This window comes from Bradyrhizobium sp. LTSPM299 (genome assembly GCF_000938235.1).
GTDB lineage: Bacteria > Pseudomonadota > Alphaproteobacteria > Rhizobiales > Xanthobacteraceae > Bradyrhizobium.
In genome coordinates this window covers 225,573-279,512 of sequence record NZ_JYMU01000049.1, presented here as the reverse complement: position 1 = coordinate 279,512, position 53,940 = coordinate 225,573, and the positions used below count along the sequence as shown (strand labels likewise).

The window sequence follows — 53,940 nt, the reverse complement described above, 5'->3', positions numbered from 1 at the left end:
GCGAACCTGTTCCTCCGAGAGCTCCGCGGCGGCGCCGAACTCCGCGACGTGCACGCCCCATTCATACTCGCAGGCATTCAGCGCGCACGTGCGGTCGATCACGATCTCGCGCTCCCTGAGCGAGAGCGGCCCGCGATCGAGCAGGCTGCCACCGCGAAATTTTTCCCAGGCGCGCTGATGCCCGGCCATCACGCGGAACAGCATCAGCGGCGATTTACCGCGCATGATGCGGTCGAAATGCTGTTGAACGTCGACCGCGTAAGGCGGCTCGAGCGGCGCGATGCGTGACATGGCCTGTTATCCTTGCTACATTTACTGTAGCTAGACGCTACAATATCTGTAGCATCGTGCAAGGGGCTTTCGTGATGCCCAGGCAGGTTCCCCCGGCACGGCGCAGCGTCCGCGGCTCGCGGACCGGCCGCCCGATCATGGCGTTGCTCGACCTGTTGGGGCGCCGCTGGAGCTTGCGCATCATCTGGGAATTGCGAGAGACCGCGCTGACCTCGCGCGCACTGCGGACCGCCTGCGACGAGGCCTCTCCGACGATCCTGCAGACCAGGCTCGACGAGTTGCGCGAGGCGGGCTTCGTCGAGCTGACGGACAACGGCTATCGGCTCACCGGGTTTGGTCGAGAATTGACCGAAACCTTCACGCCGCTCCATCGCTTCGCCGAGCGCTGGAGCAAACGCGAGGGCTGACTAGATCACCAGCTTGCTCGGTGCACCTCTCCCCTTGTGGGAGAGGTCGGATCGCATCGACAGATGCGATCCGGGTGAGGGGTTGCGGTCTCACGACATAGTACGCCGTATGGAGAGAACCCCTCACCCCAGCCCTCTCCCACAAGGGGAGAGGGAGCCCACTGAGTGTGCGGAAAGAGGCTACGCCGCCGCCACCGTCAGGCTGGCACCATCCGCGCGGACGATTCTGACCCGGCTGCCGGCCGGCGCATCGGGGCCGGCGACGCGCCAGACGGTGTCATCGATCCGCACCGTGCCGGAGCCGTCGACGATCGGCTTCTCCAGCGTGAACTCGCGGCCGATCATCGCCTCGGTGCGGCGGTTGAGGAACGGGTTGCTCTTGCTCACCTGCGTCGCGCTTTTGGCAAGATGCCGCCAGACCGGCACCGCCGCCGCGGCGAACACCGCGAACATCAAGAGCTGCGTCTGCCAGGACGGATTGATCGCGAACGACAGCAAGCCGACCAGCAATGCCGCGAGCCCGAGCCAGAACAGGAACACGCCGGGCGCCGCCAGCTCCAGCGCCATCAGGATGAAGCCGAAGATCAGCCAGTTCCAGGTACCCAACGTCGTAAACATCTCGGCCATGATGCGCCCCCTACAATTGCCGGCGTGACGCTACCACGCCTCACGTCCTCGGCGGTGGCGTTGGGCCGGCCGACGGCACCGAGCCGCGCCGCGCGGCTGCCTGGGCGGACGCAGCACTCTCGCCGAAGGTGGCCTTGGCGATCTCGCCGATGCCGGCGAGCGAGCCAAGGATGCTCATCGCCTCGATCGGCAGCATGATGATTTTCTGGTTCGGCGAGTCAGCCAATTGCCCGAACGCCTTGATGTATTTGTCGGCGATAAAATAATTCAGCGCGGCAACGTCGCCCTTGGATATGGCGTCGCTGACCATCTGGGTTGCCCGCGCCTCGGCCTCGGCGGACCGCTCGCGCGCCTCGGCGTCGCGGAACGCGGCCTCCTTGCGGCCTTCGGCCTGCAGGATCTGGCCCTGCTTGGCGCCCTCGGCACGCAGGATCTCCGACTGCCGCTGGCCCTCCGCCTGCAGGATGTCGGCGCGTTTGACGCGCTCGGCCTTCATCTGCCGGCCCATCGCCTCGACGAGGTCGGCCGGCGGCACGATGTCCTTGATCTCGATGCGGTTGACCTTCAGGCCCCATGGCGACACCGCGGCATCGACGACGCGCAGCAGCCGCTCATTGATCTCGTCGCGATGCGACAGCACCTGGTCGAGATCCATCGAGCCCATCACCGAGCGGATGTTGGTCATGGTCAGCACGATGATCGCCTGGTTGAGGTTGGAGACTTCGTAGCTCGCTTTCGCGGCATCGAACACCTGGTAGAACGCGACGCCGTCCACCGTCACGGTGGCGTTGTCCTTGGTGATCACCTCCTGCTCGGGAATGCTGATCACCTGCTCCATCATATTGATCTTGCGCCCGACCCGGTCGAAATAGGGCACGATCAGATTGAGGCCCGGCGTCAACGTGCGGGTGTATTTGCCGAACCGCTCGATGGTCCAGTCAAAGCCTTGCGGGACGGTCTTGACGCCGGCGAACAGCGTGATGATGACGAGAAGTACCAACGCGATCGCGAAAATATCGAAGCCAGTCATAAAGTCCTCCAAAACCGGCAGATTCGTCGCCGGACGCGGTCGTGCATTGGTCGGCAGCACCGCTACGCCGGTTCAGCCGGCTGTTCTTCTGAACATTACGTAGGGAGCGGTGGTGCGGGCTGCCAGATGTATGAGGGGTAAACGGATGCTGCGTGTCCAGTGTCACGGATCGTTAACAATTAGATCCAGCCTCGTTAGATCCAGCCCTGAAGCTCGCGCAGCACGAGCTGGCGGATCACGTCCATGCCGCCATCGCTGTCGTTGAGACAGGGGATCGCCGCGAACTGCTCGCCGCCATTGTGCCTGAAGATCTCGGCGTTCTCCTGCGCGATCTCCTCCAGCGTCTCCAGGCAATCGGCGGAGAAGCCGGGCGTGACCACGGCAATCCGCCGCACCCCGTCCTTGGCCAGCTTCGCGACGGTCTTGTCGGTATAGGGCTGCAGCCACTCGGCGTTACCGAAACGCGATTGAAAGGTCAGGATCAGCTTCGAGCCATCAAGCCCGAGCCGTTCGCGCAGGGCGTCCGTTGTTGCGATGCACTGCGCCTGGTAGGGATCGCCCTTGTCGACGTACGACTTCGGCATGCCGTGGAACGACGCGAGGATGATTTCGGGCTGGAACGGCAGGCTCGCCAGATGCGCATTGATCGAGACCGCCAGCGCCTCGATGTAATCGGGGTCATCGTAATAAGGCGGCGTCACCCGCAGGATCGGCTGCACGCGCATGCCGGCCAGCACGCGAAACACCTCGTCGCAGACGGTCGCCGAGGTCGCTGCGGAATATTGCGGATAGAGCGGCACGATCAGGAGACGGCCGCAGCCCTGGGCGGCAAGCGCCTCGATCCGCGAGGTGATCGACGGGTTGCCGTAGCGCATCGCCCAGTCAACCACGACATGATCGTGATCGGCGATCGCAGCCGCCAGCTTCTCGGCCTGCGCGCGCGTGATCGTCTTCAGCGGCGATTCATTCCGCTCGGCGTTCCAGATCTTCCGGTAATCGCGCGCCTTGCGGGCGGGGCGGATGCGCAGGATGACGCCGTTAAGGATCAGCTGCCAGAGCAGACCCTGGTTCTCAATCACCCGCGGATCCGACAGGAATTCCTTGAGATACACCCTCACGCCCGCGGCATCGGCCGTATCCGGCGTGCCGAGATTGACCAGCAGCACACCGACGCGCTCGGGCGTCGCTTCCGCGGCCGGCTTCGCGCTCTCGAAGGGAATGACCGTGCTCATAATAGCCTTCTCACGACAAGCGTCGGGCTTCGCGCGTTGCTCCAACCTTGTCAAGCCGAGGGCGGGTTGGCTACGTTCCGGTCCGGCCAGAGCGTTTTCGAGCGAAGTGGATACCGGTTCGCGTGAAGAAAACGCGTCAAAACAAGGAATCTAGAGCCCTGTTCCGATTCCATCGGAGCAGGGGTCTAGGGAGGAACCATGACGATCGCCGAATGGTGCGTCTTCGGGACGCTGATGCTCTCGCTCCTGACGATCGCATCCGTGAAATGGATCGGCTTTCGCCGTTTCGACAATTCCCGGCCGCGCGATCCCGACTTCTATGACGACCCGATCCGCGCGCGGGCGCTCGGCGCGCACCAGAACGGCATCGAGGTCTTCCCGTTCTTCGCAGCCGCGGTGCTGCTCGCCGAATTCCGGCTCGGCCAGTTGCGGCTGATCGACGAGCTGGCGGTGCTGTTCCTGATCGTGCGCATCGCCTACGTCTTCACCTATATCGGCAACCGGCCGACGCTGCGCTCGATCCTGTGGAGCATCGGCTTCGCCATCAACATCGCGATCTTCTTCCTGCCGGCGATAAGGGGGTATTTGCCGGGGTGATGCCTCTTCTCCCTCGCCCCGTTCTTACGGGGAGAGGGCGGGGTGAGGGGCCGTCTCCACAAAAATCGTCAGAGAGGAGTGCGCGGTGAGTCCCCCTCACCCGGCGCTGTGCGCCGACCTAAGAGCGATCTTCGCTCGTCTCGATCCCCGCAAGCGGGGCGAGGTAACTCAAAAACACGTCACCCGTTCGGCTGCGACATAGCCGAACAGCAGGCCGAGTCCGAACAGAAGCACCAGCCCGGCGGCGCCGAATTCCAGGCCGCGCATGATCAGCATGCCGCCGCCTTCGCGTGCGGCACTCAATCTCTCTGCCATGCCGCGCGCCGATACGGCGGCAATGGCGATCGCCGCCACGGTGATGGCGGTGCCGAGCCCCATCGCGAAGGTCGCGGCAATGCCGGCCCAGAACAGGCCCTGCGCCAGCGCGAACACCAGCACCAGGATCGCGCCCGAGCACGGCCGGATGCCGACCGTGACAATCGCGCCCAGGCCGCGCTGCCAGCCGCCGGGTCCGGCGAGTTCGGCCGGCGTCGGCCCGTGTGAATGGCCGCAATGCTCGTCATGGACGTGGTGCGGATCGTGGTCATGATCATCAGCGTGGTCATGACCGTGACCATGGTCGTGATGCCCGTGCGCGTCATGATGGTGGTGATCGTGGTCGTGGCCATGGTCGTGATCGTGATGCGCCCCGGCCATCGCCAGCGCAGGCCGCGGCACCTGCAGCGCACGGATGAAGCCGCCGCCCTTGACCCAGACCAGGCGGGCGCCGAACGCGGCGATCAGAGCGTAGCTTGCGATCTCGATCGCCTTCTCGGCGCCGCACATCGTCTTGGCCGTGGCATTGAGCAGCCAGGCACAGATCCCGACGATGATGACGGCGACCAGCGACTGCATCAGCGCCGAGGCAAACGACAGCACGATGCCGCGCCGCGCCGTCTCGCGATTGGCGACCAGGTAGGACGAGATCACTGCCTTGCCGTGGCCCGGGCCGGCGGCGTGGAAGATTCCGTAGGCAAAGGAAATCGCAAGCAGCGTCCAGACCGCCGAGCCGTCAGATTTGGCGGCGCGGATGGTCGCCGAGATCTCGCGGTAGAACTCCGACTGTTTTGCGAGCAGCCAGCCGATGATGCCGCCCTGCGGTTCGGCGGCACGCGGCGCGCCGAATGGATTTTGCGCCAGCAAGGTGTGGACCGCGCCATCGAGCAGGACGAATGCGGCTAGCACGGCAGCGGAAATAGTGAGGCCGCGCATCACGCGGGATGACATCGGCATCATGGGCACTCCACCAGGATCTTGTTAGCGAACATCATGGCGAAATTGGCGGCGCTGCCGTCCAGGAAATTCTGCTCGCCGAGCTTCTGTGCGGCCGCGCTGCCGTCGTTCGGCCGCTGGAACTGCATCTTGCAGTCGCCCGCCGCGCCGACCAGCTTCACCGGGTTCTTCTCGGCATATTGAAAGTCGATGAAGTAGGTCGGATCGAACACTTCGAGCGAGAGTTCTCTGGCCTTGAACGGGATCTTCACCGGCAGGGTGAAGTGCAGCGTCAGCGCCGTATCCTTGTATTCGAGGAAATAGTCGACCGGCTCGGTGAACTTCTGCTTCTTTCCGTCAGCCTTGGCGAAGGTGAAATAGGCATACTCCTTCAGCGACTCGACATTGGTCTGCGCCAGCGCCGCCAGTTCCTCGCGGCTGTAGGCGCCCTTGGTCTTGGCCTCGATGCCCTGCAGCGCATAGGACGAGAACATGTCGTCGAAGGTCCAGGCGTGGCGGATGCCGGTGATGGTGCCGTCGGGCGCATAGATCAGCTCACTTTTGGCGGTGATCCAGACATGCGGATGGGCTTCCGCCGCCGCCGCGCCGAGCACGACGGCACAAGCAAGCACAAGCAAGGCGATCAGGCGGTTGAAGACCGGCCTCACCTTCAGGCCGCCTCGGGCGTCTCGAGCAGGCCGCGGCGGCGCAGCAGCGCGTCCGGCTCGGGCTCGCGGCCGCGGAAGGCAACATAGGCTTCTTCGGGATCGCGCGAGCCACCCGACGAATAGATGTCGTCAAGCAGCCGCTTGGCGGTGGCGGGATCGAAGATGTTGCCGGCCTCCTCGAAGGCGCCGAACGCGTCGGCATCCATCACCTCCGACCACATGTAGCTGTAATAGCCGGAGGCATAATGGTCGCCGGAGAAGATGTGGCCGAACTGGGTCGGCCGATGACGGAGCGAGATTTCGGCGGGCATGCCGATCTTCTCCAGCTCCTGCTTCTCGAACGCCCGGACGTCGCGGCTGGCGGCCGCCGGCTGGGTGTGGAATTCGAGGTCGATCAGCGCCGAGGAGACGAACTCCACTGTGGCAAAGCCCTGGTTGAACCTGCGCGCGGCTAGGAAGCGCTTCAGCAGATCGTCGGGCAGCGGCTCGCCGGTCTGGTAGTGTTTTGCGAAGCGCTGCAGCACTTGCGGCTGCTCCTGCCAGTGCTCGTAGAGCTGCGACGGCAGTTCGACAAAGTCGGTGAACACGCTGGTGCCCGACAGCGAGGGATAGGTCACGTCCGAGAGCATGCCGTGCAGGCCGTGACCGAACTCGTGGAACAGGGTCCGCGCGTCATCCGGCGACAGCAGCGACGGCGCGCCGTCGGCGCCCTTGGCGAAGTTGCAGATATTGAGGACCAGCGGCGCGATGTCGCCATCGAGCTTCTGCTGGTCGCGCAGCGAGGTCATCCAGGCGCCGGAGCGCTTCGAGGGCCGCGCGAAGTAGTCGCCATAGAACAGCGCCTTGTGCTTGCCGGCGCGATCCTTGACCTCCCAGACCCGGACGTCCGGATGCCAGACCGGGACGTCCTTGCGTTCCGCAAAGGTGACGCCGAACAGGCGGGTGGCGCAGTCGAAGGCGGCCTCGATCATGTGGTCGAGCACGAGATAGGGCTTGATCGCGGCATCGTCGAAATTGGCGCGCCGCTGCCGAAGCTTTTCGGCGTAGTGGCGCCAGTCCCACGGCGCCAGGGCGAAATTGCCGCCCTCCTCGGCGATCAGCGCCTGCAGCGCGTCGCGGTCGGCGAGCGCCCGCGCCCGCGCCGGCTTCCAGACCCGCTCCAGCAGGCCGCGGACAGCCTCGGGCGTCTTGGCCATGGAATCCTCAAGCCGGTACGCCGCGTAGGTCGGGAAGCCCAGGATCTTCGCGCTCTCCTCGCGGAGGCTGAGGATCTCCACGATGGTCTCGTTGTTGTCGTTGGCATTGCCATTGTCGCCGCGGGCGGCGAAGGCCTTGTAGACCTTCTCGCGGAGGTCGCGGCGGGTCGAGCTCTGCAGGAACGGCTCGACCGAGGAGCGCGACAGCGTCACGATCGCCTTGCCGGGCATACCGCGCTGTTCCGCCGCGGACCTGGCTGCCGCCACATATGTGTCGGAGAGGCCGCCGAGGTCGCCTTCGCCGAGCTCCATCGACCAGTCCTGCTCGTCGCCGAGCAGATGGTGGCTGAATGAGGTACCGAGATGGGCCAGCCGCTCGTTGATCTCGGCCATCCGTGTTTTTGCGGACTCGTCGAGCCCGGCGCCGGCGCGGTGGAAGCGAGTGTAAGTCCGCTCCAGCAGCCGAATCTCCTCCCCGGTCAGGCCAAGCGCGGCGCGCTTCTCGTGCAGCATGGCGATGCGGCCAAACAGCACGGCGTTCATCATGATCGGATTCCAGTGCCGCGCCATCCGGAGCGACACATCCTTGTCGATCTCGAGGATGGCCGGGTTGGAATGCGCCGAGACCAGGTCGTAGAACACGGACGCGACCTTCGAGAGCAGCTTGCCGGAGCGCTCCAGCGCGGTGATGGTGTTGGCGAAGTCGGGCAGCCCTGGATCATGGGTGATGGCGGCGATTTCAGCCGAATGGTCGGCGAAGGCCTGCTCAAAGGCGGGCAGGAAATGCCCCGGGAGGATCTCGGCGAAGGGCGGCGTCTCGAACGGCGTCTGCCATGGCTTCAGGAGGGGGTTGGCCAAAGTCTGGACCTTGTTCTGGACCTGGGCCTGCGCGCTGGTTTCTGACATCAGATGTCCCGTTTTCGCCTTGAAAATGTGGCCCAATCTATATCACGCGATACGGCATTTTTGGGCCTTTTGCGCTTGATAGATGGGCACTTTTCGGAGAGATTGCGCCCCCTGAACAGGACCTATTCGATGAGCATGCAGCCCACCACCACAGCCAAGCGCGAGATCCTCTGGCCGAGCGTCATCACCGTCATCTCGGCGGCGATCCTGATCGGCGCGGAAGTGTTCGGTGCAGCGTTCGCAGGCGGCTGGGCGCTCGCGATCCTGCTCGGGCTCAACGACACCGGCGCCCACATCCTGCAGGCCGTGCTGTTCGCCGTCGGCGTCCTGATCATGATCGCCTTCATCCGCGCCGCTCAGCGCGTCGAGCCGTTCACGCGCCGCGCCTGACGCGCGTCTCAAGAAAGCGCTGCGGCACAGGGCCAAAACACACACGCTTCGTTAGTCAATCTTAACAGACGTTCATCTTCTCGACGCCTCGGCGCGTGCAGCGCGCGGCATTGCAAGCTCGCGTTAGGGAAATCTGTCGCTATCGCAAAAAAAATCTTGCGAACCAGAGTCAAAAGACTTATTTCCCCTTTGCCCAATTTCGCACGTGCCTGTGGTCGTGTGTCAGTCGGTAGGTATCCGGACAAGAGGCCGGACAGCCGCCAAGGGGTGGAAGAACCGAGGGTTGCCCACGTCCGTCAGGACACGAGGCGGCCAGCATCTCTCTCCAGGGATGCCGTTGAAGGTCTCACCACCCTTTGCAACCGTGACTGGCAGCCGGAGGCGAACCGGCGCACCCCGCTCTCAACGGGGGACGCGACTTAAAGCAACGACGGATCGGGCTTTTTTGGTCTCTACCGGCAGTCCAACGCCGGCGCGGGCTACTGAAAAGGCTTGTCCTTCATTGCCAGGTGTGCGGGCGGGAAACTCTCCCAACCAATCCACGGCAGCTCAGTCTGGTTTGAGTCTTTTGGCTTCGTTGCGCCTCCATCGCGCAATTGGGCCGGAGCGCTCTTATCCGACGTCACGTTGACGCGGTTCCCGTCGCTGGGACCGTTGGAGAGTGCTATGACCGAACGTATCCAGGAATTCCTGCGCAACCGCCGCAGCGAGGGCCAAGACACCGAGCCGTGCCTCGTCGTCGACCTCGAAGTCGTGCGCGACAACTTCCAGACCTTTGCGAAGGCGCTGCCGGACAGCCGCGTGTTCTACGCGGTGAAGGCAAACCCGTCGCCCGAAGTGCTGTCGCTGCTGGCCTCGATGGGCTCCTGCTTCGATACCGCAACCGTTGCGGAGATCGAAATGGCGCTGGCTGCCGGTGCGACGCCGGACCGCATCTCCTATGGCAACACGATCAAGAAGGAGCGCGACATCGCGCGCGCCTTCGCGCTCGGCATTCGGCTGTTCGCGGTCGATTGCGCCGCCGAGGTCGAGAAGGTCGCCCGTGCCGCTCCCGGCGCCAAGGTGTTCTGCCGCATCCTCTATGACTGCGCCGGCGCAGAATGGCCGCTGTCGCGCAAGTTCGGCTGCGATCCCGAGATGGCGGTCGACGTGCTCGACCTCGCCAAGCGCGTCGGGCTGGAGCCGTGCGGCATCTCGTTCCATGTCGGCTCGCAGCAGCGCAAGGTGAAGGCGTGGGACCGCGCGCTCGCGATGGCGTCGAGCGTGTTCCGTGACTGCGCCGAGCGCGGCATCAACCTCACCATGGTCAACATGGGCGGCGGCTTCCCGACCAAGTACCTGAAGGACGTTCCTCCGGTCCTGCAGTACGGCCGGTCGATCTTCCGCGCGTTGCGCAAGCATTTCGGCAACCAGATCCCGGAGACGATCATCGAGCCGGGCCGCGGCATGGTCGGCAATGCCGGTATCATCGAGACCGAAGTCGTTCTGATCTCCAAGAAGAGCGACGAGGACGAGGTGCGCTGGGTCTATCTCGACATCGGCAAATTCGGCGGCCTCGCCGAGACCATGGACGAGTCGATCCGCTACGCCATCCGTACCCCGCATGACGGGGCGGACATGACGCCGTGCGTGCTCGCAGGTCCGACCTGCGATAGCGCCGACGTGCTGTACGAGAAGCTGCCGTATCCGCTCCCGGTGACGCTCGAGATCGGCGACAAGCTGCTGATCGAAGGCACCGGCGCCTATACGTCGACCTACTCGTCGGTGGCGTTCAACGGCATTCCGCCGCTGAAGACCTACCACATCTAAGCCGCCTCCTTTTAGAGGCCTGACGAACCGGGAGCCGGCCAGCCGGCTCCTTCCCTGTCATTTTTGACTTTCTGAACGACGCTTGCCGCGGCGTGCAAACCGCCGTTGCAAGCGAGGACTGACGTGCCATGACTGCTAAACGGAACACCCCCGTTGCCCTCATTCGGACTGCCGCTCCGTTCGCGATCCGCGCGGAACGAGCCTCCGACGTCGTCGCGCGCGAAGCGCTGCTGGATGCCTGCTTTGGCGACAACCGCCATGCACGCACCTGCCAGCGACTGCGCGACGGACGCGCGCCCGCCGAAGGCCTTAGCCTCTCGGCCGTGCGCAAGGACGGCCGGCTGGTTGGAACCGTGCGGTTGTGGCACGTCAGCGCGGGGGGCCGCGCTGCGCTGATGCTGGGGCCGCTGGCAGTGGACGATTCCTGCCGCGGCCTCGGCGTCGGCGCGGCCCTGATGAAGCGCGTCCTGGCTGCCGCCAAGGCGCGCGACCACAGCGCGGTGATCCTGCTCGGCGATGCGCCCTACTACATCAGGTTCGGCTTCTCGGCCGCCAGGACCGGCGAGCTGTCGCTGCCGGGCGCCTTCGAACGCGAGCGGCTCCTTGGCCTTGAATTCGTCGAGGGCGCCCTCGATGGCGCCTGGGGCATGATCACGCCGACCGACGCATCCCGCACCCGCAGGGCGCCGCTCGCCATATCGCGCGCGGCGTAAGGCGGAGCCATGTCCGAGACCTCCACCGCAACCGACGTCGCGCGCCCGCGTTTGCGCAGCCTCGTCACCACGATCGTCTTTGTCCTGATCTCTGTCATGATCGTCAGGGACATTCTGGTCCGGCGCTGGGCAGGCACGCCGCCCGCGCCGCCGGACGCCACCCAACAGTCCCGCTGAGCTCGCCGCAGGGGTTGCGCGGGCGTGCGAAATGCCCGTAAACCCCGCGCAAAGCTCCCCTCAGTCGAGGTCCCGAATATGCCCCGTCGCCTGATTTCCACCGGCTCCCCTCTCGAGAGGTCCGTCGGCTACAGCCGCGCGGTGATCGATGGCGATTTCGCCTTCGTCGCTGGAACCACCGGCTATGACTACACGACGATGACCATGCCATCGGATGTCACGAGCCAGTCACGGAACTGTTTCAAGACCATCGAGGCTGCCCTCAAGGAGGGCGGCTTCGCGATGGCCGATATCGTCCGCGCGACCTACTACGTCACCGACGCCAACTACGTGGATGCCCACTTCGCCGTCTGCGGCGAGGTCCTCGGTGACATCAGGCCGGCTGCGACGTTGCTGGTCGTCACGGCCCTCGCCAAGCCCGAGATGAAAGTCGAGATCGAAGTCACCGCCAAGCGCCGCAGCGCCTGATCCACCGCAACACCAACGACCAAGCACTTTCCGGAGAAACTATCCCATGAGCCCCGCCTCGCAGATCTACGCGAAGATCACCGGTCCCATCGTCATGGTCGGCTTCGGCTCCATCGGCAAAGGCACGTTGCCGATGATCGAGCGGCATCTCGATTACGACAAGTCGCGCATCACCGTGATCGATCCCAAGGACGAGGGCCGCAAGGCACATTGCGAGAAGCACAATGTGAAATTCATCCAGCAGGCCGTGACCAGGGACAATTATCGCGACTTGCTGACCCCGCTGCTCACCGAAGGCGGCGGCCAGGGTTTTTGCGTCAATCTCTCGGTCGATACCGGCTCTACCGACATCATGGAGCTCTGCAACGAACTTGGCGCGCTTTATATCGACACCGTCAACGAGCCCTGGCTCGGTTTCTATTTCGATTCCTCGAAGGGCCCGGAAGCGCGCTCCAACTATGCGCTTCGCGAAGTGACGCTGGCGGCCAAGAAGGCGCGCCCCGCGGGCTCGACGACGGCCGTCTCCTGCTGTGGCGCCAATCCCGGCATGGTCTCCTTTTTCGTCAAGCAGGCGCTGCTCAATGTCGCCGCTGATCTGAAGCTCAATGCCCCCAAGCCGAAGACCAAAGCCGAATGGGCCGACTTGATGCGGCAGGCCGGTATCAAGGGCATCCACATCGCCGAACGCGACACCCAGCGCTCCAAGTCGCCGAAAGAGCCTGATGTCTTCGTCAACACCTGGTCGGTGGAAGGCTTCCTGTCGGAAGGCGTGCAGCCGTCCGAACTCGGTTGGGGTACCCATGAAAAATGGATGCCCGAGAATGCGCATACCCACGAAGCCGGCTGCGGCGCGGCCATCTATCTGATGCAGCCCGGCGCCAACACGCGCGTGCGCACCTGGTGCCCGACCCGCGGCGCGCAGTATGGCTTTCTGGTCACCCACAACGAGTCGATCTCGATCTCCGATTACTTCACGGTGCGTGACGCATCGGGCACCGCGATCTATCGGCCGACCTGCCACTATGCCTATCATCCGGCCGACGATGCCGTGCTGTCGCTGCATGAAATGTTCGGCCGCGCCGCGAAGATGCAGGAAAAGCACCACATCCTCGATGAGAACGAAATCGTCGATGGCATCGACGAACTCGGCGTGCTGCTGTTCGGCCATGACAACAATGCCTACTGGTACGGCTCGCAGCTCTCCATCGAGGAGACCCGCAAGCTCGCGCCCTATCAGAACGCCACCGGCCTGCAAGTGACCTCCGCCGTGCTCGGCGGCATGGTGTGGGCGCTGGAAAATCCGAACGAAGGCATCGTCGAAGCCGACGAGATGGATTTCGATCGACTGCTGGAAATCCAGCTGCCGTATCTCGGCCCGGTGAACGGTTTCTACACCGACTGGACACCGCTCAACGACCGGCCCGGCCTGTTCCCGGAGGACATCGATACGAGCGATCCGTGGCAGTTCCGGAATATCCTGGTGCGCTGATCCCAAAGAGGTCATCCCGGGATGCGCGCCTCGCGCGCAGACCCGGGATCTCGAAGTTTGTGGCACGAGATTCTCAGGTGCGCGAGTGCGCACCATAGTTCACCGCTGACGCGATGCCCCGGAATGACTTCGTCACTTCGCCAGATAATCGAACGCCACCGATCCCAATCCCAGGGTCAGGTCCGCCTTGTAGTGCAGCGCCGACACCACCTCGCGCACCGGCAGGCGGGCGACGTCGCAGAGCGCATGGGGAAACAGGCCAAGCGCGGCGGGGCCGGTCCAGGCTTCCTTCAGCGTGACGTCATCGAGATGAAACCGCACCAACTCGCAGATCCGCGGGGTGCCGTCGACATGCGGGATGATCTTCAGGATGAAGTTCGGCGCCTTCATCGCGTTCAGCACGGTGTCGTGGTCGACCTTGCGGTGTTTGTAGCCCATCGTGGCGGAGGCGCAGAGCACCGAGCCGTAATGCAGCGAGCCAACCAGCACGTCGCTTTCGACCGCGATCTTGGGCCGCGCCAGCTTCTTCGGAAATCCCCACAGCTCGCGGCCGCCGGCGATCGGGGCCTCGTCATCGAGATACATCGCGTGGGTGTAGGCGCCGACCTCGCCCTTGAAGCGGACCGGGATCACCTGCCCGGTCTCGGTGTAGTCGCCGAAGCCGGTTGAATCAGGCATCCGGATGAATTCGTACTTCACCACGGGTTCGACGACCTCGAGCGGCTCCGGCACCACGGCGGCGAGCGCTTCGGGGTCGGTCCGGTAGGTGATGATGAAATATTCGCGGTCGTAGAAGCGATAGGGCCCCGGCGGGAACGCTGGGTTGGTGAGCGGCATCGAATAGGCGTTGCGCCTGACGTCGTCGATCTTCATGGAAGGCCCCATCTGCCGTTGGTGTGACGACCGATTATGGAGCGGACGGGCGACGGAGGCGAGAGCGGATAATCGGCAGTATCAGTCAAATGCGCGTCACCATGCGCATCGCGCGCATCTATTTCTGATTGATCGGCGGCGCGGTCTTTTCGGCGGGCGCCGGCGGCAGCACCGGCTTGGCGCCGGCCTTCTGCGCTTGCGCGTCCGGTTGTGCAGGCTCCGGAGCCGGCGTGGTCGGACGCTCGCCGCCGGGCTTTGATTCGGCCGGGAGCGCCGTCGTCTCCGGCGCCGGCGTGCCTTGCAGCGGCTGCGTCGCCTGCGCGATCCGCTGCGGCGGGGCCGCGTTGATCGCGCGCAATGAAAGGCCTGAGATCGCTGCGCCCGTCACCACCAGCGCAACGGCGATCAGCATGCCGTTCCGCAACGTTCTCTTGGTTTGGTCCGCAGCCATTCGTGCACCCGCGACTTGTTCGCGATGTCAACGATCCTGCTCCGGCATGGTTCCGCGGCGGCAATGCCGCCGCGGAACTCAGTCCGCGGTATTGCTCTCCCAGGTCGCGTGACGCACACCGGGCTGGCGCTCGATATCGGTGACCACGGCATTCAGCTCGTGGGGATCGATCGCGGTCGAGACCAGCGTCGCCACGATCTCCAGGCGATCGTCGCCGATCTCGGCCACGGCGACATCGGCCACCGGATAGTTTGCGGCTTCGAGCTTCTCCACCAGGCGGTCGCGCATCGTGGGCAGCGCATCGGTCGAGACCGCGACCTTGACGTAATAGGTCGCCTCCGAGGCCTTCTCGTTCAGCGGAATGCGGTTGATGGCGTTGACGAGGGGGCGCAGCAGCGTGTTGCCTGCGATCACGAAGACGGTCAGCGCCACCGCCTGCGCGACCAGATCGGCACCGGCGCAGGAGCCGACCGCCGCCGAGGACCACAGCGTCGCCGCGGTGTTGAGGCCGCGCACGTCCATGCCCTGCTTCATGATGACGCCGGCGCCAAGGAAGCCGATTCCCGACACGACATAGGCGATCACGCGCACCGCGCCGTCGGCGCCCGCCAGATGCATCGCCAGATCGACAAAGGCCGCAGCCCCAACCGCGACCAGCACATTGGTGCGCAGGCCCGCGGTGCGCTGCCGGTACTGCCGCTCGGCCCCGATCAGCGTGCCGAGCACGAAGGCGGTGGACAGGCTCACCAGCGTGTCGAGGAAGTCGGCGAGCTGGAATGTGGTGAGAAATCGCATGGCGATCTCTTACATTTCCAGGATGCCCGCGTCACCATCTTCCGCGCCGAACGCCAGGAGCGTCCCCTTGGCATTCCACGCCAGCCCCGAGATCGGGGCGCCGCCGGTCCGGCGTACCAGGATCTCGGCACCGTCCTCGAGGCGGACCATCAACACCACACCGTCGCTATAGCCGACCGCCATGATGTCGTTCTTCGGATGGCAGGCGACGACAGACACCCGCGCCGGCATCGGCGCCAGCATCGCCGGCTCCTTGCCCATCGGGCCGTCCTTGCTGGTGAACGGCCAGACGATCACGCTATCGGCGCCCGAGGTCGCGAGCCCCTTGCCGCCCGCGCTCCACGACATCGAACGCACGCGGCCGGGGTAGCCGCTCATTCGCATGTGCCTGCTGTCGGCGAGCCGCCAGCCATGCATCGCCGCCTCGTGCATCGCGGTCACCAGGAATTTGTTGTCCGGACTGAACATGACGGCGAGATGCGACCCGGCCCATTCCAGGAATTCGGGATTGGCCGCCATGTTGGGAAACCATAGCGTCACGCCATTGTAATGCGCGATCGCGAGCCGCAAGCCCTTCGGCGCGAAGGCCAGCCCGCCGACGGTGGACGGCACCTCGAACGTCTTGTCGTCGCCTTTGGCGCCGCGGACGTAGGCGGTCTTGCCGACCGACCACGCCACCGTGCCCTCGCCTTGCAGCGCGACATTGTCGATCCAGCGCCGCTTGACGTCGGTCACAATCGTAGAGGTCTCGCCCTTGGCGTCGATGGCGACCAACTTGCCGTCATCACCGCCGGTGACGATCCGCTTGCCGTCGGAGGCCGCGCACAGGATGGCGCCGCCATGGACCGGCGTGCGCGTGATCTCGCCGTCGGCGGTCACGATCGCGATTTCCTCCTCGGCACCGACGAAGAAGGCGCGATCGCCGAGGAAATGCACTGAGCCTACGGCCGCGCCGAGCGGGGTCAGCTTGACGCGATCGGTGATCGAAACGATGGAAGGCCCGTCGGGCGCGTCGAAGTCCTTCATCACGAGACGATGCAGCGTTCAAAACCGTCGCGGATCGCCTGTTCCGGCAATTCGCGACCGATGAAGACGACCCGGCTCTCGCGCTTCTCGCCGTCCTTCCATTTCCGCTGATGATCGCCTTCGAGCATCATGTGGACACCCTGGAAGACGTAGCGGTCGTCATCGCCGGCAAACGCGAGGATGCCCTTCGAGCGCAGGATCTTCTGGCCCTCGCTGGCAACCAGCTGCTGCAGCCAGGGCATGAACGTGGTCGGGTCGAGCGGCTTGTCCGAGCGCAGCGACAGCGACTGCATGTCCTCGTCGTGATAGTGCTTCAACCCACCATGGCTGTGGCCGTGATCATGATGATGGTCGTGGCCGTGATGATGATCGTGATCGTGGTCATGATCGCCGCCGGTTTCGAGGAAGTCAGGCTCGATCTCCAGGATGCGGTCGAGGTCGAACGCGCCGCGCTCCAGCACGTCGGAAAGCTGAACCTTGCAGCGCTCGGTGCGATGCAGTTTTGCGTAAGGATTGATGCCGCGGATGCGGGCCTCGACCTCGGCGAGCTCCGCCTTTGACACCAGGTCGGTCTTGTTCAGCACGATGACATCGGCAAACGCGATCTGGTTCTTGGCCTCGGGGGCGTCCTTGAGGCGATCGCTTAGCCATTTGGCGTCGGCGACGGTGACGACCGCATCGAGCCGGGCGTTCTTCTGCACATCCTCGTCGACGAAAAAGGTCTGCGCGACCGGCGCCGGATCGGCGAGACCCGTGGTCTCGACGATAATGGCGTCGAACTTGCCCTTGCGCTTCATCAGCCCGTCCAGGATGCGGACGAGATCGCCGCGCACCGTACAGCAGACGCAGCCATTGTTCATCTCGAACACTTCTTCGTCGGCACCGATGATCAGATCGTTGTCGATGCCGATCTCGCCGAATTCGTTGACGATGACGGCGTATTTCTTGCCGTGGTTTTCCGACAGAATCCTGTTCAACAACGTGGTCTTGCCGGCGCCGAGATAGCCCGTCAGCACGGTCACAGGAATTTTTTGCGAAGCTTCAGCCATAACAACTCCGAAGGAACTTGGGGTGCTGCGCTCAACCTTGGCAGGGAGGCCCCTGCCCTAGTCGGCGAGCGCGCTGGTCAGGGCCTTTATATTGTGCCTGACCATATCAATGTAAGTGGGCGCATCGCCCTTTTCGCCCGTCAAACTGTCCGAGTAAAGGGTCCCCCCGACCTTGGCGCCGGTCTCGGCCGCGATCCGCTCGATCAGGCGCGGATCGCTGATATTTTCGAGAAAAACTGCTGGAATTTTTGCAACTCTAATCTGGGTGATGATTTCAGCGATATCGCGCGCGCTGGGCTCGGAATCGGTGGAGACGCCGAGCGGCGCGATGAACTTGATACCATAGGCATCGGCGAAATAACCGAAGGCGCCATGGGTCGAGATCACCTTGCGCCGTTCTTCCGGTATTTTCGCCACCGCCTCCCGCACCTCGCGGTCGAGGACGTCGAGCTTGGCCAGATAGGCCTCGGCATTGGCCCTGAAAACAGCGGCATCGTCAGGGGCGACCGCAATCAGCGCGTCGCGGATGTTGCCGACATAGATCTTTGCGTTGAGCGCGGATTGCCATGCATGCGGGTCCTCGTGGCCGCCGACCTGCCGCGCGGCAATCCCGCGGGTCGCGACCGTAACAGGCGCCTTGCCGCCGGAGGCCTGCAGCAGCCGCGGCATCCAGCCCTCGAAGCCGAACCCGTTGACGATCAGGAGCCTGGCGTCGGCGACCTTTTTCGCATCCGCCGGCGTCGGCGCATAGACATGTGCGTCGCCGTCGGGCCCGACCAGCGCTGCTACCTCGACGCTGTCACCACCGACATTGCGCACCATGTCGGCGAGGATCGAGAAGCTCACCACGACATTGATGCGTCCCTCGGCCCGCGCCGCAGCGGTCGTCATCACCAGCGCCAGACAGATCAGCCCAATCCACCGCCGCATCGCCATCATGCCTCGAGATGCCGGCCGGGAAACAGCTGCCGCACCAGCCCGCTGACATTACCGAACAGCAGCGAGACGATGTAGAGCCCGGCCGCGACCAGGATGATGGCGGGACCGGACGGAATCCGCGTCTGGTACGACAGCACGAGCCCAGCATAGCCCGACACAATCGCGCTCGCGACCGCGATGCAGATCATCGTGGTGATATCGCGTGACCAGAACCGCGCGATGCCGGCGGGCAGGATCATCAGCCCAACGCCGAGCAGCGTGCCGAGCGCATGGAAGCCGTTGACGAGGTTGATCACGACCAGCGCGAGGAACGCCAGATGCGCCGGCGCGCCGGCCCGGCTCACCGTGCGCAGGAACACCGGATCGACGCATTCGATCACCAGCGGACGATAGATCACCGCCAGAACCAGCAACGTGATCGTCGCATTAAAGGCAATCACCAGCAGGGTCTGGTCGTCCATCGCGAGGATGTTGCCGAACAACACATGCAGCAGGTCAATATTGGTGCCCTTGATGGACACGATGGTGACGCCGAGCGCGAGCGAAACCAGATAGAAGGTCGCAAGCGAGGCGTCCTCCTTCAATTCGGTGTTGCGGGCGACGAGGCCGGCGAGCAGCGCCACCGTGAAGCCCGCAAGCAGGCCACCGACCGTCATTGCAAACAAACTGAGCCCCGAGACGAGGAAGCCGATCGCCGCCCCCGGCAGGATCGCATGCGCCATGGCGTCGCCGACCAGGCTCATCCGGCGCAGCATCAAGAATACACCGATCGGCGCGCCACCGAGCGACAGCGCGATCACGGCCGCGAGCGCGCGGCGCATGAACTCGAATTCGGTGAAGGGCGCGATCAGCGCGTCGTAGAGCATGGCGATCAGGCGGCCCGTGAGCGCGGATCGGCCGCACAGGCTCCGGCACTGTCGTCGAAGGCCTCGCACATCCGCATCGCCACCATCAAATTATCAGGCGTCAGCGCCTGCGCGGTCGGGCCCCATTCGACGGGCCCGCGCGCCAGCAGCAGCGTTTCGGGAAAATTGTTGCGGACCATGTCGAGGTCGTGCAGCGCCGCCAGCACCGTGCGCCCCTCGCCGTTCCAGCGCTTCACCAGCGCCAGCAGGTCGGCGGTGGTCTTGGCATCGATCGCGTTGAACGGCTCGTCGAGCACGATCAGGCGGGCGTCCTGCAACAGCACGCGAGCGAACAATATGCGCTGCATCTGCCCGCCGGACAGCGTGCCGATCGGCCGGTTCTCGAACCCGTTGAGGCCGACCGCGGCCAGTGCCGTCAAAATCCTGTCGCTCGCGGCTTTGCTGATGCCGCCGAAGAACCCGGTCAAGCGCCACAGCCCGGTGCCGACAAAATCAAACACCGAGATCGGGAAGCTGCGGTCGATATCCGCGGTTTGCGGCAGATAGGCGATATCCCTGTGATCGAGCCCGTCGAGATCGATCACGCCCGACAGCGGCTTCAGCACACCGGCGATGCCGCGCAGCAAAGTCGACTTGCCGGCCCCGTTCGGGCCGATCACGGCGAGCAACGCGCCGGCCTCAACCGCACCATTGAGGTGGTGCACCGCCGGGTGGCGATCATAACCGAGCGTGACATCGCGGAATGTGACGAGCGCAGCCACGGATCACCTCATCGCCAGCCAGACGACACCCCACAGGCCCGCGCTGACCGCCAGCGCCGCCGCCAGGCGCGCCGGAACCGTCATCCGCAGGATCGACCAGGGCGCAACCTGGGCCGGATGCGGCGATGCCGGGCCGTGGCTGTGCCCATGGGGGGCGTGGCTGTGGTGGGTGTGGTCGTGAGAATGCGTGTGGGACATGGGGAACAGTGTTATATTATAACATAACGTGAGTCTATCGGGGCTCCCCCCACGGCTTGCCGATCTGCATTGCGTTCCCGGCTCTCTCCAGACGTCGTCCCGGCGGAGGCCGGGACGCCGCGGCGGGTGTTGCGAATGGGACTCGTCGTTCCGGCGTCGCGCAACAACTGACATCGGTGGTTATGGATCCCGGCCTTCGCCGGGACGACACTGAATTTGTTGCGCGATTTGTGAATCACACATTCGCATTCTCGCGACATGATTTGCCCGAGCTTTGCATTTCGTTTGCCCTCTCCTTGAACAAGGGCGCAGGGAAAGCCGGGTGCACGCTGCACCCGCGGTCTCGTGTGCAATGGTGGAAAGAGAAGCGCACACGAGCATACAGGTTCAGCGGAGGCACTCCGGCTTTCCCTGCGCGATGGGTTACGGCTTATACGTGCTCTCCCCGGTGAGCGCTTGGTTGCCACCGTCGTCTCTGGGAAGCGTCAGCTTCTCAAAAACTTTCCGCCTGCATTGCAGCGTCAGGACCACACGACTTCGCCGTCCGCCTCATGCTCAATCGGGTGGGACGGGCAAATCTATACACTGAGTTTCGCTTCGGATAAAACGAAATATTTTTGCGCGAGGGGCTTGCCATGTCGGGCAACTCAGAGGTAGGGCCGAACCGGCCGGGCGCGTCACTGCGCCTTCGTTGTCGTGTCCGTGTCGTAGACCACGCCGCAGGTCCTGTGCGCGTAGCAGGAGCGCAGATGGCATCGGTCATCCATCGCGCAGCCGCCGTAGATGAGGGTGAAATAGCCGAGGACAGCAAAGGCGGTCGCGCCAAGCAAGCATTTGGTCCAGGCATCCATGACGGCCTTGATCCCTTCGTCGGCGGCAGTTTGCGCGCACAGATAGGTCTTTGTGCGATCAGACCGCAAGCAGGTTCGAGTTCCGCTTACCCCGCAACCGACCGGCCGGTCGCCGCATCCCAGCCTCAGATTGATGACCGAACGCCAAAGAAGCCGGTCCTGCTGACACCACGCTGTCAGCAGCACGGGCGTACGACGCTGTCTGCGCGTGCAGCCTGGGACGCGTTTCGGGGAAAGACGGCATGCACGATCACACATCCCAGCTCGCGCAAGAACCATCGGGCCTGATCACGCTCACGCTTGGCCTCGGCGTCTTCCTGATTCCGTTCGACGTGACGGCCGTCGTGGTTGCGATGCCCGGCATCGCGAAGGACCTCGGGTTTGCCGTGGCCGGCTCCGCCTGGGTCATCGACGCCTACAGCCTAGCGCTTACGGCCGCGCTGCTGGCATCGGGCGCGCTCGCCGATCGCTTTGGCCGCCGGCGCGCGATGTTGGCCGGCAACGCAGTGTTCCTGCTGGCGTCGATCGCCTGCGGCGCGGCGGCGAACGGCCCGCTGCTGCTGGCGGCCCGGGTGGCGCAGGGCATCGGTGCGGCCTTCCTGATCACAGGCGCAATCGCACTCGTCGCGCACGCATTTCCGAACCATGATCAGCGGGCGCGCGCCTTCGGCACCATCGGCGTGATCTCCGGCGTTGCGATGGCGCTGGGCCCGACCCTCGGTGGCCTGCTCGCCGCGTGGTTCGGCTGGCGCTGGATCTTTTACGCCAATATCCCGTTTTGCCTGGCACTGGCTTTCGCCGTGCCGCACGTTATTGGCGAGACTCGTGAGGTCGTCGGGCGTCCGCTCGATCCCCTGGGCATCGTGCTGCTGACGCTGTCGCTGGGCCTCGTGATCGATGCGCTGCTGCGACGCGATGCTTCGTTGGGCATCAGAATCGCCGGCCTGGTCGCCGGCGCGACCGCGGCTTTGATGTTCGTTGCACAGCAATGGCGCAGCCCACATCCGGTTCTCGATCCGCGTGTGTTTGCAGCACCGGCCATGATCGGGGTCGGCGCGTTGCTGACCTCCATTCAGTTTGGCTACTGGGCCGTGCTGGTCTATCTGCCGTTGTTCCTGAGCATCGGCCTGGGCGCAACCATGGAAGTGGCCGGCGCGGCGCTGCTGGCGGCAACCCTGCCGATGCTGGCGGTGCCTCTGCTGGGTGGCCGGTTTGTGACGCGATGGGGCTGGCGACGCTTCTTCGTTGTTGCCTTTGGCATCATCGCGTCAGGCGACGCGCTGCTTGTGGTTGCCGCGCTCTCGGACAGCCCTGCGATGCGCCTTGTCGCAACGATCGCCGGAATGCTGACGATCGGCGTCGGCGCCGCGCTGGCGAATCCGCAGATGAGCAGCGTCGCTCTCGCGCTAGCCCCGCCGACGCAGGCTGCGATGACCTCGGCTGTGACGATGATCGTCCGTCAGGCCGGCTTTGCCATCAGCATTGCGGCGCTGGGCGCAACGCTTGGAACGACCGACATGGTCGCGGCATTTGCGGTGCCATTCGTCCTCTCGGCAATCGGGGCCATCGCGGGCGCGGTCGCTGCCGCCAACCTGTTTCCTGCCGCGGAGACCGAGGCGTCAGAAAGCCCGGCGGGTCAACGCTAAGGGCACGCCCCTATCCCTTCGTCATTCCGGGGCTCGCGGAGCGAGAGCCCGGAATCCATTTCACCACAGGTGATGCGGCACGATGGATTCCGGGCTCGACGCTAACGCGCCGCCCCGGAATGACGGGGAGACATTCACGCTTCCCGCGCGTAAGCCTTCAACCTTGCTTCAAGCACGGCGAGCACCTGGTCGCGGATCGGATCCCGCGAGCCCTTCAGCCAGGCGGCGGCGAGCGGCAGGCGCCCGGCGCTGCTGCCCCGCTTCAGCCTGAGCGGCACAAAGCAGACACCCGAGACCGTCATCCGCGAGGTCCAGCGCGGCACGATGGCGACGCCAAGCCGCGCGGCGACCATGTTGACGATGGTCTGCTTCTCGTCGGCGATCTCCTGGATGCGCGGCGTCAGTCCGGCCTCGTCGAACAGCTTTACTGTAAGCTCGTGGCTATGGGGCCGCGAGCGGCGCTCCGGCACGATCAGCGGCTGATCGGCGATGTCGGGCAGCGACACCAATTTTCGCTGCGCCAGCGGATGCCTGCGCGACAATGCGACCACGGCGGTTTCCTGCAGCAGGGACACGAACTCGATGCGCCTGTCCGGCCGTTCCGGCGGGCGCACGAAGGCGAGATCGAGCGCGCCCGACAGCAGCTTTGGCAACAACCGGATGGTCTTCTCTTCGAGCAGCTGCGCGGCGATTTCCGGATTGATAGCGCGGAGATCGCGCAGCAATGGGGGCAGCAGGCCGGCCGCGGCACTATCAATCGCGCCGATCCGGAATCGCCGCGTCGACGGCTTGCGCAAGCGTCCGCGGAAGCCATCCTCGATCGCCTGTGCACGATTCAACAGCGCGCGACCGTCGCGCAGCAGCATCGCGCCGTCCTCGGTCAGCGACACCGCGCGCGTGGTCCGCGCGAACAGCCGGACACCGAGGTCCTCCTCCAGCAGCTTGATGTGACGGCCGAGCGCGGACGGCAGCATCTGCAGCCGCTGCGCCGCGCGGCCGAAATGCAATTCCTCGGCGGCGGCTACGAAGCAGCGGAGCTGGTGCAGTTCCAAGGCGATGGTTTCCTTATGCTCGTGGCCGCCTACCCGCCGTCATTGCGAGCGAAGCGAAGCAATCCATTTGGCACCGCATGCGCGGAGCGATGATTGCTTCGTCGCTCGCTCCTCGCAATGACGACCAGGGATTATATCATTTTTTTGTATAAACCCGCGCGGATTGAATCGCAAAGGCTCGGCGCCCTAACCTGCCCCCTGGCACGGCGAGATACGCCCGCCCCAACAAGAACAGCAACCCGAGGGAGGCCCATGGCCGGCGAGCTTCAGACGCGCGTGTTGCGCAAGATTACGCTCCGCATCGTGCCCTTCATCATGCTGCTGTACTTCGTGGCCTTCATCGACCGCGTCAACATCGGCTTCGCGTCGCTGACCATGAACAAGGACATCGGCCTGTCGCCCACGGTGTACGGCTTCGGCGCCGGTATCTTCTTCTGGGGCTATTTCCTGTTCGAGGTGCCCTCCAACATCATCCTGCACAAGATCGGCGCCCGGATCTGGATCGCGCGGGTGATGATCAGCTGGGGCCTGGTGTCGGCGGCGATGGCGCTGGTGCAGGGCGCGACCAGCTTCTATGTGCTGCGCTTCCTGCTGGGTGCGGCGGAAGCCGGGTTCTTTCCCGGCATCATCCTCTATCTGTCCTACTGGTTCCCGGCGCGACAGCGCGCCGCCGTCACCGCGCTATTCATGGCCGCGGCGCCGCTGTCGACCGTGTTGGGCTCGCCGGTGTCGGGTGCATTGCTCGAAATGGACGGCGCGTTCGGCTTCAAGGGCTGGCAATGGCTGTTCGTGCTCGAAGCAATTCCGGCCGTGCTGCTCGGCTTCGTCGTGCTGGGCTTTCTCACCGATCGGCCGGAGCAGGCCAAATGGCTTGATGACGACGAACGCGGCTGGCTGGTCAAGACGATGAAGGCGGAGAATGACGGCAAGGCCGCGACCGCGAACCACAGCATCTGGCGCGGCCTCGCCGATCCGCGCGTGCTGGCACTGTCACTGGTTTATTTTGGTACCTCGGCCGGGCTCTATACGCTCGGCGTGTGGGCGCCGCAGATCATCAAGGCGTTCGGCCTGTCGTCGCTCCAGGTCGGCTTCCTCAACGCGGTGCCTGCGATGGTCGCGGTTATCGCCATGATCCTGTGGGCGCGGCATTCGGACCGCACCGGCGAACGCAGCTGGCACGTCGTGCTGGCCTGCCTCGTGGCAGCTGCGGGACTGGCGCTGGCGGGATTGTGGACCGGCCTTGCCGCTGTCATCGCGGCGCTGACGCTGGTCAATATCGGCATCTCCTCGTCGAAGCCGCCGCTGTGGAGCATGCCGACCATGTTCCTGTCGGGATCGGCGGCCGCGGCCGGCATCGCCACCATCAACGCGATCGGCAATCTCGGCGGCTTCGTGGGGCCGGCGATGATCGGCTGGATCAAAGACCAGACCGGCAGCTTTGCCGGCGGCCTCTATTTTGTCGCCGGGCTGCTGGTGCTCTCGGCGGTCCTCACGCTGCTGCTGTCACGCGCGCAGGGCGCATCCACGCAATCCGCGCCACAACCTGACCCTATCCGTACCCGCTAACCACTCATCCGGAGATATCCCCATGCGCACTCATTCCATCGCTGCCATTCCCGCCGACGGCATCGGCCCCGAAGTCATCTCCGCAGGCGTCCGCGTGCTGGAGGCGCTAGCGAAACGTACCGGCGACATCAGCTTCACCATCAAAACCTTCGACTGGGGCTCGGACTATTACAAGAAGCACGGTGTGATGATGCCCACCGACGGGCTCGCTGAACTGAAAAAATTCGACGCGATCTATTTCGGCGCGGTCGGCGCGCCCGACGTGCCCGATCACATCACATTGTGGGGCCTTCGCCTGCCGATCTGCCAAGGTTTTGATCAATACGCCAATGTGCGGCCGACCAAGATTTTGCCGGGCGTCGCCTCGCCGCTGCGCAATGTCGGCGTCGGCGATCTCGACTGGGTGATTGTGCGCGAGAACTCCGAAGGCGAATATGCCGGCATGGGCGGCCGCGCCCACCGGGGCCTGCCGGAAGAGGTCGGCACCGAGGTGGCGATCTTCACCCGCGTCGGGGTGACGCGGATCATGCGCTATGCATTCCAGCTGGCGCAGTCGCGGCCGCGCAAATTCCTCACCGTGGTGACCAAGTCGAACGCGCAGCGCCACGGCATGGTGATGTGGGACGAGATCGCCGCCGAAGTGGCGCAGGAATTCCCCGCCGTGACATGGGACAAGATGCTGGTCGATGCCATGACGGTGCGGATGACGCTCAATCCGAAGAGCCTCGACACCATCGTCGCCACCAATCTGCACGCCGACATCCTGTCAGACTTGGCCGGCGCATTGGCCGGCAGCCTCGGCGTCGCGCCGACCGGCAACATCGACCCGCAGCGCCGTTTTCCTTCGATGTTCGAGCCGATCCACGGCTCGGCCTTCGACATCACCGGCAAGGGCATCGCCAACCCGGTCGCGACCTTCTGGACCGCGGTGCAGATGCTGGAGCATCTCGGCGAGAACGACGCCGCAGTGCGGCTGATGGCGGCAGTCGAGAAGGTCTGCGCCGCCGGCGTGCTGACGCCTGATGTCGGCGGCACGGCGACGACGAAGCAAGTGACGGACGCGGTGATCGACGCGATCAATGGATCGAATGTGTAGGAAACGGGTGCGTCGCCGTGTGTCGTGAGGCGAGCACGCCGGCTGGGCTCACCTCACGACGTTACGATCACCCAAAACGCAAACCGCCCGCTTGCTGTTCGCAAACGGGCGGCCCAGGGCCATCAGGTTTTATGGGGGCACATCGCCTGAAGGCTAGCTTGTTGCGGCTCGCGCCTTAGTTCTGCGGCGGCGGCTGGTCGTTCGGCTGGGTCGGACTGGGCTTGTGCTGCGCCATGAAGGCGTCGAACTCTTGCTTGTCCTTGGCGTGGCGCAGGCGATCAAGGAAGTTCTTGAACTCGACCTGCTCTTCCTCGAGCCGGCGCAGCGTCTCCATGCGGTACTCGTCGAAGGCGCGGTTGCCGCTGGTGGGGGCACCGAAGCCGCCGAACGGGAAGCCGCCGCGCTCCATGTGGTTCTTCATCCGATCCATCTTGTACTGCATGCGCTCCATCTTGTTCGCCCAGCGATCCGAGTGACTCCAACAGGCCATTTTTCTGCTCCCGAGTGTGAAAAAGAGAAGCGCGAGACCGATCGGCCACCACATGATGAAGCCGAGGATGATCAGTGCGATCTTGAGGGGATGCCACGGCGTCACGAACATGGGCGGGCGGTACTGGTCTTCCGCGGGGCCGCGCCAGCGATTGACATCTGCGGTGTAGGCCATTTCCTTCTCCATCACGGCATCACGCCGTTGTGAATGTAAATAACATTTACATAGATAGCCGAGCCGTTGGGAAAGTCAAGCTGAGCGGATGACGCACCGCTCCAATTATTTTTGCAGTTCGCTTTGAACCTTATTTCGGTTTGCCCCACGGGCCCGCCGGCTTTTCGTCCGAAACTGCTGCTCCGGGCCGGCGATCGGTCGGGAAGCCGAGGCCGCGAAGATAGATCAGCACTTCGGCCTCCAACAGATCCTCCGGCGACATCGGCAGCTTGCGCCGTGCGGCGTCGCCGCGGCCGAACAGCGAGGCGACGCCGTGCGACATCGACCAGATGTGCAGCGCCATCATCATCGCCGGCGGGCGCGGCATGCCTGGCGGCGCCAGCGCCGCAAGCCGCTCGGCAGCGGCGCGGATGATCGCAAAAGCGCGCTCACTTGCAGCCATCAGCGGCGGATTCGCATCGACGGGCAGGCCGGATTCGAACATCGCGGAATAGAAAGCGGGCTCCTGGCGGGCGAACGCCAGATAGGCTTTGCCGACGCGCTCGAACGCCGTGACGGTGTCAGGACGGCCGTCATCCCAGGCTTGCGTGAGCAGCGCTTCGAACTGCTCGAAGCCGCGCTGTGCGATGCTGGCGATCAATTCGTCACGGTCGCGGAAATGCCGGTACGGCGCCGCCGGGCTGACCCCGGCCATGCGCGCGGCATCGGCGAAGGTGAAGCCGGCCGGCCCCTTCTTCGAGATCAAATCGAGGGCGGCCTGCAGCAACGCCTCTTTCAGATTGCCGTGGTGATAGCCGCGCTCGGCGCGGCCGTCGTCCTTGTCCTTGCGCCAGCTCATGTGAACGGTCTTTACATGAGCCGGCGCGAAAGGTCACTACAAAGCATTAACGGACTGTTCGCTGTGGAGACCTGATTACCGACCGGGGCACTACCGGCCCGGAATCGGCAGCACCGGCATGATCTCGACCGCCTCGCCCGGGAAAATCGCGAAATGCGGGTGGTTCTCGAACAGTTTGGCCGCCGCCTGCTGCGACGGCGCGCGCACCAATGTGAAGCCGGTCAACAGATTGGTGATGTCGGCTGCGCCCTTGGCGTCGACCTTCGTGGTCTTGCCGAGCGGGCCGCCGATCTCGACGATTACATCGTGATGCTTCTCGACCCAGGCACCCCAGGCGGCCATGCCCTGTTGCTCCTTTGCCTTACGCTCGGCCTCCGGCAGCTTGTTCCAGGCCGCCATGCGCGCGCCGTCCTTGCCGCCGCCGAGATAGACCGCGAGGTATGTGTTGGTGGTGCTCATCTGCTTGCTCCCTGTGGGTGATGGATTGATGGTTTAACGAAGTGCCTTGCCCCAGCCGCCTTGCGGATGTTCGAAGGTCGCGGCGGCCTCTCGGACCTCTTCCGGGAAGTCCGCCATCTCCTGCACCTGGCGGATCTCGATGATCTCGCTGGTGGAGGCCGGGCATTTCCTGGCCCATTCGATCGCCTCCGCACGCGAAGCGACGTCGATCATCCAGAAGCCGCCAATCACTTCCTTGGCCTCGGTGAACGGACCGTCGGTGAGGACGGGCGTGCCTGATGCAAACGAGACCCGCGCGCCGGTCGCGGGCGGGTGCAGGCCCTCGAGCGTGATCAGCACGCCGGCGTCCTTCAGCGCCTGATTGTATCGCATCATCGCGGCGACGCGCTCGGGGTCGAGATCGAGCTCGGCCGGTGCGCTCTCGTAACCGAGCGGGATCATCAGCATCATGAAACGCATGGTGTTGCTTCCTTTTATTTTCGCGTCACGTCTTCGACCTGCGCACGCAGGCGTTCGCCCTGCTCGCGCAGTTCCGGGGTCAGGGCGTCGCCGAAATCATCAGCCGCAAACACCTGGCGGATTTCGATCTCGGAACCGCCGTCGAACGGCGCGCGCTTCATCCAGCCGATCGCCTCATCCAGCGATTTGGTCTCGATCAGCCAGAAGCCCGCGACGAGATCGCCGGACAGGCTGAACGGACCGCGCGTCACCGTGCTCTCTCCGCCGGCATATTTGACCCGCGCACCCTTCACGGTCGGATGCAACCCCTCGCCCGCCTGCATCACGCCGGCCTGGACCATCTCCGCGTTGAACTTGCCCATCGCGGCCAAGAGCTCCGTGCTCGGCATCACGCCGGCTTCGGTATCCTTGTCGGCCTTCACGATCACCATGAACTTCATCGTCCTGCTCCGTTGTCTGTTGTGCGGGCCGGTCTCAATGCCGGCACTCGGCTGAAAGACGAAGGGGATTTTGCTGCACCGACACGGCCAAAGAAATTATCTCGGGCGTTATTGTCGCACCCTGCTTGCGCGCCCTAGTCATCGATCGCCTGATAGGCAAGCGTCCAGAAATCGGTGAACACGGGTAGCGGCTGCGGCGAATCCATCATGCGCTGGGTCAGCAGGATTCCGGTCATTGCCTCGTGCGGGTCGGAATACCAGGACGTGCCGTAACCGCCGTCCCAGCCGTAGCGGCCCGGCATGTGACAGAGATCGTCACGCCCCGTGAATACCGACATCCCGAATCCCCAGCTGCGCGCGGCACCGAGGAACATTTCGGAGTCCTGCTTGTGTTCCGGCGCGAGCTGGTCCGAGGTCATCAACTCCACCGACGGCCGCGACAGGATGCGCTCGGAACCAAGCCGCCCGCCATTGAGCAGCATCTGCGCGAACGCGTTGAAATCGTCGGCGGTCGACACCAGCCCGGCGCTGCCGTTCTCGAGCAACGGCGGCGATGCGTATTTGCCATCAGCGGGATCGTCGAACACCTTCAGCGCACCGGTCGCGTGATCGCGGGCATAGGACGTGGCGAAACGATCGCGCTTGTCCTGCGGCACATAGAATGCCGTGTCCGTCATGCCAAGCGGGGCGAAGATGCGCTCCAGCAAAAAATTCGCCAGCGACGTTCCGGCGACGCGCGCGATCAGCACGCCGAGAATCTCGGTCCCGCTGTTGTAGAGCCAGCGCTCGCCGGGCTGATAGGCCAGCGGCAGCGAGCCGTAGCGGCGCATCAACTCGTCCGGCGGAAACGACGGAAACACCGGCCCTGGCGCGAAGCCGGCATCGGCCATCGCCATCTGGATCGGATAGCGCTGCGGAAACACCGGGATCATGCCGAGACCGAGGCGAAAAGTCAGCAGGTCGCGCAGCGTGATCGCGCGCTGCGCCGGCACCGTGTCGTCGATCTCGGACTCGATGCTGCGCAACACCTTGCGGTCGGCAAGTTCGGGCAGCCAGCGATCGACGGGATCGTCGAGCCTGAGCCGGCATTCCTCGACCAGCATCATGGCGGCGACCGCGGTCACCGGCTTGGTCATCGACGTGATGCGGAAGATGCTGTCACGCTGCATCGGCGCGCCGCCGACTGCCATTCGGCCGATGACATCGGCGTGGATCTCGCCGCGGCGGCTGACCAGCGCGACCAGGCCCGGCACGTTGCCGTCGGCGACATGGCGCGCCAGCACCTCGTGCATCCGTCCAAGCCGCGCGCGCGACAGGCCGCCGTTGTCACTTGGCATTCTCTGGTTCCCTTGCGGACATCATCACGCTCACAGACAACGACGATCGAGCAACCGCGCGATCGACATCGTCGGCGACGTTCATCGTTCCTGCTTGACGAGCTTGCCGTCCTGGTGCGAGGGGCCGAAATAGACGTCGACACGCTTCACTCTATCGCCCTCGAACACGAAGAACTCGGTGTTGCGAAAGCTTTTGCCGTCCCTGGCGACGCAGCGATAGGTGACGAAGGCATCTCCCCCCTCGACCATGATCCGCTCGGTCTCGTGGCGGCCGATCCAGTCGCTGTTGCGCCAGCACTTGTCGAAATAGGTCGGCTTGTCGATGTTCTCGCCATACGGTGTGTTGAAGCGGAAATCCTCCGCGAACGCCTGCGCCACCCCCTCGCGATCGTTCGCGAGATAGGCGGCGAAGATCGCGCGGATGATCTCCGCTTTGTTGCCAGCTGCTGCCATATCGTCTCCAGATTCCCTGCGACCGGCGCGATCCGGAGGGAACCCCCTCCAGATCGCGGGCCTCAGGTGGAAGACGAACGGGAACACCGAAACAAGACAGTCGGCTTGATAATTTTTGCGGGTGCGTTCCAGAGGCAGGAGCGGGCTTAGCCCTGCTTCGGCAGCATGCCGAAATAGGGTTCGGCCTCCTTGAGGATGCGCGCGAAGGCCGGCCGCGCCTTGAGCCGCTCGAGATAGGCATTCAGATGCCGCAGCTCGTCGCCAAACGGCTCGGCCATATGGCCGTAGAACAGCGCTGGTGCGGCCGCGCAGTCGGCCAGGGTGAAGCCCTCGCCCATCATCCAGCCGCCATGCGCGATCTGCTGCTCCAGCATCGCATAGGAGGTGCGGAGCTGCGCCCGCGCTTCCCCCACGCCATGCGGGTCTTTCTTGTCGGCCGGGCGGAGCCGGTCGCCGACGATCTTCTGCATCGGCGCATGGATGTAAAGATCGAGGAAGCGGTCGCGCAGCCGCGTCCTGAGCGCGAGATCGGAATCCCGCGGGATGAACCTGGTGGTGCCCGGATAGTGCTGATCGAGATATTCGATGATGGTGGTTGATTCCGGCACCGTCTCTCCCCGCGCATCGTCGCTGAGGACGGGAAACTTGCCGATCGGCCACAGCGCGAGCAGGGCTGCGCGCTGATCAGGGTCACCGAGATTGACGAAGTTCGGCTTGAAGGGCGTACCGTTTTCGTAGAGCGCGACCAGTACCTTCCAGCAATAGGAAGACAGCGGGTGGTAGTGCAGTGTGAGGGACATTGGCGTTCCTGTCATCGTGTCAGTGGCCCCAGGACGAACCGGAAGCAGCCGCGCCGACATATCGCGCGAACATTATTTGATCGGTCAGAGCGAGGGCGACGGGTCCGGCACCGGCGCCAACCCTTGACCATCGGTGCGCCGAAGACGCGGATCGAATCGTCCGATCGTTAAGCGAAGACTTACTGTGCCATCACGCTTGGTAATACGTCCATCAATCCGGTACGATTGTGGAGCCTCGGTCGTGACATGAGAGCGATGCAGTTGCGCCCGTAAGAGTACGGTGAACATCCCATATCTGCTGTGGATGATAGCGTGCACACTCACAAAATAACTCCGCAAATTGAGCGACATGGCGTCACCCGCCGAGCAAGTTGTGTCGACATCGCGCCGCGTCGCAAAAATCAGCCTTTACCGATGCTAAACGGCTCTCTGCAAATTCTCCGTGAGTTGCCTCGATCCGCTTTTTCCCCATCCCGTTTCGCTCTTGAACCTTCACGGAGCCCTGATGTTTACCTTCAGCAACAAGGCGAAGATCCAGAATGCGCTGGCGCAAGCCGCGGCGATCAGCAAGTCGCAAGCTGTGATCGAATTCCGCCTCGACGGCACCATCGTCACTGCGAACGAGAACTTCCTCAACGCGATGGGCTACACGCTCGACGAGATCAAGGGCAAGCATCACAGCCTGTTCGTCGATCCCGCCACTCGCGACAGCCGCGACTACCGCGAATTCTGGGCAAGCCTGAACCGAGGCGAATTCCAGGCCGCGCAGTACAAGCGCGTCGCTAAGGGCGGCCGCGAGATCTGGATCCAGGCCTCCTACAACCCAATCATAGACAAGAGCGGCAAGCCGGTCGGCGTGGTCAAGTTCGCCACCGACATCACCGCACAGAAGATCCACAGCATGGAGGACGCCGGCAAGATCGCCGCGATCAGCCGGGCGCAGGCGATGATCGAGTTCAACATGGACGGCACGATCGTCAGCGCCAACGAGAATTTCCTCGGCGCGATGGGTTATTCCCTCGCCGAAATCCAGGGCAAGCACCACAGCATGTTCGTGACCCCGGCCGACCGCGGCAGCGTGGCCTATCGCGAGTTCTGGGCGCGGCTGAACCGCGGCGAGTTCGAGGCTGGCGAATTCAAGCGCCTCGGCAAGGGCGACAAGGAAATCTGGATCCTTGCCTCCTACAACCCGATCCTCGACGAGAGCGGCAAGCCGTTCAAGGTCGTCAAGTTCGCGACCGACGTCACGCAGCAGAAGCTGAAGGCGGCCGACAATGACGGCCAGATCGATGCGATCGGCAAGTCGCAGGCGGTGATCGAGTTCAACATGGACGGCACGATCCGCAACGCCAATCCGAACTTCCTCGCCGCGCTGGGCTATTCGCTTGGCGAGATCCAGGGCAAGCACCACAGCATGTTCGTCGAGCCTGTCGAGGCAAGTACGACCGCCTATCGTGAGTTCTGGGCTTCGCTCAACCGCGGCCAGTTCCAGGCCGCCGAATACAAGCGCATCGCCAAGGGCGGCCGCGAGATCTGGATCCAAGCCTCCTACAACCCGATCCTCGACCTCAACGGCAAGCCGTGCAAGGTGGTGAAATACGCCACCGACATCACCGCGCAGGCGATCGGCCGCAAGAAGGCCGAAAGCGCGCGCGGCCTGATCGAGGCGGTCGCCGCCGGCAGCGAGGAGATGAGCGCCTCGATCCGCGAGATCTCGGAGACCATGACCAAATCCAAGCAGCATGCGTCGGCGGCCTCCGGCCGGGTCGAGGCTGCGGATGGCCAGGCCCAGAAACTCAACACCGCCGCGCAGTCGATGAGCGGCATCGTCGAGATGATCTCGAACATTACCGGGCAGATCAACCTGCTGGCGCTCAACGCCACGATCGAATCGGCCCGCGCCGGCGAGGCCGGCCGCGGCTTCGCCGTGGTCGCTTCCGAAGTGAAGAGCCTTGCCAACCAGGCCCGGCAGGCGACCGACACGATCTCGACCGAAATCGACGCGCTGAACGGCATCGCCGGCGAGGTGGTCAGTTCGCTGACCGAGATCAAGACTGCGATCGCCGGCGTCAACGAGTACATCACCTCGACCGCCGCCGCGGTCGAGGAGCAGAGCATCGTGACGCAGGACATGTCCACCAACATGCAGCGCGCCTCCGCCGAGCTCGCGGCGTAAGGCGCGAAATCGCGACACCCGTCGTTTCCACCCAACGGCCTTGACCTTGCCGTTGGGGACGCGAGCGGGAAAGCCTCGAAGGATGAACGGCCGGGCTGGGGACGGACATCCTTCGAGTTGCGCCAGCGGGCCCGCCGGGCTCCTGCTCGTTGCCACCTCCCCGATAGCTTGCTGACAGCGCAGCGCCGGTGTCCGGTTGACACCGCCGACCAAAGGTCGCAGACGCTCCCTTGATCGCGAGCAGACGCCGCTCGCTCGAACAACGGACCCGCATCATGACCTCGCCTTCGCCCAAAGTCGCACTCGTTACCGGCGCCGCGCGCGGCATCGGGCTGGCTGCGGCAAAACGCTTTCTCGGCGAGGGCTGGCACGTCGCACTGCTCGATATCGAGGGCGAATTGCTGCGCGCTGCGGTGGCGGCGCTTGATGACCCCGACAATACTTTGTCGCTGACCTGCGACGTCTCGGATGCCGACGGCGTGGCGGCAGCGATAGCGGCGGTCAGCAGCCGCTTCGGCCGGCTCGACGCCCTCGTCAACAACGCAGGCGTCGCCGTGTTCGCGCCGGTGCTGGAGACCAGCGACGCCGACTGGAGCCGTATCCTCGCGGTCAACCTCACCGGTCCGTTCCTGTGCACCAAGGCGGCCGCACCCCTGATGCGCGAGCACGGCGGCGGCGCGATCGTCAACATCACCTCGATCTCGGCGGTGCGCGCCTCGACGCTGCGCTCGGCCTACGGCACCAGCAAGGCGGGTCTCGCGCATCTCACGAAGCAACTCGCGGTCGAGCTCGCCTCGCTCGGCATTCGTGTCAATGGCGTCGCTCCAGGACCGGTCGAGACCGCGATGGCCAAGGCGGTGCACACCGCGGAAATCCGCGCCGACTATCACGACGCAATTCCGCTCAACCGCTACGGGCTGGAAGAGGAACTGGCGGACGCGATCTTCTTCCTGTGCTCGGACCACGCCAGCTACATCACCGGACAGATCCTCGCCGTCGACGGCGGTTTTGACGCCGCCGGCATCGGCCTGCCGACCCTGCGCGGCCAGCGGCGGAACGGCTGACCAGCCAACACGGCCACCACGGCGATCGTCGGTGCGATCAAGAACCGGGCGACCTGAACCATCCCTCATCGGCGGGAGGGGCATTGGTCTTGACGATGCCCCAATCCGGCGCAAGTTTGCGCTATCAGATGCGGCGGGACCTTGATCGCATCGGCGACACGGATTGCGCTCATGAAGATGATTGTCGCGGCGGCAGCTTTCTGCGCAACAATTTCCTGCGCCCAGGCCGAGATACGCATCCTCGCCAGCCCCGGCGGCCAGGTCGGCCCGTTCATCGAATTGTTCGACAAGGTGCGCGCATCAGGCGAACGCGTGGTGATCGACGGCCCGTGCCTGTCGGCCTGTACGCTGGTGCTCTCGATGGTGCCGAACGACCGCATCTGCGTGACCCGACGCGCAGTGCTCGGCTTCCACGCCGCGCGCTCGATCGACCGGCGCGGGCGTCTATATGCGGAGCCCGAAGCATCCGAGGCGGTGCTGGAGGCCTACCCGGCCCAGGTGCGCGGCTGGATCATCCGCCGCGGCGGATTGACGTCGCGCCTCCTGCTGCTACGCGGCCGCGAGCTCGCGGCGATCTATCCGCGGTGCAGGTGAGGATTTTGTGGCCGCAGGCCGTAGGGTGGGCAACGGCGCGATAGCGCTGTGCCCACCATTCCACGCTCGGTGCAAGAGATGGTGGGCACGCTTCGCTTTGCCCACGCTACGATTCTTGTCCGGCTCACATCTCCTGCGGGCAGTTCACCATCCAGGGGATGCCGAACTGATCGACGCACATGCCGAAGCCCTTGGAGAAGAAGGTCTGGCCGAACGGCATGGTGATGCTGCCGCCGTCGGCCAGCGCCTTGAACCTACCCCCGGCCTCAGTGGGATCCTCGACCTGCAGCGAGACCGAAAAGCCCTGCGGCTTCTGGAAATGACCGGGCGGGGCGTCGGACGCCATGATGACCTCGCCATCGATCGTGATCTTGGCGTGCATGATCTTGTCCTTCCACTCCGGCGGCATCGGCATCTCCGGCGGTCCTTCGCCGAACGGGAACGAGGCCTCGATCTTCGCGCCGAGCACCTTCTGATAGAATTTCAATGCGGCTTCGCAATTGCCGTCGAAGTACAGATAGGGATTGACCTGCATGGCTTGCTCCTTGGGGGACTGACGAGGAACGTAACGGCTACTTTTCCGTGAGCTTCTTCAGGTTGGCGAGACCGGCTTCGAAATCCTTGCCGATCATGTGATCCAAGTTGATGAACACCTGCATGAGCTTCGACATGAAGACGGCCGGACCGTACATCGTCCATGTGACGCTGGTCGCATCGCCCTGCGGCAGCATTGTGAACTCGGCGGTGTTGTGGCCCTCGAACGGCTTGAAGAAATCGAGCTTGATGACGATCTTCGACGGCACCGACGCATCGAGGATCTCCATGCGGCCGGAGCCGACATTCTTGTTGCCGTCCCAGGCATAGACCGCGCCCTGGCCCCGTTCCGCGCCGACATAGGTGCGCTTCATCGCGGGATCCCTGGTCTCGTAGGGCGACCACGCGACCCATTGGTGGAAGTCGTTGATCAGTGGGAATATCCGCTCCGCCGGCGCCTTGATGCTGATCGCACGCACGACCCGAAGCGTATCAGGCTTGGCCGCCGCCAGGATGAGGACGACCGCAATCGCGATCGCCAGGATGACGGCGATGATGGCAATGGTCTCGAACATGATGGTCTCCGTGACAACAGATTCAGGAATAGGTTAGCGGCGAAACGGCAGCAGCGCGCGCAGATTGCCGTCGCGCAGATACAGCCCGCCCCACACCATCAGGCCGAGATAGACCCCGAACAGCGTGTGCGTGAACAGCGGACTGCCGATCCGGACATGCGAGGCGATCGCGCCGCCGAGATAGCCGGTGAGCAGGATCGCCCCGAGGATCGAGGTCGGCGGCACCGAATAGAGCAGCGTGCAGACGATGGTGATGAGGCCGAGGCTGCGCGCGAGCGTCTCACTCGAGCCGTAACCCATCCTGTCCATCGTCTCGGTGACGACCGGCCACGGCACCAGCTTGATCGCACCATCAAACAGCAGGAAGACGATGACAAGGCCGCTCAGGACGCGGCCGATGATGCGCGCTGGCTTTGAGACTTCGGTCTCGGCGATGGTCGGCATGACAGGCTCCGCAAGGCTTGGTGATGCTCTGTCACTATGACGAACGGGCGAGTACGGGGCCGACAGCGGGTGTGAAGATTTTTCAGAGTTCGTCATGGCCGGGCTTGTCCCAGCCTTCCACGCCTTCCTTTTCGCGCCATCCAAAGACGTGGATGCCCGGCACTAGGCCGGGCATGACGATTGAGAGAGCTGAAAGCTACTTCGCCTTCGCCTTGCCCGGCTTGCTGTCGCGTATCAGGCGGTCGATATGCATGCGGATGTGGGAGGCTTCGGCGGTGGTGTTGGCAAGGGCGATGGCGCGGTCGAAAGCGACGTGGGCCTCGTCATTGCGGCCGAGCTGCATCAGGAAAGCACCGCGCACGCCGAAATAGTGAAAATAGTTGGAGAGCCGTGGCGCCAAGGGGTCGATCATTTCGAGCGCCGCCTCGGCCCCCCTCACCTTGGAGACCGCGACCGCCCGGTTCAACGTCACCACCGGCGACGGCTGCATGAGCTCGAGCGCGCCATAGAGCAGGTCGATCTGCGTCCAGTCGGTATCCTCGGGCTTCTCCGCGCGAGCGTGAAGCGCTGCGATCGCCGCCTGGATCTGATAGGGCCCACTCCGGCGGTGGCGCATCGCCTTGTCGATCAGCGCCAGCCCCTCGGCGATCAGCTTCTGATTCCACAGGCTGCGGTCCTGGTCGTCGAGCAGGATCACCTCGCCCTCCGCGTCGAAACGCGCGGCAGCGCGGGCATGCTGCAGCAACAACAGCGCGGTCAGCCCCATGATCTCGGCCTCGCTCTGGAACAGCCGGAGCAGCAGGCGAGCGAGACGGATCGCCTCCTCGCACAGCGGCGAGCGGATCTCCGCGGTGTCGCCGCTCGCCGAATAGCCCTCGTTGAAGATCAGGTAGATCATCGCAGCGACCGAGGCGAGCCGCTCGCTGCGCTCGACCGCGCCCGGGGTCTCGAACGGCACTTGTGCACCGGCGACGCGCGCTTTCGCTCGCGTGATGCGCTGCTCCATCGCGGCCTCCGAGACCAGGAAGGCGCGCGCGATCTGCTTCACGGTGAGGCCGGAGACAATGCGCAAGGCGAGCGCGATCTGCTGCGTCGCCGGCAGGTCCTTGTGGCAGCAGATGAACAGCAGCCGCAGGATGTCGTCGCGGTAATGCGAACCGTCGAGCCGCTCGGCGATCTCGTCCTCGGCGTCGCCGAGATCGGAGATCGCCTGGTCGTCCTCGGGCAACGGCTCCTGCTTCTTGCTGCGCCTGATATCGTCGATCGCGACGTTGCGGCCAACCATGATCAGCCACGCCGCGGGATCGCGCGGCGGGCCGTTCTGCGGCCAGTTCTTCAGCGCCCGCAGGCAGGCGTTCTGGAACGCCTCCTCGGCAGTATCGAGGTTGCGGAAATAGCGCAGCAGCGCACCGACCGCCTGGGGACGCGCCGACGTCAGCGCAGCATCGATCCAGGCGGTATCGGTCACGGCTTGACACTCCCCTTGGCACTCCCGCCAGTGAAGTAGCCGATCGGGCGGATTTCATAGGTGCCGCCGGGATTGGCATCGCCGAGCTCGCGCGCGAAATCGAGCACCTCGTCGAGGTTCTTGGCATCGATCACGTAGAAGCCGAGCAGTTGCTCCTTGGTCTCGGCGAACGGACCGTCCAGCACCAGCGGCGGGTCCTCCTTGCGCAGCGTCGTCGCGGACGTGGTCGGCAACAGCCGCGCCACCGGACCGAGCCGGCCCTGCTTGGCGAGTTTGTCCTGCACGACGGTCAGTTTCTGCATGACGTCGGCGTCGTGTTCCTTGCTCCAGGAACCGACCAGATCTTCGTCATGATAGCAGAGGATGGCGTACAGCATCGAAAGGGCATCTCCGTTCATCTCAGGAACGAACGATTATGCCCGCTGCCGACAGGGGGAGCGAAAGAAATTTCGGCCGGTTCCGAAGCCGGAAGCGCAGTGAATTCGCGCCGGACGCCGAGGTCGCGGTGGCTGGCCGCGTCAGGCCACACCGCGACGATCGGAACGTTGCGATTACCAGTAGACGCCATAACGAGCGGCGATGCGGCGCGCCTTGGCTTCGTCGCCCTCATAGTGACGGGCGTGAGCCTTCTTCACCGGCTTGGAGGCCTGGTGTTTTGGCTCGTCGGCCTGCGCTTGGGCAGGCTGGGCCTCGACCGGAGCAGGTCGAGCTTGGGTTTGGATTTGGATTTGCGGCACCGGATCGGCCGGCTTGGCGGTCTCGACCGCCTGGACCGAGGCGGGCCCGTCGTTGGCGGCCAGCACGAGGCCGCGGTTCTGGCCGGCCTGGGCGGCGGCGGAAACGAGGACAAAAGCGGAAATCAGGAACAGTTTGCGCATGGAAGTTCTCCCCTGTTGATGGCAGGAGACTAGGGGTGCGGATCGTGTCGCTCCGTGATCTAGATCACGCTAAAGCATGATCCGGAAAAGTGGGGCACCGGTTTTCCGAAAAGATCATGCTCAAACAAGAGGTCGGAGGTATTTGGATGGGTAAGGGCGTGCTCGCGCTGCTGATCAACGGCGGCGCGGAAAACTGGTCGCCGTCGCGCTGGAAGGCACGGTTCGACGAGGTCTGCGGTGACAGGCGCGTGGTGCTGCTGCCCGACCCCGCGCTCGATCCGGCCGACGTGCACTACGCTGCGGTCTGGAAGCCGAAGCCCGGCGAGCTCGCCACGTTCGGCAATCTGCGCGTCATCTTCAATCTCGGCGCCGGCGTCGACGCGCTGATGGCCGACCGCTCGCTGCCCGACGTGCCGCTGGTGCGGGTCGCGGTCGACGACCTCACCGACCGCATGACCGAATATGTCGTGCTGCATGTGCTTCTGCATCACCGGCAGGAGCTTTATTTGCGGGAGTCGCAACGGGAGAAGCGCTGGGCGCCGAAATATCAATGGGCCGCGGGCGCGCTCACCGTCGGCATCATGGGGCTCGGCACGTTAGGCGCCGCCTCGGCGCGTGCGCTGCGCGCGCTCGGCTTCCGCGTGATCGGCTGGAGCCGCAGTGAGAAGCAGATCGACGGCATTGCATGCTTTCACGGCGCCGACGGGCTCGATGCGTTCCTGCGCCAGACCAACATCCTGGTCTGCCTGCTGCCGCTGACGCCGGACACACGGCATGTCCTCAACCGCGATCTGTTCGCGAAACTGAACCGCGAGAGTCCGCTCGGCGCGCCCGTGATCATCAATGCCGGCCGCGGCGGCCTGCAGAACGAGGCCGACATCCTGCACGCGCTCAAGGACGACACGCTGGGCGCCGCCTCGCTCGACGTCTACGAGACCGAGCCACTGCCCGCGAGCAGCCCGTTCTGGAGCCATCCGAAAGTGGTGCTGACGCCGCATAACGCCGCCGACACCGACGCCGATGAGATCTCGAAATATGTGGCGCGCCAGATCGCAAGGTTCGAGGCCGGCGGTGAGCTGGAGAATGTGGTGGACCGTAAGCGAGGGTATTGAGTCGAGACGTTGCCGCGTCGTCATTGCGAGGAGCGAAGCGACGAAGCAATCCATCGCACCGCATATGCGGACGGATGGATTGCTTCGCTTCGCTCGCAATGACGAGCGGAGAGACCTCACCCCATCGTCGCCACGACATCCGCGAGCCGATCGTACGCGGGCTCGACGCCCTTCTCGATGCCGGAATTGAGGTGGCCGTCGCGGGCTTCCCTGGCCGGATGCTTGATCGTGGTCGTCAGCGTGGTCTTGCCGTCGGCCTCCACGAAGACCGACGTCACCAGATATTCGTCGCTGGTGAAGCCGGGCATCGCGAAGGTCTCGCCGAATACGACGCGCTCGGGGCGCACCACCTCGCGATAGGTCCCGCTCAGCACGTGCTCGATGCCCTCGGACGAGCGGAACACGAAACGGTAGGCGCCGCCGACGCGCAGGTCGATCTCGCACACCGGCATCGCGAGCTCGGCGCAGCCGAGCCAGCGGACGACAAGTTCCGGCCTGGTCATGGCGTCGAACACCAGATGCCGCGGCGCGTCGAACTGGCGCGTCATGGCGAATTCGAGATCCGATGGGGTCGTGATCTTCAGTTTCCTATCCACGCGTGCGTCCACTTTTCTTCTCCCTGGTTGCTTTGACCTTGCGTTTGGTCCGCGGCGGAGCCTTTGCGGCCTCCTCCGCCTTCATCTCCTCGAGCAGTCCGTCGAGGCGGTTGAAGCTCTCGTCCCAGAATTGGCGGAAATTCCCGAGCCAGCCATCGGCCTGCTTGAACGCAACAGGCGCGATGCGGCACGGCCGCCACTGCGCCTCGCGGGAGCGCGAGATCAGCCCGGCATGCTCGAGCACTTTCAGGTGCTTCGAGATCGCCGGCAGGCTCATGTCGAACGGCTTTGCCAGTTCCATCACCGCGGTCTCGCCGAGCGCGAGCCGCGCCAGGATCGCCCGCCGGGTTGGATCGGCCAGTGCCGCGAAAGTCGAACTCAGGGGATCGAGCGCCATCTGTACTTAGCCCATAGGTTAAATAACCTACGGGTTAAGTACGACCAAATCGGATGCGCGTCAACTGCCGATTTTTCCCTGCCACGCGGGCTCGGCAGCTTAGGTCGACTGCCGCGCGAAGGTGACGTGAGTCGCGTTCGGACTCGCAACGCGCGCGACGACGGCATATCCGAGACTCGGAAGGTCGAGCCCCGAGAACAGGTTTTCACCCGCACCTAGCACGACCGGTGGCAACACCAGATGAAGCTCGTCGAGCAGGCCTGCCTGGAGGAATTGCCGCACGACCGAAACGCCTCCGCCGACCCGGATGTCCTTGCCTTGTGCAGCCTCGCGCGCCCGCTTCAGTGCCGCGACGATGCCATCGGTCACGAAGTGAAAAGTCGTGCCACCCTCCATCACGATATCCGGTCGCGCGTGGTGGGTCAGCACGAACACCGGCGTGTGATACGGCGGATTGTCGCCCCACCAGCCCTTCCAAGAGTCATCCGGCCAGGGACCGCGGACCGGACCGAACATGTTCCGTCCGAGGATCCAGGCGCCGATGCCCTCCATCGACGCCCTCGCGATCCCGTCATCGATCCCGGTGGTGCCGCCGTCCTTGCCGGTCATCTCGCGGAACGTCCGCGTCTCGAAGAACCAGGCGGCCGGCAACACCATGCCGCCCTCGCCGAACGGATTTTCGAGGCTCTGACGCGGAGCGGCACCGAAGCCGTCGATCGATACCGTGAATGCTGAAGTCCTGACTTTTCCCATGATCTTTCGCTTCCGTGAATGATGCATCTCAGGGAAGACGGCCGGAACAACCCGGGGCCGACATCCGATGCAGGAAATTTCGCGGGCCGGCTATTTCGGCGCGCACATCACGTCGAGGGCGCCCTGCACGATCGCTTCGAGTTCCTTGCGCGGTACCCGGGCACGGGCGCGGATCGCGACGGTGTGGATGGTGGCGGAGGCGAGATGCGCCAGCGCAGTCGCATCGGTGCCGTCGGGCAATTCGCCGCGCTCCTTCGCCAGCCGGAAGCAGGTGGCGAACGCCTTGTCGAGTTCGACGAAGCCTTCCAGCACCATGGCGCGGATCGCGGGATCCGACACCGCTTCGGAGGCCGCCGTCATCACCGTGAAGCAGCCGCGCGGCGATTCCCCTTCCGTATAGATGTCGAGCGCGATCGCGTAGATGCGCTTAAGCCGCTCTCGCAGCGGCGCTTCGCTGCGGAAGATGTCGACCATCGCGGTACGCGCATCGTCGCGATAGCGCTGGTAGCTCTTGATGTAGAGCTCGCGCTTGTCGCCGAACGCGCCATAGAGGCTCGGCCGGTTCATGCCGGTGGCGGCGCTGAGATCGTCGAGCGAGGTTGCCGAGAATCCATCACGTCTGAAGAGATCGAGCGCCCTGCCGAGCGCGACATCGGGCTCGTAGGTGCGCGGCCGCCCGCGCCGCTTCGGCACGACCGGTGCGTCGATTTTGGCAGCAGATGGCGGCTTGTTATTTTTTTGTACCATTTCGCATTAAATTCCTTGACGCCCCAGATATTATACAAGACAGTACAAAAATCAACACCGGCCCGGAAACCCGCGCCAAGCAACGCCAAGGAGGCACCCATGGACCTTTATTTCTCACCGCTCGCGTGTTCGATGGCGACCCGCGTCGCGCTGTATGAAGCGGGCGAACAGGCCAACTATCTCGAGGTCGATCCCAGGTCCAAGCGGGTGCAGACCGACGGCTCCGACTTCACCAAGATCAATCCGATCGGGCTGGTGCCGACGCTGCGCACCGACGACGGCGTGGTGCTGACCGAGAACGCCGCCATCCTGCAATATGTCGCCGACCGCTTCCCGCAGGCCGGCCTCGGCCCGACCTCCGGCGCCGAGCGCCCACGGCTGCATCAGTGGCTGTGCTTCATCGGCACCGAGCTGCACAAGGGCCTGTTCGTGCCGCTGCTCGACAAGAAGGCGCCGGCGGAAGTGAAGACCTATGTGCTCGGGCGATATCTGTCGCGGCTCGACTATCTCGAGGACCATCTGAAGGGCCGCGAGTACCTGCTGCACCATTTCAGCGTCGCCGACGCCTATCTCGTGACTGTCATCAACTGGACCATGGCGACGCCGCCGATCGAGCTGGCCAAATGGCCGGCGCTGAAAGCCTATTTCGATCGGCTGCGGACCCGGCCGTCGGTTGCAAAGGCCATCGCGGAAGAGTTCGAACTCTACAAGGCCGAACTCGCGCGGCACAAGGCTGCGGCGTAAGCTCTATCAACACGTCGTCCCGGCCTTCGCCGGGACGACACATCAGAACGGGCTCTCGCCCAATCCCGGCACATCGGCCGGCCGCGGGCCGGGGGCGGGCCAGTGGAAGCGGCGGTCGGCCTCCGTGATCGCGATGTCGTTGATCGAGGCTTCGCGGCGGCGCATCAGGCCGTGCTCGTCAAACTCCCACTGCTCGTTGCCGTAGGAGCGAAACCAGTTACCGCCGGCATCGTGCCATTCGTACTGGAAGCGCACCGCGATGCGGTTGTTGTCGAAGGCCCAGAGATCCTTGATCAGGCGGTAGTCGAGCTCTTTCTTCCATTTGCGGGTGAGGAAGGTCACAATCTCATCGCGTCCCCCAAATACCTCGGAGCGGTTGCGCCAGCGGCTGTCCTCGGTATAGGCGAGCGCGACGCGGGCGGGGTCGCGCGAATTCCAGGCATCTTCCGCCATGCGCGCCTTCTGCGCGGCGGTCTCACGGGTGAAGGGTGGAAGCGGCGGCCGTGACATGGCGATCCCTCGCGGTTGTTGTCGGGCGCAAATCTATCGCCGCGGCGGCGGAAGTCGATGGCCGGCTTCCTATCGGCCGATAGCTGGATCAGATCATTGCCGCGCCTTCACCGCGCGCTCGATATCGGCGATGATGATCTTTTTCATCTCGAACATCGCGCGCATGGCAGCGGAAGCGGCCTCGCGATCGTCGCCGGAGACCAATTCCAAAAGCCTTGCCGGCGCGATCTGCCACGACAATCCAAACCGGTCGGTCAGCCAGCCGCACGGCTGTTCCTTGCCGCCCTCGGTGAGCTTGCTCCAGAACTCATCGATTTCGGCCTGGGTCTCGCATTCGACGAGCAGCGAAATCGATTCATTGAACTTGTACTGCGGTCCCGCGTTCAGGGCGCGGAATTGCTGACCGGCAAGCTCGAAGGTGACGAGCATGACCGAGCCTGCCTTGTCAGAGACTGCGTCCGGGTAACGGCTGATCGCGACAATGCGGCTGTCCTTGAACAGCGACGCATAGAAGCGCGCGGCTGCTTCGGCCTGGGTGTCGAACCAGAGAAAGGTTGTGATCTTTTGGTTGATCTTGACCATCGTTGTTTCCTCCTTGACGTTTTCTGTGGGTCAACAAGTTCAGCGCCTAGAGCCATTTCGGTTCCGATGGAATCGGAACGGGGCTCTAGATTCTTGTTTTGACGCGTTTTCCTTACGCGAACCGGTATCCACTTCGCTCGAAAACGCTCTAGATCAGATCGGCCTTCATCAACTGCCGGATCGCCTTCGGAATCGGCTGCGCCCTGCCCTGGCTGACGAAGGCGACGCGCACCTGTGCCTTGACCAGCACGTCGTCGCCGCGCTTGACCTCCTGCGCCAGCATGATGGAGGCGCCCTTCACCGCGACCGGCCAGGTGACGACGTCGAGCACGTCGTCCATCCGCGCCGGCTTCAAAAAGTCGAGCGTCATCGAGCGCACCACGAAGGCGAAGCCGCCGGTCTCCTCTTGCGCCTCCTCGAACAGCGCGTTCTGTTCGGCGCCCATCAGGCGCAGATGATTGGTACGCCCGCGCTCCATGAAGCGCAGGTAGTTGGCGTGATAGACGATGCCGGAGAAATCAGTGTCCTCGTAATAGACGCGGACCTGCATGTGGTGGCGGCCGTCGCGGATCGCACCGTCAATATGGGGTAAGGTCACGTGCGGCCCTCGATTGCCCTAACTGGCAATCGTTTTGCGCAAAATCGCATGGCCGCGCAAGCGCAGTCAGGAAACCGCCAGCCCCTTGCTGCCCAGCGTCACCTGTACGATTTCAGGGGGAACTCCGAGGCGGAATGGCATGATGCTGCAGCCGAGGCCGCCTGAGACGATGACATCGGTCTTCAGCCTGAGGTGGCCGTAGGCGAGCCGCATGCCCTGTTTGACGGGCACCGCGGGCGACCAGCCGAGCAGCCGGACCTGGCCGCCATGGGTGTGGCCGGACAGTTGCAGCGCGACGCGCGAAGGCACGCGGCGCGCGATGTCGGGTTCGTGCGCAAGCAGGATCACCGGCGCGTCGTCGGTGACCTTGGCCAGCGTCGCAGCGAGATCGTCGACGCCGGCACGGGCGATTTGCCGAAAGCGCCGCGCCGGCAGAAAAGCGAGCTGGTCGCCGAGGCCGGCGAGCCAGAACGGATGACCGTCCTTGGTCAACCGCACCACGTCGTTCTCGTAGACCGGAATGCCCACCCGCTCCAGCGCGCGGCGGGCGATTGGCACGCCCTCGCCCTGGCGCTGCACGGCCTTGTCGTCCCAGTAATCATGGTTGCCAAGGATCGCATGCACGCCGAGCGGCGCCTTCAAGCCAGCGAGCACCGCGGCCCATTCGGAGGCCGGAATGAACCGCGTGACGTGGCGAAGCCCCGCGACATAGTCGCCAAGCAAGACGATGATGTCGGCGTTCAGCGCATTGGTGCGATCGACAATCTCCGAAATGCGGTCGAGCGACATCCAGGGATCGCAGGCGTGAATGTTGGCAAGGGCTGCGATCTTGAGCGGAAAATCCGCCGGCCATTGCCGCGGCGCCAAATCGTAGCGCGTGAGCGTGAGCCGGACGACCGGCTCGCTGACGCCATAGGCCGCGGTCGAGGCGCCGGCGGCGGTCAATCCGCCGACGTAACGGAGAAAATTGCGACGTGAAATCATGGAAGTCCGACCAGTGATGCCCGATCGAGCTAGCCCCGCGATTGAAGCGGAATTGGGCCACGTTTGTGCAGAAGGCCTGCAGGGCGTCGCAATGGTTACCGGCTGATCGCGCCGTGCACTGCATCAACACGTATGGTCACATCTCTGCTCACGTCTTCGAGAGCGCGATCAGTCGCTGTCGTCGTCAGTGCCGCCGAACAGACCGAACTGCGCGGGATCGCGGGTCGGCTCGGCGAGGCCAAGATGGCGGAAGGCGTGCGACGTCAGGAGACGCCCGCGCGGGGTGCGCTGCAGGTAGCCGCACTGGATCAGATAGGGCTCGATGATGTCCTCGATCGCATCGCGCGGCTCCGACAGCGCCGCCGCCATGGTCTCGACGCCGACCGGGCCGCCGCCGTAGTTCATCGCGATGGTCGTGAGGTAGCGGCGGTCCATCGCGTCGAGCCCGGCACTGTCGACCTCGAGCGCGGAGAGCGCGCGATCGGCGATGCCGCGGTCGATCGAGTCTGCATCCGCCGCGGAGGCAAAATCTCTGACACGGCGCAGCAGGCGCCCGGCGATACGCGGCGTGCCGCGAGCGCGGCGGGCGATCTCGTTGGCGCCATCGGGTGTCATGCCGATGCTGAGCACACGGGCGCCGCGGGTGACGATCCGTTCCAGCTCTTCGATCGTGTAGAAATTCAGCCGGATCGGGATGCCGAAGCGGTCGCGCAGCGGGTTGGTGAGCAGCCCCGCGCGGGTCGTCGCGCCGACCAGGGTGAATTTTGCCAGTTCGATCTTCACCGAGCGCGCCGCCGGGCCCTCGCCGATGATCAGATCGAGCTGGAAATCCTCCATCGCGGGGTAGAGCACTTCCTCGACCGCCGGGCTCAGGCGATGAATCTCGTCGATGAACAGCACGTCACGCTCTTCGAGATTGGTCAGCAGCGCGGCGAGGTCGCCGGCCTTGGCGATCACAGGGCCCGACGTGGCGCGAAAGCCAACGCCGAGCTCGCGCGCGACGATCTGCGCCAGCGTGGTCTTGCCGAGGCCTGGCGGACCGACGAACAGCACATGATCCAGCGCCTCGCCGCGCTTCTTCGCCGCCTCGATGAAGATCGAGAGATTCTTGCGCGCCTGCGCCTGGCCGACGAATTCGGTCAGCGATTGCGGGCGCAGCACGGTGTCGCCGACATCGTCAGTGCGGCGTTCGGGGGTGACGATGCGGGGCGGCGGCGTATTCATGTGACGACAATATCACGGGACTGGCAGTTCCCCCTCGCCCCGCTCTTGCGGGGAGAGGGTTGGGATGAGGGGCTCTCTCCGCTGGGCGACGCGTGTCGAAAGACCTGTACCCCCTCACCCGGATCGCTGCGCGATCCGACCTCTCCCCGCAAGCGGGGCGAGGTGGAGAACAACTCGCGCGGATATCTGCGGGTCACTTCGCCAGTTCCTTCAGCCCCAGCCGGATCAACTGCGCGGTCTCGGCATTCTCGCCGGCGCTGCGCGAGGCGGCGGCGATCGCGGCGGCGGCCTGCGGCTGGCCGTAGCCGAGATTGACCAGCGCGGAGATCGCGTCGGTGACCGGGCGCGGCGCGCGGTTGTTGTCGAGCGCGCCGGACAGATGCACCACCGCCGGATCGATATTGGAGTATTCCGGCGCCTTGTCCTTCAATTCGCTGACGATGCGCTCGGCCACCTTCGGCCCGACCCCCGGCGTCCGCGCGACCGCGGCCTTGTCGCGCAGCGCGATAGCGTTTGCGAGATCAGTCGGCGGCAGCGTAGAGAGCACCGCGAGCGCGACCTTGGCGCCGACGCCCTGCACGGTCTGCAACAGGCGAAACCATTCGCGCTCGTGATCACCGCGGAAGCCGAACAGCTTGATCTGATCCTCACGGACATAGGTCTCGATCGAGAGCACCACGGCCTCGCCCGGCGACGGCAGCGCCTGCAAGGTGCGGCTGGCGCAATGCACCTGGTAGCCGACGCCGCCAACGTCGAGGATCACGTAATCCTCGCCGTAGGAATCAATCAGGCCCTTGAGCTTGCCGATCATAAGCTCGCCACCCTCAGCCGCAGCGCGGTGCTCTGGCGGTGATGGGCGTGGGTGATCGCGATCGCGAGCGCGTCAGCCGCGTCGGCGGATCGCGGCTCGGCTTTCGGCAAGAGGATCTTCAGCATCATCTGGATCTGGCTCTTCTCGGCATGTCCGGCACCGACCACGGTCTTCTTGACCTGGTTCGGCGCGTATTCTGCAACCGAAATACCGAACATCGCGGGCGCCAGCATGGCAACGCCGCGCGCCTGGCCGAGCTTCAGCGTGGCAACGCCGTCCTTGTTGACGAAGGTCGCTTCCACCGCGGCTTCCACCGGCTTGAAGTCACTGAGCACGGCCGCAAGCCCCTCATGGATCGCGAGCAGGCGGCTCGCCAGCGGCAGATTGTCCGGCGGCTCGACCGAACCGCAGCCGATATAGACCAGACGGTTGCCCTCGGTCTCGATCACCCCCCAGCCGGTGCGGCGGAGACCGGGATCGATACCGATGATGCGGACAGGGGTGCGAATCGGCTGGGATGTCATGGGGTAGTGATACCGCCTGCCTACCGAGAACGAAACACAAACAGGGCGTCATCCCCGCCTCTGTCGCGCGCTCGAGCCTGATCCTATATGCTCAACCACAGGCATCGACAGGAGCCACCATGCTTCCCCTGATCGTGTTCATCACAATTCCCGTTCTTGTGGTCGCGTTCTTGTCCGGACGGTTCACTGCCAACTATGCCGCCGAGAGGGGACGCTCGAAACGCGTCTGGTTCCTCTGGGGCGCGGCGCTGTTTCCGCTGTTTCCCCTGCCGTGGATCGTCCTCGGGCTCCTGCCAAACAAATAAGGCCGCCTCGCCGGCGGCCTCCCCACTCGTCATCCCCGCGAAGGCGGGGGATCCAGTACGCCGCGGCCTCGCGAACCAAACGCCGATCTCTGGAATACCGGGTCGCCCGGTTCAAGCCGGGCGATGACAACGGAGCAAGCGGCGTCAGCCGCCCATCTTCGCCATCAGCGCATCGGACACTTCGAAATTCGCGAACACGTTCTGCACGTCGTCGTGTTCGTTGAGCAGGTCCATCAGCTTCAACAGCTTTTCGCCGGTCTCGTCGTCGACGGAGATGGTGTTCTGCGGCTTCCAGGTCAGCGCCGCCTTGCGCGGCTCGCCGAACTTGGCCTCCAGCGCTTTCGCGACATCGCGGAAGGTTTCCTGCGAGGCATAGACCTCGTGGCCGGCTTCGCTCGAGACCACGTCGTCGGCGCCGGCCTCGATCGCGGCGTCCAGCATGGCGTCGTCGGAGGCGGCGCTTGCGTTGAATTCGATAATACCAGTGCGATCGAACATGAAGGCGACCGAGCCGGTTTCGCCGAGATTGCCGCCTGATTTGGTGAAGAAGGAGCGGATGTCGGAGGCGGCGCGGTTGCGGTTGTCGGTCAGCGCCTCGACGATCACGGCAACGCCGCCGGGGCCATAACCCTCGTAGCGGATCTCGTCATAGTTCTCGCCATCGCTGCCCGAGGCCTTCTTGATGGCGCGCTCGATATTGTCCTTGGGCATGTTCTCGACCCGGGCCGCGACCACGGCGGCGCGCAGCCGCGCATTCATCGCCGGATCCGGGGTTCCGAGCTTGGCCGCCACGGTGATTTCGCGGGCCAGCTTGCCGAAAAGCTTCGACTTTTGGGCATCCTGCCGGCCCTTGCGGTGCATGATGTTCTTGAATTGGGAATGGCCGGCCATGCGAAGTCTCTTGGAAAGCGTCGATCGAAAGGGTGGAAAACGCGGCCTTATAGGCCCGTCGCGGGCCAAAATCAAAGATCGGTAGGGCATTCCGTCACAGGAATAGGTCCGCATGACGATATCAGGCAGTTGTTAACCCTGACTTCATGCCCGGATGAGAGGATCGCCCGTCTCATCTCAACTCCCAAGATCAACTTCCAAGAGTCCCCATGGCGTTCGGTTTGTTTCGAAGGCGAGGACCGGAGCCGGTTGCGCCTGCCGCAGAATCCAGGGTTCCCGCCGTGGCGGTGACACCCGCGACCCCTGCTTCCACCGAGAACGATTCGGCGAAGGAAATCCTGGAACTGCTGGAGCTTGAGCTCGGCGGCATGATCCGCCAGCTCGAACGCGCAGCCAGTTCAGTGTCCGACGGCGCCGAGGCGACCGCTGCGACCCTGTCGACCATCCGCGCGCGTACCGACGCCCTGACCGGCCGCTCCAGCGCCGCACAGAGCACCGCGACCACCTTCTCGGACGCCGCCGGCAGATTCACCGATTCCGCCGAGGGCATCGGCCAGCAGGTGCGCAGCGCCAGCAAGCTGGCCGACGACGCCGCAGCCGCGGCCCGCGAGGCCACCGCCAATGTCGACCGCCTGCGTGAATCCTCGGCCGCGATCGGCAACGTCGTCAATTTGATTGCGCAGATCGCGCGCCAGACTACGCTGCTGGCGCTGAATTCGACCATCGAGGCGGCGCGCGCCGGGGCCGCCGGCAAGGGCTTTGCGGTGGTTGCCACCGAGGTCAAGGCACTGGCGGTGCAGACCCAGAGCGCGACCGAGGAGATCACCAAGAAGATCGATGCACTGCAGAAGGACGCCACCGGGTCCGCGGACGCCGTCCATCGCATCTCGCAGGCGATCGCGTTGATTCGCCCGGTATTCGAGAACGTCAACGGCGCAGTCGCCGAGCAGAACCAGATCACCGGTGAGATGGGCCAGAACGCGGCCTCCGCCTCCCACTTCATCGTCTCAGTCGGCGACAGCGCCGGGGAGATCGACAGTGCGACCAGGGAAGCGGCTGTTCATGGCGACAATGTCGCGAAGGCCGGCAAGGCCGTAACCGCCTTCGCCCAGAAGCTCAAGGCACGCTGCGCGGTGCTGCTGCGCCAGAACGAGCGCGGCGATCATCGCAAGAACGAGCGCCTGCCCTGCAGCCTCACCATCGAGATCAAGACCGCAACACGCACGATCACCGCGCCGGTCTACGAGATCGCGATGGACGGCATCCTGATCGCCGGTCCGGACGCCGACAGGCTCCCCGCCAACGAAAGCCTCAGCGCGAACCTTAAGGATATCGGCGCCTGCCGGATCAGAATCGACGAACACAGCAAGGCCGGCGCCCGGGCACGCTTCGAGGCGGCGAGCGCCGCGTTGCGCGAGGCGATCGAAGACAGGATGTGGGCGATCCACGAGGAGAACACCGAATTCGTCGCCCGCGCGATGGAGGCCGGTGCGGCGCTGACCAAGATCTTCGAGAACGGCGTGGCGAGCGGTGCGGTTACGATGGAGGATATGTTCGACACCAATTATGTCGAGATCGCCGGGACCAACCCGGTGCAGTACCGCACCAGGATGCTCGACTGGGCGGACCGTGCATTGCCGCCGATCCTGGAAACATTCCTCGCCAAGGAGAAGCGCCTGGCGTTCTGCGCCGTGGCTGACGAGAACGGCTATCTGCCGGTGCATAACAAGATCTATTCGCATCCGCAGCGGCCGGGCGACACAGCCTACAACACCGCCAACAGCCGCAACCGCCGCATCTTCAACGATGCCGCGGGCCTCGCCGCCGGCCGCAATCAGCGCGTCTATCTGATCCAGAGCTATGCGCGCGACATGGGCAACGGCAACACCGTGATGATGCGCGAGATCGACGTGCCGATCCGCGTGCGCGGCCGCCACTGGGGCGCCTTCCGGACCGCTTACAGACTGTAGTGCACGCTCAGGCAAGACCGAAGGCGCGAATCACGCTTTAGGATTGGAACCGGAATGCCGCGGCGGGTCGACGGGCCGCTCTGACGGAGGAACTTCGAAAATGTCGGTCGTGCAGCTTGCAGTTCTGGACACGTCATCCAGCCGGACGCTGGCTGAACGGGTCGTTGACCAGCTCGCCGACCGGATCGGCGGCCTTGGGGTGGAGCTTGCCGACATCGCCGGCAACGTGCAGGAGGTCGCAAGCCGCGTTGCGAACCAGTCGGAGCGGTTTCACCGCCTGCAGAAGACGGCCGAGACCATGGTCACGGCCAATCACGACATCGCCAACGCGTCACAGGCGGTGCAATCGACCACGTCAGCCGCGGCCGGCGAAATCGCCCAGTCGCGCAGCGTGGTCGACACGGCGGTCAGCCACATTTCGGAACTCGTCACGGCGGTGAACCGTATCGAAGCCCGGCTGGCCGCGGTCGGCGCCGCGCTGTCGCAAGTCGCAAAAGTCTCCGGTTCGATCGAAGCGATCGCCAAACAGACCAACCTGCTCGCGCTCAATGCCACGATCGAAGCGGCGCGCGCCGGCGCCGCCGGCCGCGGCTTCGCCGTGGTCGCAAGCGAGGTCAAGAATCTGGCGGAAGCAACCCGCCAGGCCACGCACCAGATCTCCGACACCGTGCGCGATCTCGACGGCCAGATCGGCAGCCTGATCGGCGAGAGCGGCGACGCCTCGCTGCGGGCGAAAAGCGCCGGTGAAGGCGCCCAGCAGATCGCCGGCATCATCACGCGCGTGCAGCAAGGCTTCGCATCCGTGGGCGCTGAGATCGACGGCGTCACGCGCGCCGCGACCTCCAATCTCGGCCATTGCGACACTGTTATCACCGAGCTCGATGAACTCGCCAAGGGCGTCGACCTCTCCTCGCGCGATCTCAAATATGCCGACGAGCGGGTGGCAAAGCTGCTCGAGACCTCCGAAGGCCTGATCGCGCTGATCGCCGACAGCGGCGTGGAGACGTCGGACGCGCCGCTGATCCGCGTCGTTACCGAGACCGCAAAGCGGATTTCCGACGCGTTCGAGAGCGCGGTCGCGCGCGGCGACGTCACGCTCGACCAACTGATGGACGAGAAGTACCGCGAGATCGCCGGCACCAACCCGAAACAGTATCTGACCGACTACACGGCCTTCACCGACCGCGTGCTGCCCGCGATCCAGGACCCGATCCAGAAAAGCGACCCGCGCATCGTATTCTGCGTCGCCTGGGCGAGGAGCGGCTATCTGCCGACCCACAATCCGAACTACCGGCTGCCGCAAGGGCCGGACCCGGTCTGGAACAACGCCAATTGCCGCAACCGCCGCCTGTTCAACGACCGCGCGGTGAAGAAGGTCGCCGCCAACACAAAGCCGTTCCTGCTGCAGACCTATCGGCGCGACATGGGCGGCGGTAACTTTGTCCTCATGAAGGACTTGTCATCGCCGATCGTCATCCGCGGCCGCCATTGGGGCGCGTTCCGGATGGGCTTTCGGCAGAGCTGAGCGCAGACAAATTCCTGCGCATGCCGATCGGCATACGCACTAAAAATGACGATCGTCATCTCAA

At 64.5% G+C, this 53,940-nt stretch carries 63 protein-coding genes (1 of these 63 cut by a window edge); 19 read left to right on the top strand and 44 right to left on the bottom strand.

Going from position 1 to position 53,940, the window contains the following annotated elements; all coding sequences use genetic code 11:
• On the bottom strand, positions 1 to 291 hold the 5' portion of the coding sequence (locus tag UP10_RS24560) for a carboxymuconolactone decarboxylase family protein (RefSeq protein ID WP_044589786.1). The gene continues 249 nt to the left of window position 1, outside the view; only the first 291 of its 540 coding nucleotides appear in the window; its start codon is at positions 289 to 291; its stop codon lies off the left edge, out of view.
• Positions 292 to 365: 74 nt separating this feature from the next.
• Between UP10_RS24560 and UP10_RS24555 the strand changes: the two genes are divergently transcribed.
• Complete coding sequence (locus UP10_RS24555; protein ID WP_044589785.1) at positions 366 to 698, top strand: winged helix-turn-helix transcriptional regulator; 333 nt, start codon at positions 366 to 368, stop codon at positions 696 to 698.
• Positions 699 to 878: 180 nt separating this feature from the next.
• Here UP10_RS24555 and UP10_RS24550 read toward each other — a convergent pair whose 3' ends face one another.
• From UP10_RS24550 to hemH, 3 genes are all read right to left on the bottom strand, one after another.
• Positions 879 to 1,325, bottom strand: a complete 447-nt coding sequence (locus tag UP10_RS24550) for an NfeD family protein (protein ID WP_044589784.1) — start codon at positions 1,323 to 1,325, stop codon at positions 879 to 881.
• 40 nt (positions 1,326 to 1,365) lie between these two features.
• Positions 1,366 to 2,355 carry an SPFH domain-containing protein gene (locus UP10_RS24545; RefSeq protein ID WP_044590096.1) on the bottom strand — a complete coding sequence of 330 codons (990 nt, stop codon included), beginning with the start codon at positions 2,353 to 2,355 and terminating at the stop codon, positions 1,366 to 1,368.
• A gap of 194 nt (positions 2,356 to 2,549) precedes the next feature.
• Positions 2,550 to 3,587 (bottom strand): ferrochelatase, encoded by a 1,038-nt coding sequence (hemH, locus tag UP10_RS24540; RefSeq protein ID WP_044589783.1) that lies wholly within the window; start codon positions 3,585 to 3,587, stop codon positions 2,550 to 2,552.
• 198 nt (positions 3,588 to 3,785) lie between these two features.
• Between hemH and UP10_RS24535 the strand changes: the two genes are divergently transcribed.
• Positions 3,786 to 4,184 (top strand): MAPEG family protein, encoded by a 399-nt coding sequence (locus UP10_RS24535; RefSeq protein ID WP_044589782.1) that lies wholly within the window; start codon positions 3,786 to 3,788, stop codon positions 4,182 to 4,184.
• A 168-nt stretch (positions 4,185 to 4,352) separates the two neighbouring features.
• Here UP10_RS24535 and UP10_RS24530 read toward each other — a convergent pair whose 3' ends face one another.
• The 3 genes from UP10_RS24530 to UP10_RS24520 are packed head-to-tail and all read right to left on the bottom strand — an operon-like array spanning position 4,353 to position 8,205.
• Positions 4,353 to 5,456: a nickel/cobalt transporter gene (locus UP10_RS24530; RefSeq protein WP_156180232.1), complete on the bottom strand. Its 1,104-nt coding sequence runs from the start codon at positions 5,454 to 5,456 to the stop codon at positions 4,353 to 4,355.
• The gene (locus UP10_RS24525; RefSeq protein ID WP_044589780.1) at positions 5,456 to 6,103 is read right to left on the bottom strand and encodes a DUF1007 family protein; all 648 of its coding nucleotides are present in this window, start codon (positions 6,101 to 6,103) and stop codon (positions 5,456 to 5,458) included. The genes UP10_RS24530 and UP10_RS24525 overlap by 1 nt, the downstream gene beginning before the upstream one ends.
• A gap of 2 nt (positions 6,104 to 6,105) precedes the next feature.
• Positions 6,106 to 8,205 (bottom strand): M3 family metallopeptidase, encoded by a 2,100-nt coding sequence (locus UP10_RS24520; RefSeq protein ID WP_044589779.1) that lies wholly within the window; start codon positions 8,203 to 8,205, stop codon positions 6,106 to 6,108.
• A 129-nt stretch (positions 8,206 to 8,334) separates the two neighbouring features.
• Here UP10_RS24520 and UP10_RS24515 point away from each other — a divergent pair, with 129 nt between their 5' ends.
• From UP10_RS24515 to UP10_RS24495, 6 genes are all read left to right on the top strand, one after another.
• A complete protein-coding gene (locus UP10_RS24515; RefSeq protein ID WP_044543141.1) occupies positions 8,335 to 8,595 on the top strand; it encodes a hypothetical protein in 261 nt (86 codons plus the stop codon).
• Between the two features lie 666 nt (positions 8,596 to 9,261).
• The gene (locus UP10_RS24510; RefSeq protein ID WP_044543140.1) at positions 9,262 to 10,404 is read left to right on the top strand and encodes a type III PLP-dependent enzyme; all 1,143 of its coding nucleotides are present in this window, start codon (positions 9,262 to 9,264) and stop codon (positions 10,402 to 10,404) included.
• Between the two features lie 128 nt (positions 10,405 to 10,532).
• On the top strand, positions 10,533 to 11,117 hold the full coding sequence (locus UP10_RS24505; protein ID WP_044589778.1) for a GNAT family N-acetyltransferase: 585 nt from the start codon (positions 10,533 to 10,535) through the stop codon (positions 11,115 to 11,117).
• 9 nt (positions 11,118 to 11,126) lie between these two features.
• A complete protein-coding gene (locus tag UP10_RS45390; RefSeq protein WP_197086891.1) occupies positions 11,127 to 11,294 on the top strand; it encodes a hypothetical protein in 168 nt (55 codons plus the stop codon).
• Between the two features lie 78 nt (positions 11,295 to 11,372).
• Entirely contained in the window at positions 11,373 to 11,762 is a 390-nt protein-coding gene (locus tag UP10_RS24500; protein ID WP_044589777.1) for a RidA family protein, read from the top strand.
• 46 nt (positions 11,763 to 11,808) lie between these two features.
• Positions 11,809 to 13,251 carry a homospermidine synthase gene (locus UP10_RS24495; protein WP_044589776.1) on the top strand — a complete coding sequence of 481 codons (1,443 nt, stop codon included), beginning with the start codon at positions 11,809 to 11,811 and terminating at the stop codon, positions 13,249 to 13,251.
• Between the two features lie 132 nt (positions 13,252 to 13,383).
• On the opposite strand, the gene UP10_RS24490 is transcribed toward UP10_RS24495, so the two are convergent.
• The 10 genes from UP10_RS24490 to UP10_RS24445 all read right to left on the bottom strand — a co-directional run bounded on the left by UP10_RS24490 (position 13,384) and on the right by UP10_RS24445 (position 21,246).
• Positions 13,384 to 14,124, bottom strand: a complete 741-nt coding sequence (locus tag UP10_RS24490; RefSeq protein WP_044589775.1) for an acetoacetate decarboxylase — start codon at positions 14,122 to 14,124, stop codon at positions 13,384 to 13,386.
• Between the two features lie 118 nt (positions 14,125 to 14,242).
• The gene (locus tag UP10_RS24485; RefSeq protein WP_044589774.1) at positions 14,243 to 14,575 is read right to left on the bottom strand and encodes a hypothetical protein; all 333 of its coding nucleotides are present in this window, start codon (positions 14,573 to 14,575) and stop codon (positions 14,243 to 14,245) included.
• A 78-nt stretch (positions 14,576 to 14,653) separates the two neighbouring features.
• On the bottom strand, positions 14,654 to 15,370 hold the full coding sequence (locus UP10_RS24480) for an MgtC/SapB family protein (RefSeq protein ID WP_044589773.1): 717 nt from the start codon (positions 15,368 to 15,370) through the stop codon (positions 14,654 to 14,656).
• A gap of 9 nt (positions 15,371 to 15,379) precedes the next feature.
• Positions 15,380 to 16,396 (bottom strand): WD40 repeat domain-containing protein, encoded by a 1,017-nt coding sequence (locus tag UP10_RS24475; protein WP_044589772.1) that lies wholly within the window; start codon positions 16,394 to 16,396, stop codon positions 15,380 to 15,382.
• Positions 16,396 to 17,445 carry a CobW family GTP-binding protein gene (locus UP10_RS24470; protein ID WP_044589771.1) on the bottom strand — a complete coding sequence of 350 codons (1,050 nt, stop codon included), beginning with the start codon at positions 17,443 to 17,445 and terminating at the stop codon, positions 16,396 to 16,398. Before UP10_RS24470 ends, UP10_RS24475 begins: the two co-directional genes overlap by 1 nt.
• Before the next feature lie 57 nt (positions 17,446 to 17,502).
• Positions 17,503 to 18,375: a metal ABC transporter substrate-binding protein gene (locus UP10_RS24465; RefSeq protein WP_044590095.1), complete on the bottom strand. Its 873-nt coding sequence runs from the start codon at positions 18,373 to 18,375 to the stop codon at positions 17,503 to 17,505.
• A 5-nt stretch (positions 18,376 to 18,380) separates the two neighbouring features.
• Positions 18,381 to 19,250, bottom strand: coding sequence for a metal ABC transporter permease (locus tag UP10_RS24460; RefSeq protein WP_044589770.1), 870 nt, complete (start codon positions 19,248 to 19,250; stop codon positions 18,381 to 18,383).
• 5 nt (positions 19,251 to 19,255) lie between these two features.
• A complete protein-coding gene (locus UP10_RS24455) occupies positions 19,256 to 20,011 on the bottom strand; it encodes a metal ABC transporter ATP-binding protein (protein ID WP_044589769.1) in 756 nt (251 codons plus the stop codon).
• Positions 20,012 to 20,014: 3 nt separating this feature from the next.
• Positions 20,015 to 20,209, bottom strand: coding sequence for a hypothetical protein (locus UP10_RS45945; RefSeq protein ID WP_044589768.1), 195 nt, complete (start codon positions 20,207 to 20,209; stop codon positions 20,015 to 20,017).
• 677 nt (positions 20,210 to 20,886) lie between these two features.
• Positions 20,887 to 21,246, bottom strand: coding sequence for a hypothetical protein (locus UP10_RS24445; RefSeq protein ID WP_156180228.1), 360 nt, complete (start codon positions 21,244 to 21,246; stop codon positions 20,887 to 20,889).
• 56 nt (positions 21,247 to 21,302) lie between these two features.
• On the opposite strand from UP10_RS24445, the gene UP10_RS24440 reads away from it, so the two are divergent.
• Positions 21,303 to 22,706 carry an MFS transporter gene (locus UP10_RS24440; RefSeq protein WP_044589766.1) on the top strand — a complete coding sequence of 468 codons (1,404 nt, stop codon included), beginning with the start codon at positions 21,303 to 21,305 and terminating at the stop codon, positions 22,704 to 22,706.
• 134 nt (positions 22,707 to 22,840) lie between these two features.
• Here UP10_RS24440 and UP10_RS24435 read toward each other — a convergent pair whose 3' ends face one another.
• Positions 22,841 to 23,758 carry a LysR family transcriptional regulator gene (locus UP10_RS24435; RefSeq protein WP_044589765.1) on the bottom strand — a complete coding sequence of 306 codons (918 nt, stop codon included), beginning with the start codon at positions 23,756 to 23,758 and terminating at the stop codon, positions 22,841 to 22,843.
• A gap of 252 nt (positions 23,759 to 24,010) precedes the next feature.
• Here UP10_RS24435 and UP10_RS24430 point away from each other — a divergent pair, with 252 nt between their 5' ends.
• Both UP10_RS24430 and UP10_RS24425 read left to right on the top strand, forming a co-directional pair.
• Positions 24,011 to 25,324 (top strand): MFS transporter, encoded by a 1,314-nt coding sequence (locus tag UP10_RS24430; RefSeq protein ID WP_044589764.1) that lies wholly within the window; start codon positions 24,011 to 24,013, stop codon positions 25,322 to 25,324.
• Between the two features lie 22 nt (positions 25,325 to 25,346).
• On the top strand, positions 25,347 to 26,420 hold the full coding sequence (locus tag UP10_RS24425; RefSeq protein WP_044589763.1) for a tartrate dehydrogenase: 1,074 nt from the start codon (positions 25,347 to 25,349) through the stop codon (positions 26,418 to 26,420).
• Positions 26,421 to 26,595: 175 nt separating this feature from the next.
• On the opposite strand, the gene UP10_RS24420 is transcribed toward UP10_RS24425, so the two are convergent.
• From UP10_RS24420 to UP10_RS24385, 8 genes are all read right to left on the bottom strand, one after another.
• Positions 26,596 to 27,084 (bottom strand): DUF2852 domain-containing protein, encoded by a 489-nt coding sequence (locus UP10_RS24420; protein ID WP_044543220.1) that lies wholly within the window; start codon positions 27,082 to 27,084, stop codon positions 26,596 to 26,598.
• Positions 27,085 to 27,214: 130 nt separating this feature from the next.
• The gene (locus tag UP10_RS24415; protein ID WP_044589762.1) at positions 27,215 to 27,922 is read right to left on the bottom strand and encodes a TetR/AcrR family transcriptional regulator; all 708 of its coding nucleotides are present in this window, start codon (positions 27,920 to 27,922) and stop codon (positions 27,215 to 27,217) included.
• A gap of 90 nt (positions 27,923 to 28,012) precedes the next feature.
• A complete protein-coding gene (locus tag UP10_RS24410) occupies positions 28,013 to 28,381 on the bottom strand; it encodes a YciI family protein (protein WP_044589761.1) in 369 nt (122 codons plus the stop codon).
• Positions 28,382 to 28,414: 33 nt separating this feature from the next.
• Positions 28,415 to 28,840: a YciI family protein gene (locus UP10_RS24405; protein ID WP_044589760.1), complete on the bottom strand. Its 426-nt coding sequence runs from the start codon at positions 28,838 to 28,840 to the stop codon at positions 28,415 to 28,417.
• Positions 28,841 to 28,854: 14 nt separating this feature from the next.
• Complete coding sequence (locus UP10_RS24400; protein ID WP_044589759.1) at positions 28,855 to 29,280, bottom strand: YciI family protein; 426 nt, start codon at positions 29,278 to 29,280, stop codon at positions 28,855 to 28,857.
• Positions 29,281 to 29,414: 134 nt separating this feature from the next.
• Entirely contained in the window at positions 29,415 to 30,617 is a 1,203-nt protein-coding gene (locus tag UP10_RS24395; protein WP_044589758.1) for a serine hydrolase domain-containing protein, read from the bottom strand.
• 81 nt (positions 30,618 to 30,698) lie between these two features.
• Positions 30,699 to 31,070, bottom strand: a complete 372-nt coding sequence (locus UP10_RS24390) for a nuclear transport factor 2 family protein (RefSeq protein ID WP_044589757.1) — start codon at positions 31,068 to 31,070, stop codon at positions 30,699 to 30,701.
• A gap of 146 nt (positions 31,071 to 31,216) precedes the next feature.
• Positions 31,217 to 31,870: a glutathione S-transferase family protein gene (locus tag UP10_RS24385; protein ID WP_044589756.1), complete on the bottom strand. Its 654-nt coding sequence runs from the start codon at positions 31,868 to 31,870 to the stop codon at positions 31,217 to 31,219.
• Positions 31,871 to 32,375: 505 nt separating this feature from the next.
• Between UP10_RS24385 and UP10_RS24380 the strand changes: the two genes are divergently transcribed.
• The 3 genes from UP10_RS24380 (at position 32,376) to UP10_RS24370 (ending at position 35,704) form a co-directional block, all read left to right on the top strand.
• Positions 32,376 to 34,046, top strand: a complete 1,671-nt coding sequence (locus tag UP10_RS24380; protein ID WP_044589755.1) for a methyl-accepting chemotaxis protein — start codon at positions 32,376 to 32,378, stop codon at positions 34,044 to 34,046.
• Between the two features lie 275 nt (positions 34,047 to 34,321).
• On the top strand, positions 34,322 to 35,110 hold the full coding sequence (locus UP10_RS24375) for an SDR family NAD(P)-dependent oxidoreductase (protein ID WP_044590094.1): 789 nt from the start codon (positions 34,322 to 34,324) through the stop codon (positions 35,108 to 35,110).
• 171 nt (positions 35,111 to 35,281) lie between these two features.
• Positions 35,282 to 35,704 carry a hypothetical protein gene (locus UP10_RS24370; protein ID WP_044589754.1) on the top strand — a complete coding sequence of 141 codons (423 nt, stop codon included), beginning with the start codon at positions 35,282 to 35,284 and terminating at the stop codon, positions 35,702 to 35,704.
• 124 nt (positions 35,705 to 35,828) lie between these two features.
• Here the strand turns inward: UP10_RS24370 and UP10_RS24365 are convergent, their stop codons facing one another.
• The 6 genes from UP10_RS24365 to UP10_RS24340 all read right to left on the bottom strand — a co-directional run bounded on the left by UP10_RS24365 (position 35,829) and on the right by UP10_RS24340 (position 39,603).
• Entirely contained in the window at positions 35,829 to 36,239 is a 411-nt protein-coding gene (locus UP10_RS24365; RefSeq protein WP_044589753.1) for a VOC family protein, read from the bottom strand.
• A gap of 37 nt (positions 36,240 to 36,276) precedes the next feature.
• Positions 36,277 to 36,813 carry an SRPBCC family protein gene (locus UP10_RS24360; RefSeq protein ID WP_044589752.1) on the bottom strand — a complete coding sequence of 179 codons (537 nt, stop codon included), beginning with the start codon at positions 36,811 to 36,813 and terminating at the stop codon, positions 36,277 to 36,279.
• Between the two features lie 33 nt (positions 36,814 to 36,846).
• Positions 36,847 to 37,257, bottom strand: coding sequence for a DoxX family protein (locus tag UP10_RS24355; RefSeq protein ID WP_044589751.1), 411 nt, complete (start codon positions 37,255 to 37,257; stop codon positions 36,847 to 36,849).
• Positions 37,258 to 37,453: 196 nt separating this feature from the next.
• Positions 37,454 to 38,725 carry an RNA polymerase sigma factor gene (locus UP10_RS24350; RefSeq protein ID WP_044589750.1) on the bottom strand — a complete coding sequence of 424 codons (1,272 nt, stop codon included), beginning with the start codon at positions 38,723 to 38,725 and terminating at the stop codon, positions 37,454 to 37,456.
• Positions 38,722 to 39,102: a YciI family protein gene (locus tag UP10_RS24345; RefSeq protein WP_044590093.1), complete on the bottom strand. Its 381-nt coding sequence runs from the start codon at positions 39,100 to 39,102 to the stop codon at positions 38,722 to 38,724. The genes UP10_RS24350 and UP10_RS24345 overlap by 4 nt, the downstream gene beginning before the upstream one ends.
• A 174-nt stretch (positions 39,103 to 39,276) precedes the next feature.
• Positions 39,277 to 39,603, bottom strand: coding sequence for a hypothetical protein (locus tag UP10_RS24340; RefSeq protein WP_044589749.1), 327 nt, complete (start codon positions 39,601 to 39,603; stop codon positions 39,277 to 39,279).
• A gap of 146 nt (positions 39,604 to 39,749) precedes the next feature.
• On the opposite strand from UP10_RS24340, the gene UP10_RS24335 reads away from it, so the two are divergent.
• Positions 39,750 to 40,715, top strand: a complete 966-nt coding sequence (locus tag UP10_RS24335; protein WP_044590092.1) for a 2-hydroxyacid dehydrogenase — start codon at positions 39,750 to 39,752, stop codon at positions 40,713 to 40,715.
• 116 nt (positions 40,716 to 40,831) lie between these two features.
• On the opposite strand, the gene UP10_RS24330 is transcribed toward UP10_RS24335, so the two are convergent.
• The 4 genes from UP10_RS24330 to UP10_RS24315 form a co-directional block, all read right to left on the bottom strand.
• Positions 40,832 to 41,311: an SRPBCC family protein gene (locus tag UP10_RS24330; protein ID WP_044590091.1), complete on the bottom strand. Its 480-nt coding sequence runs from the start codon at positions 41,309 to 41,311 to the stop codon at positions 40,832 to 40,834.
• On the bottom strand, positions 41,304 to 41,708 hold the full coding sequence (locus tag UP10_RS24325; RefSeq protein ID WP_044589748.1) for an ArsR/SmtB family transcription factor: 405 nt from the start codon (positions 41,706 to 41,708) through the stop codon (positions 41,304 to 41,306). The genes UP10_RS24330 and UP10_RS24325 overlap by 8 nt, the downstream gene beginning before the upstream one ends.
• A gap of 99 nt (positions 41,709 to 41,807) precedes the next feature.
• The gene (locus UP10_RS24320; RefSeq protein WP_044589747.1) at positions 41,808 to 42,461 is read right to left on the bottom strand and encodes a dihydrofolate reductase family protein; all 654 of its coding nucleotides are present in this window, start codon (positions 42,459 to 42,461) and stop codon (positions 41,808 to 41,810) included.
• Positions 42,462 to 42,551: 90 nt separating this feature from the next.
• Positions 42,552 to 43,208: a TetR/AcrR family transcriptional regulator gene (locus UP10_RS24315; protein WP_044589746.1), complete on the bottom strand. Its 657-nt coding sequence runs from the start codon at positions 43,206 to 43,208 to the stop codon at positions 42,552 to 42,554.
• Between the two features lie 99 nt (positions 43,209 to 43,307).
• Between UP10_RS24315 and UP10_RS24310 the strand changes: the two genes are divergently transcribed.
• Complete coding sequence (locus UP10_RS24310) at positions 43,308 to 43,952, top strand: glutathione binding-like protein (protein WP_044589745.1); 645 nt, start codon at positions 43,308 to 43,310, stop codon at positions 43,950 to 43,952.
• Positions 43,953 to 43,994: 42 nt separating this feature from the next.
• Here the strand turns inward: UP10_RS24310 and UP10_RS24305 are convergent, their stop codons facing one another.
• From UP10_RS24305 to ruvC, 7 genes are all read right to left on the bottom strand, one after another.
• Positions 43,995 to 44,462, bottom strand: a complete 468-nt coding sequence (locus tag UP10_RS24305) for a nuclear transport factor 2 family protein (RefSeq protein ID WP_044589744.1) — start codon at positions 44,460 to 44,462, stop codon at positions 43,995 to 43,997.
• 93 nt (positions 44,463 to 44,555) lie between these two features.
• On the bottom strand, positions 44,556 to 45,044 hold the full coding sequence (locus tag UP10_RS24300; RefSeq protein WP_044589743.1) for a VOC family protein: 489 nt from the start codon (positions 45,042 to 45,044) through the stop codon (positions 44,556 to 44,558).
• Between the two features lie 148 nt (positions 45,045 to 45,192).
• Positions 45,193 to 45,642 (bottom strand): tol-pal system-associated acyl-CoA thioesterase, encoded by a 450-nt coding sequence (ybgC, locus tag UP10_RS24295; RefSeq protein WP_044589742.1) that lies wholly within the window; start codon positions 45,640 to 45,642, stop codon positions 45,193 to 45,195.
• A gap of 66 nt (positions 45,643 to 45,708) precedes the next feature.
• On the bottom strand, positions 45,709 to 46,626 hold the full coding sequence (locus tag UP10_RS24290; RefSeq protein WP_044589741.1) for a metallophosphoesterase: 918 nt from the start codon (positions 46,624 to 46,626) through the stop codon (positions 45,709 to 45,711).
• 168 nt (positions 46,627 to 46,794) lie between these two features.
• Positions 46,795 to 47,850: a Holliday junction branch migration DNA helicase RuvB gene (gene ruvB / locus UP10_RS24285; protein ID WP_044589740.1), complete on the bottom strand. Its 1,056-nt coding sequence runs from the start codon at positions 47,848 to 47,850 to the stop codon at positions 46,795 to 46,797.
• Between the two features lie 193 nt (positions 47,851 to 48,043).
• Positions 48,044 to 48,661 carry a Holliday junction branch migration protein RuvA gene (gene ruvA / locus UP10_RS24280; RefSeq protein ID WP_044589739.1) on the bottom strand — a complete coding sequence of 206 codons (618 nt, stop codon included), beginning with the start codon at positions 48,659 to 48,661 and terminating at the stop codon, positions 48,044 to 48,046.
• Positions 48,658 to 49,185, bottom strand: coding sequence for a crossover junction endodeoxyribonuclease RuvC (gene ruvC / locus UP10_RS24275; RefSeq protein ID WP_044543098.1), 528 nt, complete (start codon positions 49,183 to 49,185; stop codon positions 48,658 to 48,660). The genes ruvA and ruvC overlap by 4 nt, the downstream gene beginning before the upstream one ends.
• Before the next feature lie 119 nt (positions 49,186 to 49,304).
• Here ruvC and UP10_RS24270 point away from each other — a divergent pair, with 119 nt between their 5' ends.
• Complete coding sequence (locus UP10_RS24270; RefSeq protein WP_044589738.1) at positions 49,305 to 49,490, top strand: hypothetical protein; 186 nt, start codon at positions 49,305 to 49,307, stop codon at positions 49,488 to 49,490.
• 144 nt (positions 49,491 to 49,634) lie between these two features.
• On the opposite strand, the gene UP10_RS24265 is transcribed toward UP10_RS24270, so the two are convergent.
• Positions 49,635 to 50,381 (bottom strand): YebC/PmpR family DNA-binding transcriptional regulator, encoded by a 747-nt coding sequence (locus tag UP10_RS24265; protein WP_044589737.1) that lies wholly within the window; start codon positions 50,379 to 50,381, stop codon positions 49,635 to 49,637.
• A 209-nt stretch (positions 50,382 to 50,590) separates the two neighbouring features.
• On the opposite strand from UP10_RS24265, the gene UP10_RS24260 reads away from it, so the two are divergent.
• Positions 50,591 to 52,351 carry a methyl-accepting chemotaxis protein gene (locus UP10_RS24260; protein WP_044589736.1) on the top strand — a complete coding sequence of 587 codons (1,761 nt, stop codon included), beginning with the start codon at positions 50,591 to 50,593 and terminating at the stop codon, positions 52,349 to 52,351.
• Between the two features lie 100 nt (positions 52,352 to 52,451).
• Positions 52,452 to 53,876 carry a methyl-accepting chemotaxis protein gene (locus UP10_RS24255; protein ID WP_044589735.1) on the top strand — a complete coding sequence of 475 codons (1,425 nt, stop codon included), beginning with the start codon at positions 52,452 to 52,454 and terminating at the stop codon, positions 53,874 to 53,876.
• The last annotated feature ends 64 nt before the right edge of the window (positions 53,877 to 53,940 follow it).

Coding starts and splice junctions, on each gene's coding strand:
- UP10_RS24555 (WP_044589785.1), top strand. CDS start 366: ATGCCCAGGCAGGTTCCCCCGGCACGGCGCAGCGTCCGCGGCTCGCGG.
- UP10_RS24550 (WP_044589784.1), bottom strand. CDS start 1,325: ATGGCCGAGATGTTTACGACGTTGGGTACCTGGAACTGGCTGATCTTC.
- UP10_RS24545 (WP_044590096.1), bottom strand. CDS start 2,355: ATGACTGGCTTCGATATTTTCGCGATCGCGTTGGTACTTCTCGTCATC.
- hemH (WP_044589783.1), bottom strand. CDS start 3,587: ATGAGCACGGTCATTCCCTTCGAGAGCGCGAAGCCGGCCGCGGAAGCG.
- UP10_RS24535 (WP_044589782.1), top strand. CDS start 3,786: ATGACGATCGCCGAATGGTGCGTCTTCGGGACGCTGATGCTCTCGCTC.
- UP10_RS24530 (WP_156180232.1), bottom strand. CDS start 5,456: ATGCCGATGTCATCCCGCGTGATGCGCGGCCTCACTATTTCCGCTGCC.
- UP10_RS24520 (WP_044589779.1), bottom strand. CDS start 8,205: ATGTCAGAAACCAGCGCGCAGGCCCAGGTCCAGAACAAGGTCCAGACT.
- UP10_RS24515 (WP_044543141.1), top strand. CDS start 8,335: ATGAGCATGCAGCCCACCACCACAGCCAAGCGCGAGATCCTCTGGCCG.
- UP10_RS24510 (WP_044543140.1), top strand. CDS start 9,262: ATGACCGAACGTATCCAGGAATTCCTGCGCAACCGCCGCAGCGAGGGC.
- UP10_RS24505 (WP_044589778.1), top strand. CDS start 10,533: ATGACTGCTAAACGGAACACCCCCGTTGCCCTCATTCGGACTGCCGCT.
- UP10_RS45390 (WP_197086891.1), top strand. CDS start 11,127: ATGTCCGAGACCTCCACCGCAACCGACGTCGCGCGCCCGCGTTTGCGC.
- UP10_RS24500 (WP_044589777.1), top strand. CDS start 11,373: ATGCCCCGTCGCCTGATTTCCACCGGCTCCCCTCTCGAGAGGTCCGTC.
- UP10_RS24495 (WP_044589776.1), top strand. CDS start 11,809: ATGAGCCCCGCCTCGCAGATCTACGCGAAGATCACCGGTCCCATCGTC.
- UP10_RS24490 (WP_044589775.1), bottom strand. CDS start 14,124: ATGAAGATCGACGACGTCAGGCGCAACGCCTATTCGATGCCGCTCACC.
- UP10_RS24485 (WP_044589774.1), bottom strand. CDS start 14,575: ATGGCTGCGGACCAAACCAAGAGAACGTTGCGGAACGGCATGCTGATC.
- UP10_RS24480 (WP_044589773.1), bottom strand. CDS start 15,370: ATGCGATTTCTCACCACATTCCAGCTCGCCGACTTCCTCGACACGCTG.
- UP10_RS24475 (WP_044589772.1), bottom strand. CDS start 16,396: ATGAAGGACTTCGACGCGCCCGACGGGCCTTCCATCGTTTCGATCACC.
- UP10_RS24470 (WP_044589771.1), bottom strand. CDS start 17,445: ATGGCTGAAGCTTCGCAAAAAATTCCTGTGACCGTGCTGACGGGCTAT.
- UP10_RS24465 (WP_044590095.1), bottom strand. CDS start 18,375: ATGCGGCGGTGGATTGGGCTGATCTGTCTGGCGCTGGTGATGACGACC.
- UP10_RS24460 (WP_044589770.1), bottom strand. CDS start 19,250: ATGCTCTACGACGCGCTGATCGCGCCCTTCACCGAATTCGAGTTCATG.
- UP10_RS45945 (WP_044589768.1), bottom strand. CDS start 20,209: ATGTCCCACACGCATTCTCACGACCACACCCACCACAGCCACGCCCCC.
- UP10_RS24440 (WP_044589766.1), top strand. CDS start 21,303: ATGCACGATCACACATCCCAGCTCGCGCAAGAACCATCGGGCCTGATC.
- UP10_RS24430 (WP_044589764.1), top strand. CDS start 24,011: ATGGCCGGCGAGCTTCAGACGCGCGTGTTGCGCAAGATTACGCTCCGC.
- UP10_RS24425 (WP_044589763.1), top strand. CDS start 25,347: ATGCGCACTCATTCCATCGCTGCCATTCCCGCCGACGGCATCGGCCCC.
- UP10_RS24420 (WP_044543220.1), bottom strand. CDS start 27,084: ATGGCCTACACCGCAGATGTCAATCGCTGGCGCGGCCCCGCGGAAGAC.
- UP10_RS24415 (WP_044589762.1), bottom strand. CDS start 27,922: ATGAGCTGGCGCAAGGACAAGGACGACGGCCGCGCCGAGCGCGGCTAT.
- UP10_RS24410 (WP_044589761.1), bottom strand. CDS start 28,381: ATGAGCACCACCAACACATACCTCGCGGTCTATCTCGGCGGCGGCAAG.
- UP10_RS24405 (WP_044589760.1), bottom strand. CDS start 28,840: ATGCGTTTCATGATGCTGATGATCCCGCTCGGTTACGAGAGCGCACCG.
- UP10_RS24400 (WP_044589759.1), bottom strand. CDS start 29,280: ATGAAGTTCATGGTGATCGTGAAGGCCGACAAGGATACCGAAGCCGGC.
- UP10_RS24395 (WP_044589758.1), bottom strand. CDS start 30,617: ATGCCAAGTGACAACGGCGGCCTGTCGCGCGCGCGGCTTGGACGGATG.
- UP10_RS24390 (WP_044589757.1), bottom strand. CDS start 31,070: ATGGCAGCAGCTGGCAACAAAGCGGAGATCATCCGCGCGATCTTCGCC.
- UP10_RS24385 (WP_044589756.1), bottom strand. CDS start 31,870: ATGTCCCTCACACTGCACTACCACCCGCTGTCTTCCTATTGCTGGAAG.
- UP10_RS24380 (WP_044589755.1), top strand. CDS start 32,376: ATGTTTACCTTCAGCAACAAGGCGAAGATCCAGAATGCGCTGGCGCAA.
- UP10_RS24375 (WP_044590094.1), top strand. CDS start 34,322: ATGACCTCGCCTTCGCCCAAAGTCGCACTCGTTACCGGCGCCGCGCGC.
- UP10_RS24370 (WP_044589754.1), top strand. CDS start 35,282: ATGAAGATGATTGTCGCGGCGGCAGCTTTCTGCGCAACAATTTCCTGC.
- UP10_RS24365 (WP_044589753.1), bottom strand. CDS start 36,239: ATGCAGGTCAATCCCTATCTGTACTTCGACGGCAATTGCGAAGCCGCA.
- UP10_RS24360 (WP_044589752.1), bottom strand. CDS start 36,813: ATGTTCGAGACCATTGCCATCATCGCCGTCATCCTGGCGATCGCGATT.
- UP10_RS24355 (WP_044589751.1), bottom strand. CDS start 37,257: ATGCCGACCATCGCCGAGACCGAAGTCTCAAAGCCAGCGCGCATCATC.
- UP10_RS24345 (WP_044590093.1), bottom strand. CDS start 39,102: ATGCTGTACGCCATCCTCTGCTATCATGACGAAGATCTGGTCGGTTCC.
- UP10_RS24340 (WP_044589749.1), bottom strand. CDS start 39,603: ATGCGCAAACTGTTCCTGATTTCCGCTTTTGTCCTCGTTTCCGCCGCC.
- UP10_RS24335 (WP_044590092.1), top strand. CDS start 39,750: ATGGGTAAGGGCGTGCTCGCGCTGCTGATCAACGGCGGCGCGGAAAAC.
- UP10_RS24325 (WP_044589748.1), bottom strand. CDS start 41,708: ATGGCGCTCGATCCCCTGAGTTCGACTTTCGCGGCACTGGCCGATCCA.
- UP10_RS24320 (WP_044589747.1), bottom strand. CDS start 42,461: ATGGGAAAAGTCAGGACTTCAGCATTCACGGTATCGATCGACGGCTTC.
- UP10_RS24315 (WP_044589746.1), bottom strand. CDS start 43,208: ATGGTACAAAAAAATAACAAGCCGCCATCTGCTGCCAAAATCGACGCA.
- UP10_RS24310 (WP_044589745.1), top strand. CDS start 43,308: ATGGACCTTTATTTCTCACCGCTCGCGTGTTCGATGGCGACCCGCGTC.
- UP10_RS24305 (WP_044589744.1), bottom strand. CDS start 44,462: ATGTCACGGCCGCCGCTTCCACCCTTCACCCGTGAGACCGCCGCGCAG.
- UP10_RS24300 (WP_044589743.1), bottom strand. CDS start 45,044: ATGGTCAAGATCAACCAAAAGATCACAACCTTTCTCTGGTTCGACACC.
- UP10_RS24290 (WP_044589741.1), bottom strand. CDS start 46,626: ATGATTTCACGTCGCAATTTTCTCCGTTACGTCGGCGGATTGACCGCC.
- ruvB (WP_044589740.1), bottom strand. CDS start 47,850: ATGAATACGCCGCCGCCCCGCATCGTCACCCCCGAACGCCGCACTGAC.
- ruvA (WP_044589739.1), bottom strand. CDS start 48,661: ATGATCGGCAAGCTCAAGGGCCTGATTGATTCCTACGGCGAGGATTAC.
- ruvC (WP_044543098.1), bottom strand. CDS start 49,185: ATGACATCCCAGCCGATTCGCACCCCTGTCCGCATCATCGGTATCGAT.
- UP10_RS24270 (WP_044589738.1), top strand. CDS start 49,305: ATGCTTCCCCTGATCGTGTTCATCACAATTCCCGTTCTTGTGGTCGCG.
- UP10_RS24265 (WP_044589737.1), bottom strand. CDS start 50,381: ATGGCCGGCCATTCCCAATTCAAGAACATCATGCACCGCAAGGGCCGG.
- UP10_RS24260 (WP_044589736.1), top strand. CDS start 50,591: ATGGCGTTCGGTTTGTTTCGAAGGCGAGGACCGGAGCCGGTTGCGCCT.
- UP10_RS24255 (WP_044589735.1), top strand. CDS start 52,452: ATGTCGGTCGTGCAGCTTGCAGTTCTGGACACGTCATCCAGCCGGACG.